The sequence below is a fragment of the Streptomyces sp. NPDC097619 genome, from assembly GCF_040302735.1.
Taxonomy (GTDB): Bacteria; Actinomycetota; Actinomycetes; order Streptomycetales; family Streptomycetaceae; genus Streptomyces.
In genome coordinates, this window is record NZ_JBEOSD010000005.1 from 1 (window position 1) to 57,671 (window position 57,671).

44 protein-coding genes, 1 tRNA gene and 1 riboswitch (1 of these 46 running past the window's edge) are annotated in these 57,671 nt (G+C 73.7%); of the genes, 23 read left to right on the forward strand and 22 right to left on the reverse strand.

The features are described 5' to 3' along the window. Nucleotides 1-195: 195 nt before the first annotated feature. The 3 genes from ABTZ17_RS02345 to ABTZ17_RS02355 form a co-directional block, all read right to left on the reverse strand. Nucleotides 196-915, reverse strand: a complete 720-nt coding sequence (locus tag ABTZ17_RS02345) for a transglycosylase family protein (RefSeq protein WP_352193589.1) — start codon at nt 913-915, stop codon at nt 196-198. A 3-nt stretch (nt 916-918) separates the two neighbouring features. Further along, a riboswitch (cyclic di-AMP (ydaO/yuaA leader) is annotated at nt 919-1,086 on the reverse strand. 286 nt (nt 1,087-1,372) lie between these two features. Beyond that, nucleotides 1,373-2,425, reverse strand: a complete 1,053-nt coding sequence (locus tag ABTZ17_RS02350) for a transglycosylase family protein (protein ID WP_352193590.1) — start codon at nt 2,423-2,425, stop codon at nt 1,373-1,375. 201 nt (nt 2,426-2,626) lie between these two features. Then, nucleotides 2,627-3,907 carry a cytochrome P450 family protein gene (locus tag ABTZ17_RS02355; protein ID WP_352193591.1) on the reverse strand — a complete coding sequence of 427 codons (1,281 nt, stop codon included), beginning with the start codon at nt 3,905-3,907 and terminating at the stop codon, nt 2,627-2,629. Nucleotides 3,908-4,037: 130 nt separating this feature from the next. Here ABTZ17_RS02355 and ABTZ17_RS02360 point away from each other — a divergent pair, with 130 nt between their 5' ends. Beyond that, the gene (locus tag ABTZ17_RS02360) at nt 4,038-5,252 is read left to right on the forward strand and encodes a globin domain-containing protein (RefSeq protein ID WP_352193592.1); all 1,215 of its coding nucleotides are present in this window, start codon (nt 4,038-4,040) and stop codon (nt 5,250-5,252) included. A gap of 46 nt (nt 5,253-5,298) precedes the next feature. On the opposite strand, the gene ABTZ17_RS02365 is transcribed toward ABTZ17_RS02360, so the two are convergent. From ABTZ17_RS02365 to ABTZ17_RS02380, 4 genes are all read right to left on the reverse strand, one after another. After that, nucleotides 5,299-6,288 carry a nucleoside triphosphate pyrophosphohydrolase gene (locus ABTZ17_RS02365; RefSeq protein WP_352193593.1) on the reverse strand — a complete coding sequence of 330 codons (990 nt, stop codon included), beginning with the start codon at nt 6,286-6,288 and terminating at the stop codon, nt 5,299-5,301. A 67-nt stretch (nt 6,289-6,355) separates the two neighbouring features. Further along, nucleotides 6,356-6,988 carry a SurA N-terminal domain-containing protein gene (locus ABTZ17_RS02370; protein WP_352193594.1) on the reverse strand — a complete coding sequence of 211 codons (633 nt, stop codon included), beginning with the start codon at nt 6,986-6,988 and terminating at the stop codon, nt 6,356-6,358. Between the two features lie 178 nt (nt 6,989-7,166). After that, on the reverse strand, nt 7,167-8,699 hold the full coding sequence (locus tag ABTZ17_RS02375) for a serine/threonine-protein kinase (RefSeq protein WP_352193595.1): 1,533 nt from the start codon (nt 8,697-8,699) through the stop codon (nt 7,167-7,169). Then, nucleotides 8,696-9,400, reverse strand: a complete 705-nt coding sequence (locus ABTZ17_RS02380) for a hypothetical protein (RefSeq protein WP_352193596.1) — start codon at nt 9,398-9,400, stop codon at nt 8,696-8,698. Before ABTZ17_RS02380 ends, ABTZ17_RS02375 begins: the two co-directional genes overlap by 4 nt. Nucleotides 9,401-9,745: 345 nt before the next feature. Here ABTZ17_RS02380 and ABTZ17_RS02385 point away from each other — a divergent pair, with 345 nt between their 5' ends. Continuing rightward, entirely contained in the window at nt 9,746-10,630 is an 885-nt protein-coding gene (locus tag ABTZ17_RS02385; RefSeq protein ID WP_352193597.1) for a hypothetical protein, read from the forward strand. A gap of 80 nt (nt 10,631-10,710) precedes the next feature. Next, the gene (locus ABTZ17_RS02390) at nt 10,711-10,902 is read left to right on the forward strand and encodes an antitoxin (RefSeq protein ID WP_502994576.1); all 192 of its coding nucleotides are present in this window, start codon (nt 10,711-10,713) and stop codon (nt 10,900-10,902) included. Between the two features lie 127 nt (nt 10,903-11,029). On the opposite strand, the gene mfd is transcribed toward ABTZ17_RS02390, so the two are convergent. Then, nucleotides 11,030-14,563, reverse strand: a complete 3,534-nt coding sequence (gene mfd, locus ABTZ17_RS02395; RefSeq protein WP_352193598.1) for a transcription-repair coupling factor — start codon at nt 14,561-14,563, stop codon at nt 11,030-11,032. A 243-nt stretch (nt 14,564-14,806) separates the two neighbouring features. Here mfd and ABTZ17_RS02400 point away from each other — a divergent pair, with 243 nt between their 5' ends. The 3 genes from ABTZ17_RS02400 to ABTZ17_RS02410 are packed head-to-tail and all read left to right on the forward strand — an operon-like array spanning nt 14,807 to nt 17,500. Then, the gene (locus tag ABTZ17_RS02400; protein ID WP_352193672.1) at nt 14,807-15,286 is read left to right on the forward strand and encodes a SigE family RNA polymerase sigma factor; all 480 of its coding nucleotides are present in this window, start codon (nt 14,807-14,809) and stop codon (nt 15,284-15,286) included. Further along, on the forward strand, nt 15,279-15,842 hold the full coding sequence (locus tag ABTZ17_RS02405; protein WP_352193599.1) for a hypothetical protein: 564 nt from the start codon (nt 15,279-15,281) through the stop codon (nt 15,840-15,842). The genes ABTZ17_RS02400 and ABTZ17_RS02405 overlap by 8 nt, the downstream gene beginning before the upstream one ends. Before the next feature lie 14 nt (nt 15,843-15,856). Then, the gene (locus tag ABTZ17_RS02410; RefSeq protein WP_352193600.1) at nt 15,857-17,500 is read left to right on the forward strand and encodes a DUF2079 domain-containing protein; all 1,644 of its coding nucleotides are present in this window, start codon (nt 15,857-15,859) and stop codon (nt 17,498-17,500) included. Between the two features lie 138 nt (nt 17,501-17,638). Here the strand turns inward: ABTZ17_RS02410 and ABTZ17_RS02415 are convergent, their stop codons facing one another. After that, on the reverse strand, nt 17,639-20,209 hold the full coding sequence (locus tag ABTZ17_RS02415; RefSeq protein WP_352193601.1) for an ABC transporter permease: 2,571 nt from the start codon (nt 20,207-20,209) through the stop codon (nt 17,639-17,641). Next, nucleotides 20,206-20,994 carry an ABC transporter ATP-binding protein gene (locus ABTZ17_RS02420; RefSeq protein WP_352193602.1) on the reverse strand — a complete coding sequence of 263 codons (789 nt, stop codon included), beginning with the start codon at nt 20,992-20,994 and terminating at the stop codon, nt 20,206-20,208. Before ABTZ17_RS02420 ends, ABTZ17_RS02415 begins: the two co-directional genes overlap by 4 nt. A 292-nt stretch (nt 20,995-21,286) precedes the next feature. Here ABTZ17_RS02420 and ABTZ17_RS02425 point away from each other — a divergent pair, with 292 nt between their 5' ends. Both ABTZ17_RS02425 and ABTZ17_RS02430 read left to right on the forward strand, forming a co-directional pair. Continuing rightward, nucleotides 21,287-23,089, forward strand: a complete 1,803-nt coding sequence (locus ABTZ17_RS02425; protein WP_502994577.1) for an MDR family MFS transporter — start codon at nt 21,287-21,289, stop codon at nt 23,087-23,089. Nucleotides 23,090-23,246: 157 nt separating this feature from the next. Beyond that, a complete protein-coding gene (locus ABTZ17_RS02430) occupies nt 23,247-24,317 on the forward strand; it encodes a hypothetical protein (protein ID WP_352193603.1) in 1,071 nt (356 codons plus the stop codon). Here the strand turns inward: ABTZ17_RS02430 and ABTZ17_RS02435 are convergent. The 3 genes from ABTZ17_RS02435 to ABTZ17_RS02445 all read right to left on the reverse strand — a co-directional run bounded on the left by ABTZ17_RS02435 (nt 24,286) and on the right by ABTZ17_RS02445 (nt 28,557). Next, nucleotides 24,286-25,176, reverse strand: coding sequence for a cellulose-binding protein (locus ABTZ17_RS02435; protein ID WP_352193604.1), 891 nt, complete (start codon nt 25,174-25,176; stop codon nt 24,286-24,288). The genes ABTZ17_RS02430 and ABTZ17_RS02435 overlap by 32 nt on opposite strands. 263 nt (nt 25,177-25,439) lie before the next feature. Next, nucleotides 25,440-27,572: an SUKH-4 family immunity protein gene (locus ABTZ17_RS02440; RefSeq protein ID WP_352193605.1), complete on the reverse strand. Its 2,133-nt coding sequence runs from the start codon at nt 27,570-27,572 to the stop codon at nt 25,440-25,442. Between the two features lie 4 nt (nt 27,573-27,576). Next, nucleotides 27,577-28,557, reverse strand: a complete 981-nt coding sequence (locus ABTZ17_RS02445; protein ID WP_352193606.1) for an SMI1/KNR4 family protein — start codon at nt 28,555-28,557, stop codon at nt 27,577-27,579. A 233-nt stretch (nt 28,558-28,790) separates the two neighbouring features. Between ABTZ17_RS02445 and ABTZ17_RS02450 the strand changes: the two genes are divergently transcribed. Together ABTZ17_RS02450 and ABTZ17_RS02455 are read left to right on the forward strand one after the other, a co-directional pair. Beyond that, nucleotides 28,791-29,357 carry a YwqJ-related putative deaminase gene (locus tag ABTZ17_RS02450; protein ID WP_352193607.1) on the forward strand — a complete coding sequence of 189 codons (567 nt, stop codon included), beginning with the start codon at nt 28,791-28,793 and terminating at the stop codon, nt 29,355-29,357. A gap of 8 nt (nt 29,358-29,365) precedes the next feature. Beyond that, nucleotides 29,366-29,887 carry an SUKH-3 domain-containing protein gene (locus tag ABTZ17_RS02455; protein ID WP_352193608.1) on the forward strand — a complete coding sequence of 174 codons (522 nt, stop codon included), beginning with the start codon at nt 29,366-29,368 and terminating at the stop codon, nt 29,885-29,887. 16 nt (nt 29,888-29,903) lie between these two features. Here the strand turns inward: ABTZ17_RS02455 and ABTZ17_RS02460 are convergent, their stop codons facing one another. Next, nucleotides 29,904-31,223, reverse strand: a complete 1,320-nt coding sequence (locus tag ABTZ17_RS02460; RefSeq protein ID WP_352193609.1) for a sensor histidine kinase — start codon at nt 31,221-31,223, stop codon at nt 29,904-29,906. A 184-nt stretch (nt 31,224-31,407) separates the two neighbouring features. Between ABTZ17_RS02460 and ABTZ17_RS02465 the strand changes: the two genes are divergently transcribed. The 5 genes from ABTZ17_RS02465 (at nt 31,408) to pth (ending at nt 35,605) form a co-directional block, all read left to right on the forward strand. Beyond that, nucleotides 31,408-31,480, forward strand: a tRNA-Gln gene (locus ABTZ17_RS02465). Between the two features lie 108 nt (nt 31,481-31,588). Further along, nucleotides 31,589-33,037: a bifunctional UDP-N-acetylglucosamine diphosphorylase/glucosamine-1-phosphate N-acetyltransferase GlmU gene (gene glmU, locus ABTZ17_RS02470; protein WP_352193610.1), complete on the forward strand. Its 1,449-nt coding sequence runs from the start codon at nt 31,589-31,591 to the stop codon at nt 33,035-33,037. Nucleotides 33,038-33,162: 125 nt separating this feature from the next. Next, nucleotides 33,163-34,140 carry a ribose-phosphate diphosphokinase gene (locus ABTZ17_RS02475; RefSeq protein WP_352193611.1) on the forward strand — a complete coding sequence of 326 codons (978 nt, stop codon included), beginning with the start codon at nt 33,163-33,165 and terminating at the stop codon, nt 34,138-34,140. A gap of 208 nt (nt 34,141-34,348) precedes the next feature. Beyond that, nucleotides 34,349-34,933, forward strand: a complete 585-nt coding sequence (locus ABTZ17_RS02480) for a 50S ribosomal protein L25/general stress protein Ctc (RefSeq protein WP_352193612.1) — start codon at nt 34,349-34,351, stop codon at nt 34,931-34,933. A gap of 81 nt (nt 34,934-35,014) precedes the next feature. Continuing rightward, complete coding sequence (gene pth / locus ABTZ17_RS02485; RefSeq protein WP_352193613.1) at nt 35,015-35,605, forward strand: aminoacyl-tRNA hydrolase; 591 nt, start codon at nt 35,015-35,017, stop codon at nt 35,603-35,605. Between the two features lie 80 nt (nt 35,606-35,685). Here the strand turns inward: pth and ppc are convergent, their stop codons facing one another. Then, nucleotides 35,686-38,418 carry a phosphoenolpyruvate carboxylase gene (ppc, locus tag ABTZ17_RS02490; protein ID WP_352193614.1) on the reverse strand — a complete coding sequence of 911 codons (2,733 nt, stop codon included), beginning with the start codon at nt 38,416-38,418 and terminating at the stop codon, nt 35,686-35,688. A 312-nt stretch (nt 38,419-38,730) separates the two neighbouring features. On the opposite strand from ppc, the gene ABTZ17_RS02495 reads away from it, so the two are divergent. The 4 genes from ABTZ17_RS02495 to ABTZ17_RS02510 all read left to right on the forward strand — a co-directional run bounded on the left by ABTZ17_RS02495 (nt 38,731) and on the right by ABTZ17_RS02510 (nt 44,581). Further along, on the forward strand, nt 38,731-39,717 hold the full coding sequence (locus ABTZ17_RS02495; RefSeq protein ID WP_352193615.1) for an acyl-CoA desaturase: 987 nt from the start codon (nt 38,731-38,733) through the stop codon (nt 39,715-39,717). Next, entirely contained in the window at nt 39,714-40,385 is a 672-nt protein-coding gene (locus tag ABTZ17_RS02500) for a TetR family transcriptional regulator (protein ID WP_352193616.1), read from the forward strand. Before ABTZ17_RS02495 ends, ABTZ17_RS02500 begins: the two co-directional genes overlap by 4 nt. 678 nt (nt 40,386-41,063) lie before the next feature. Beyond that, the gene (locus tag ABTZ17_RS02505; RefSeq protein ID WP_352193617.1) at nt 41,064-42,782 is read left to right on the forward strand and encodes an FG-GAP repeat domain-containing protein; all 1,719 of its coding nucleotides are present in this window, start codon (nt 41,064-41,066) and stop codon (nt 42,780-42,782) included. A gap of 65 nt (nt 42,783-42,847) precedes the next feature. Next, on the forward strand, nt 42,848-44,581 hold the full coding sequence (locus tag ABTZ17_RS02510; RefSeq protein WP_352193618.1) for an FG-GAP repeat domain-containing protein: 1,734 nt from the start codon (nt 42,848-42,850) through the stop codon (nt 44,579-44,581). 83 nt (nt 44,582-44,664) lie between these two features. On the opposite strand, the gene ABTZ17_RS02515 is transcribed toward ABTZ17_RS02510, so the two are convergent. Continuing rightward, complete coding sequence (locus tag ABTZ17_RS02515; RefSeq protein WP_352193619.1) at nt 44,665-45,216, reverse strand: hypothetical protein; 552 nt, start codon at nt 45,214-45,216, stop codon at nt 44,665-44,667. A gap of 352 nt (nt 45,217-45,568) precedes the next feature. On the opposite strand from ABTZ17_RS02515, the gene ABTZ17_RS02520 reads away from it, so the two are divergent. From ABTZ17_RS02520 to ABTZ17_RS02530, 3 genes are all read left to right on the forward strand, one after another. Next, nucleotides 45,569-47,293, forward strand: coding sequence for an FG-GAP repeat domain-containing protein (locus tag ABTZ17_RS02520; protein ID WP_352193620.1), 1,725 nt, complete (start codon nt 45,569-45,571; stop codon nt 47,291-47,293). An 86-nt stretch (nt 47,294-47,379) separates the two neighbouring features. After that, nucleotides 47,380-49,095, forward strand: a complete 1,716-nt coding sequence (locus ABTZ17_RS02525; RefSeq protein WP_352193621.1) for an FG-GAP-like repeat-containing protein — start codon at nt 47,380-47,382, stop codon at nt 49,093-49,095. Nucleotides 49,096-49,118: 23 nt separating this feature from the next. Further along, nucleotides 49,119-50,825 carry an FG-GAP repeat domain-containing protein gene (locus ABTZ17_RS02530; RefSeq protein ID WP_352193622.1) on the forward strand — a complete coding sequence of 569 codons (1,707 nt, stop codon included), beginning with the start codon at nt 49,119-49,121 and terminating at the stop codon, nt 50,823-50,825. 85 nt (nt 50,826-50,910) lie between these two features. Here the strand turns inward: ABTZ17_RS02530 and ABTZ17_RS02535 are convergent, their stop codons facing one another. Continuing rightward, nucleotides 50,911-51,789 (reverse strand): trans-aconitate 2-methyltransferase, encoded by an 879-nt coding sequence (locus ABTZ17_RS02535; protein WP_352193623.1) that lies wholly within the window; start codon nt 51,787-51,789, stop codon nt 50,911-50,913. A 138-nt stretch (nt 51,790-51,927) separates the two neighbouring features. Between ABTZ17_RS02535 and ABTZ17_RS02540 the strand changes: the two genes are divergently transcribed. After that, entirely contained in the window at nt 51,928-52,425 is a 498-nt protein-coding gene (locus tag ABTZ17_RS02540; protein WP_352193624.1) for a MarR family winged helix-turn-helix transcriptional regulator, read from the forward strand. On the opposite strand, the gene ABTZ17_RS02545 is transcribed toward ABTZ17_RS02540, so the two are convergent. The 5 genes from ABTZ17_RS02545 to ABTZ17_RS02565 all read right to left on the reverse strand — a co-directional run. Then, complete coding sequence (locus ABTZ17_RS02545) at nt 52,384-53,166, reverse strand: LuxR C-terminal-related transcriptional regulator (RefSeq protein ID WP_352193625.1); 783 nt, start codon at nt 53,164-53,166, stop codon at nt 52,384-52,386. The two genes, ABTZ17_RS02540 and ABTZ17_RS02545, sit on opposite strands and share 42 nt — an antisense overlap. A gap of 464 nt (nt 53,167-53,630) precedes the next feature. Beyond that, nucleotides 53,631-54,608 (reverse strand): UDP-glucose 4-epimerase GalE, encoded by a 978-nt coding sequence (gene galE, locus ABTZ17_RS02550; RefSeq protein WP_352193626.1) that lies wholly within the window; start codon nt 54,606-54,608, stop codon nt 53,631-53,633. 175 nt (nt 54,609-54,783) lie between these two features. Beyond that, nucleotides 54,784-55,473, reverse strand: coding sequence for a response regulator transcription factor (locus tag ABTZ17_RS02555; protein WP_352193627.1), 690 nt, complete (start codon nt 55,471-55,473; stop codon nt 54,784-54,786). Nucleotides 55,474-55,619: 146 nt separating this feature from the next. Beyond that, nucleotides 55,620-57,470: a hypothetical protein gene (locus tag ABTZ17_RS02560; RefSeq protein WP_352193628.1), complete on the reverse strand. Its 1,851-nt coding sequence runs from the start codon at nt 57,468-57,470 to the stop codon at nt 55,620-55,622. A gap of 46 nt (nt 57,471-57,516) precedes the next feature. Further along, nucleotides 57,517-57,671 carry the 3' portion of an outer membrane protein assembly factor BamB family protein gene (locus ABTZ17_RS02565; RefSeq protein WP_352193629.1) on the reverse strand. Its footprint extends 1,531 nt past the window's final position, so only the last 155 of its 1,686 coding nucleotides appear in the window; its start codon lies beyond the right edge, outside the window; the stop codon is at nt 57,517-57,519.

Sequence of the window (57,671 nt, forward strand, 5' to 3'; positions counted from 1 at the left end):
TACCCGTGATGATCTGGCCCGAGGACGGCCCCCTCATCGGCGGTGAATCCGATGCCATGGATTACGTGGGGAACGCCATGTACGGCGGAGCCGCCCGTCGGAGAACGACGGGCCGGGCGGAGGTGGACGTCGGATGACGGGCGGTCACCGGAAGGGGGGCGGGACCGCCCGTCGGGGCCCTTGCGGGCCGCCGGCTCAGCTGAGGTGCAGCTTCTGGCCGGGGAAGATCAGGTCGGCGTCGGAGACGATCTCCTTGTTGAGCTCGAAGAGCTTCTCCCAGCCGCCCTTGACCTTCTGGGCGGTGGCGATGGTGCCGAGGGTGTCGCCGGCCTTCACCTCGTAGGAGCCGTCGCCCTTCTTGTAGCCCTGGGCCGCCGGGGCGGTGGGCTTCGGGGCGGCCTGGCGCTCCGAGCGGGTGGTCGGCGCGGTCTCCTCGCGGGACTCGGTGCGCTTCTTCTCGCTGCGGGTCTCGTTCCGGGTCTCGGTGCGCTTGCCGGAGTCGGAGGAGCCGGAGGAGGAGTCCTCGGCGCCGCCGCCGTTGGAGGCGCGGGAGAGGCCGACGCCGCAGCTCGGCCAGGCGCCCTTGCCCTGGACGGCGAGGACCTTCTCGGCCACGGCGATCTGCTGGGCCTTGCTGGCCTGGTGGGCGTTGGAGGCGTACGCGGTGCCGCCGAAGGCCGCCCAGGTGGACGGGGCGAACTGCAGGCCGCCGTAGTAGCCGTTGCCGGTGTTGATGGACCAGTTGCCACCGGACTCGCACTGGGCGACCTTGTCCCACTCGGCGTTGGTCGCGGCACTGGCGGTGCCGGCGGCCATCAGCGGGGCGGCGATGGCGGCACCGGTGACACCGGCGAGCGTGACGATGCGGACGGCCTTGCCGGCGCGACGGTGCTTGCCCTTGCCCGAAAGCAGCATGGAGTTCTCCCTCACCGACGCCTACGAGGTGAGCTGTCGGGTTCGGGCCGATGCTGCCCGGCCGCGCGTCTGGCGCGCGGCTCCACCCCAAGCCGTTCCTGACCGTCTCTCAACGGCCGGGTCGGGCACTTACCTTGGGTCCCCCGCTCCTGCCTTCGGCGCTTGCGCGACGACTGTTCCCTGCGGCCGCCGGCAGGATTCGGCGATGCGGTCGAAGGGGCCCGCGGTGGCGAGCGGTTCAGACCGTAGGCAGAGGTCTCCCCGATGTTCAAGGACGGACATCGGGGAGAAATCGCCCTTACCCACCCCTTCGCAGCGGGCGTTTGCGCAGGTGAGCGGGCATATTACGGAAGTGTCACGACGGGCCTGGGCAGTTGGCGGGAAGAGACGCATGTCTCACCGAGATCAATACGGACATTCTTCCCTTAACTGGGCATCAGGCCCGTCCGAAGTGCCCCTATTTAGCAGCCAGATCGAGGTTCTGGCCGGGCTTGATGAGGTCGGCGTCCTCGCCGATGAGGCCCTCGTTGGCCGAGTAGAGGGCGTTCCAGCCGCCCTTCACACCCTTGGCATCCGCGATGCGCGAGAGGGAGTCGCCCTCCTTGACCGTGTACGTGCCCCCCTCGGCCCCGCCGGCCGGCAGCGTGCCGGTGGCGGTCTCGTCCGCAGGGGCGCCGCGGTGCCGGCCGGTGCCCTCGCCGGACGGCGGGGTGGTGGCGGAGGGAGAGCCCTCCGGGCTCGGCGTGCCGGCCGTGGCCCCGTCCCCGGCGCCGTCCGTGGCGCCCGTCCCGGAGGCCGCCGGGCTCTCCGGGGTCGCCGGGGACTCCGGGGTGGTGGGGGTGCCGGTGCCGCCCGGAGTCGCGGGCAGGGAGGGGGAGCCGGGCGTGGTCGGCGCCGTCGGCGTGGTCGGCGTCGTGGGGGCCGTGGGCGCCGTGGGGCCCGTGGGCGTGGTGGGAGCGCTCGGGGTGGTGCCGGTGGGCGGGGTGGTGCCCGGGGTGCTCGGCGCGCTCGGGGTGACGCTCGCCGGCGGCTCGGGGGTCCGCGGGGTGTCGGGCAGCCGCTCCGGGCGGGAGGGCGCCGGGGTGACCGGGCGCGGGGAGGCCGCCGAGCCCGGGTCCACGTCGGCCGCGGGGGCGGACTTGTCCAGTCCGGCGCCGGAGGCGCAGAGCGGCCAGGCGTGCGGGCCGTCGGTGGCGAGGAGGCGCTCGGCCACGGCTATCTGCTGCGAGCGGCTGGCGAGGTCGGGGCGGGGGGCGAATTCCAGGCCCCCGGCGCCCTTCCACATCTCCTGGGTGAGCTGGAGGCCGCCGTAGGAGCCGTTGCCGAAGTCGGCGCTCCAGGTGCCGCCGCTCTCGCATTCGGCCACCCTGTCCCAGGTGGTGGTGGACGCGGCGCTCGCGTTGGTCGCGGCCAGCAGGGGCAGCGCGAGTGCGGAGCCGGTGACTCCGGCCGTGACGACGAGCGCGGGTGCCTGACGAGGGCGCCGGTGGCGGCCATTCCCGGAACGCATGAGGGTGGACCTTTCGCGTGAACCGAAGCGGTGACGGTGAACGTAGCGGGCTTCGAACGCTTGTCACAAGTCGATGCAGCGCAGATCACGTAAAGGTCACACTCCTGATGGGGTGTCAGGAATGTTTGAATCCGGTTCAGTTGTCTTTCTGCCCGGATTCGGGCTCGCAACCCCCTTTCCGGGCATTCCGCTTCAGCTCACTCAGGGTGCTTTCGCGCTGGTCGGAGCGGGGGTGAAGGACACCGGGAGGGTCCTCAGTCCGCGCATGATGAGCCCGCCCCGCCAGCGCAGTTCGCTCGGGTCCACGGCGAGTTCCAGGTCCGGCAGCCGGGTCAGCAGGGTGGCCAGGGCCGTCTGCCCCTCCAGCCTGGCCAGCGGGGCCCCGAGGCAGTAGTGGATGCCGTGCCCGTACCCGAGGTGCTGGTTGTCGGTGCGCGAGAGGTCCAGGGTGTCGGGTTCCGCGAAGCGGGCCGGATCGCGGTCGGCGGCGGCCAGCACCACCAGGACCGGGTCCCCCGCGGCCACCTCCTGCCCGCCCAGGGTCAGCGGACGGGTGGCGAACCGCCAGGTGGCCAGCTCCACCGGTCCGTCGTAGCGCAGCAGCTCCTCGACCCCGCCGGCCAGCAGGTCCGATTCACCGCGGGCCAGGGAGTCCTGGAGGCGGGTGCGCTGGCCGGGGTTCATGAAGAGGGAGTGCAACCCGTTGCCGATGAGGTTCACCGTGGTCTCGAAGCCCGCGAAGAGCAGGATGAAGGCCATGGCGGCGGCCTCGTTCTCGGTGAGGTGCTCGCCGTGGTCGCTCGCCCGGATCAGACCGGAGATCAGGTCCTCGCCGGGGTCGTCCCGCTTGCGGTGGATCAGCTCGACGAGGTAGTTCCGCATCTTCTTGACGGAGCGGGCCACCCCGCCGCGCGGACCGCCGCCGTGCCGGATCATCATCCCGGCCCAGTCGCGGAAGTCGTCCTGGTCCTCCCGGGGGACCCCGAGCATCTCGCAGATGGCGTAGATGGGGAGCGGGAAGGCGAACTCGTGGATCAGGTCCGCCTCGCCCCGCGCGGCGAAGCCGTCGATGAGGTGGTCGGTCAGCTCCTGCACCCGCGGGGTGAACTCGGCGACCCGGCGCGGGGTGAACGCCTTCGACACCAGCCGGCGCAGCCGGGTGTGGTCCGGGGGGTCGATGTTGAGCAGGTGGGTCATCAGCTCGGCCTTGCGCTCGCCCGGGATGCCGGTCTTCCCCTTGGCGTGGGCGGGCTCGGCGTGGTGGGCCGGGTTCTTGCTGAGCCGCTGGTCGGCGAGGGCCTGCCGGGCGTCGGCGTACCGGGTGACGAGCCAGGCCTCGACCCCGCTGGGCAGCTTGGTCCGGTGCACCGGGGAGTGCTCGCGCAGCCACGCGTACGCCGGGTAGGGGTCGGTGGCGAACTCCCAGTCGAACAGGGTCGGGGCCGGGGGCGCGGCGGGGGCCGGGCGGTTCTCTTCGTGCACCCCCCGACCGTAACCCCCGTCGGACGGGGGCCGCGGATCGCCCCATATGACGGCTTCGCGGAGGCTGTCCGTGGATCGGACAGACCTTGACCTCCGGCGATCCGACGTTCCTACTGTCGGTTCTGTGGATGTGAGGATCTTGAAAAGCAGCTTCGCGGTGGTGGAGAGACGGGCCGAGCACGCGGTCAAGTTCTTCTACGCCCACCTGTTCCGGCACCACCCGGAGATCCGCGCGCTCTTCCCGGCCGCCGCCGAGGACATGGAGCGGCAGCGGGACCGGCTGTTCGCCGCCCTCACCCACGTGATCTCCCACCTCGACGACGAGGGGGTGGTCCCCTATCTCCACGAGCTGGGCCGCGACCACCGGAAGTTCCTGGCCGGCCCGGAGCACTACGCGGCCGTGGGCGGCAGCCTGATCGCCGCCCTCGCCGCCACCTCCGGCTCCGCGTGGAGCGCGGCGGTGGAGAAGGAGTGGGGGGAGGCGTACTCGGTGATGGCGGAGGCCATGATGGCCGGGGCCGCCGCCGGTACGGACCCGCCCTGGTGGGACGCCCGGATCGTGCGCCACCTGCGCTACGGCGAGGACCTCGCCGTGCTCACCCTCAGCCCGCACCTGCCGCTGCCGCACCTGCCCGGCCAGTACCTGAGCCTGAGCAGCGAGCGGGTGCCCACGCGCTGGCGCACCTACTCCATAGGCAACGCGCCCCGCCCCGACCACACCCTGGACCTGCACGTCAGCCGGATCGACGGGGGCCTGCTGAGCACCGCGCTGGTCGAGCAGGTGCGCCCCGGCGAGCTGCTGCGGCTGGGCGCGGCGGGCGGGGCGATGACCGTAAGGCCCGGGGTGCGGCCCATCAGCTTCGTGGCGGCGGGGACCGGCTGGGCGCCGGTGCGGGCCATGCTGGAGCAGTTGGCGGCGGAGCCGCCGGGCCGGGAGGTCCGCCTGTTCGTGGTGGCCCGGGACACCGCGCACCTCTACGACCGGCCGTTGATCGACGCCTGGGAGGAGCGGCTGCCGTGGCTGTCGGTCACCTACATCACCCCGGCGCCGGGCCGGCACCGCAACCAGGCCACCGCGCGGCTGGCCACGGCCCTGGGCAACCGGGGGCGGTGGCCGGACCACGACGTCTACCTGAGCGGGCCGCCGCTGTTCATCGAGGAGACGGCGGAGCTGCTGGAGGGGCTGGGCGCGGACCCGCGGCGGGTGTTCTACGACGCGGTGCCGGCGGGGGGCCCGGACCGGCCCCGCCCGCTGGGCTTCGGCGAGTGGTTCCTGGCCCCGCCCGACCCGCACTGGCTCAACCCGTCCGGTCGGGCCCCCGGGGGGCCGGGGACAGGGTCCTGAGCGGCCGGCGGACGGACCCGCCCGGGCGGGGGCCGAAGGGCGCGGGCTACGTCGCGAGGCCCTCGGCGGCGCGGATGGCGTCGCGGTAGGCGCGGGCGGCGGCCCGCAGGGCGGTCTCCGGGTCGGTGCCCTCGGCCTCGGCGCGGGCGGCCAGCGCGAGGAGTTCCCAGCCGATGCCCTGCCCGGCGGGCGGGGGGACGTCGAGGTCGGCGGTGCGGACGCGGCCGGCGAGCTTGGCGGCGAGGGCCAGTCCGGGCTGGCCCAGGGGGACCCCGTCGGTGACGGACTCGCGCCGCTTCTCCTCGGCCTTGGTCCGCATCCAGTGCGCCTTGACCTCCTCGGGGGTCTCGGCGGTCGCGTCCCCGAAGACGTGCGGGTGGCGGTGGACCAGCTTCTCCACGATGGTCGCGGCCACGTCGTCCACGGAGAAGGGCTCGTCGGGGTGCTCCTCGGCGATCCGGGCGTGGAAGACCACCTGGAGGAGGACGTCGCCGAGTTCTTCGCGGAGTTCGTCGCGCTCCCCGGTCTCGATGGCCTCGACGAGCTCGTACGCCTCCTCGATGCCGTACTTGGTGAGGCCCTCGTGGGTCTGGCGGGATGACCAGGGGCACTCGCGGCGGATCCGGTCCATGACCTGGACCAGGTCGAGGAGGCGGGCGCCGGGCAGGTCGTAGGAGCCGGGGAGCAGTTCGAGGTCGGGGAGGGTGTGCCGGCCGGAGCCGGCGAGGCGGGCCAGGCCGTCGGTGAGGCGGCGGTCGCCCTCGCCGGTGAGGAGGACGACGACGGTGCGGCCGCCGGCGCAGGCCGCGGCGAGTCCGGCGGCGTCCGGTTCCGCCCGCTCGACGGTGATCCCGGCCTCGTGGAGGTAGGGCAGCTGGGGGTGGGCGGGGTCCGCGCACAGCACGCGGTCGGCGGTGCGCAGCACCTGCCAGGACTGCCAGGAGAGCAGGCCGGGGGCGACCCGGTGGCTGGTGGTCAGCAGGACGATGCGGCCGGCGTCGGCCGGAGGGGCGGCGGGTGCGGATGCGGCAGTCACCCCACGAACCTACCTCCGGCCGGACGGGCCGGGCCGCCGCGGGGCCCGGTGCGGGCCCCGGGCGGGGTCAGCCGGCGGCCTGGACCTCGGGGGCGGCCTGTTCGGGGCGGGTGACCTGGCGGATCCAGGGGGTGGTGAAGGGTCCGACGGTGAGCTGGGTCGGGTCCCAGGCGCCGTAGCGGGGGTTGATCTTGACGCCGAGCTGCTTGGCGGCGGCCGAGGCCGGGGCGGCGATCTTGCCCTCGCCGTACTTCTGGTTGAGCTTGGCCAGGATCAGCTGGTCGCGCAGGGCCCGGTCGATCTGCGAGGGGGCGAGGCCGCCCTTCTGGAGGGCGAGGGATTCGAACTCCGCGAGGCCGCCGGACTGGGCGATGCGCTCCTTGCGGGCCTCCTGGAGGTCCCGCGGGGTGAGGGTGATCCCGGCGTTCTCGGCGGTGCGGTCCAGGACCAGGCTCTGGATCATGGAGTTGAGCTTGTACTTCTCCAGGCCCGCGGTGTCGGAGATCAGCTGGGCGCCGTGCGGGGAGCGGTTCTGCGCGTCGCGGACGTCCCGGGTCTGGGCCTGGAGGGCCGAGATCGTGATGCGTTCGCCGCCGACGACGGCCGCGGTGCCGGGCCGGGCCTCGCCCGAGCACGCGGTCAGCAGGGGGGCCGCGGCCAGCAGGGCGGCGGAGACGGAGAGCGCGGTGCGACGGTGCAAAGGAGCCTCCCGGGATGGGGTGCGGCGCGCGGGGCCACGGGGTGGGGGTGGCCGGGCGACGGACGGGCTTGTGCGCGGACGCACAAGGGCCTTGCGGTGATCGATGGTAGGAGTTCGGCAGGGGCTGGGCCACCGATTCGACCAACGAATTCCCCGGTTCCGGGGCACGCCGCGCCGGTCAGCCGCGAACCTGTCCGAGCCAGTGCAGGGTGCGGCGCACCTCGCCGGGGAACGGGTGGCCGGGCCCGTGCAGGCGTTCGGCGTCGTAGAGGAGCCGGGCCAGGGTGTCGTGGGCGGCGGCGCGGTCACCGAGGGCGAGCAGCAGGTGGGCGATGCGGCGGCGCACGTCGAGGGGCAGTTCGCGGTCCTGGTTGGCGTACTGGTTCTCGAAGTACGGCAGCAGGGCCCGGTATTCGGTGAGGGCGGCGGCGGGCTCCCCGAGCTGTTCCAGGCACTGGGCGGCCTCGTAGCGGAACTTGAGGGACTGCGGGTCGGCGGGGCCGCCGGTGCGGGCCAGTTCGTCGGCGAGGCCGCGGAGTTCGGGGAGGGCGCGGCGGTACTGGCCGTCGTCCATGAGGGTGGCGGCGTACTGCTTGCGCAGGGAGCGGACCACCGGGGAGTGCTCGCCGTGCTGGCGGACGGCGGCGGGGAGGATCCCGCCGAGGACGTCCACGGCCTGGGTGAGGCGGCCTTCGGCGAGGAGCCGGCGGACCTGGTCCACGGCCTCGGCCACGCCGGTCCGGCCCGGGTTCTGCACGGGGACGGCGGTGTCGGCGGGGGCGGCCGCGGCGGCGCGGTCGGGCCAGGGGGCGTGCGGGCGCACGAAGGGGCGGGTCGGGTCGAGGGGGCCGGGGGCGGCGGCCCCGCGGGCGGGCAGGAGGGGCACCAGGGCCTCGTAGACCTCCTGGGCCGAACCGGGGCGGTGCTGGGGGTCCTTGGCGAGCAGCCGCAGCAGCAGGGCCTCCAGGGCGGGCGGCACCTCGGGGCGCAGGCGCCGTACCGGGACGGGCAGTTCGTGCAGGTGGCGGTGGAGCACGCCGAGAGCGGTGGATCCGGCGAAGGGGACGGTGCCGCTGAGGAGTTCGTGGAGGACGACGCCGAGGGCGTAGAGGTCGGTGTAGGGGCCGACGGCGCCGCCCATGGCCTGTTCCGGGGCCATGTAGGCGGGGCTGCCGATGGGGGCGCCGGTGTGGGTGAGGCGGGTGGTGTCGGTGTCCATGACGGAGGCGACGCCGAGGTCGAGGACCAGGACGGTGCCGTCGGGCCGGATCATCATGTTCCGCGGCTTGAGGTCGCGGTGGACGATCGGGACGGCGTGCACGGCGGAGAGGACGGCGCACAGCTGGGCGGCCACGGAGACGGCCCAGGGCCAGGGGTACGGGTCGTGGTCGGCGAGGTGGCCGGCGAGGTCGGTGCCCTCGACGTACTGCATGACGAGGTAGAGGTCCTCGTCGTCGCTGCCGGCGTCGTGCACGGTGACGAGCCCGGGGTGGTCCACCTGCGCGGTGACCCGGCACTCGCGGACGAAGCGGCGGCGCATCTCCGCGGCGGTGGTGGCGCCGACCGGGCCGGTGACCTTGTCGGGGCGGAGGAGCTTGACGGCGACCCGGCGGTCGAGGGTCTGGTCGTAGGCCGTCCAGACCTGGCCCATGCCGCCCTGGCCGAGGAGGGAGGCGAGTTGGTAGCGGTCCGCGATGACGCGTCCGCTCACCGGCCGGGCTCCTGGTGACGGCCGTCGCCCTCGTGGCCCCGCTCCTCGCGGTGCAGCAGCTCGCTGAGCTCGTCGAGTTCGGCGCGGACCTGGCCCAGCCGCTGCGGGGGCGGGGTCTGGCCGGAGTGCGGGCCGGCCGGGTAGCCGTAGCCGGGCTGCGGCTGGGCTCCGGGCTGCTGCTGCGGGAGGCCGGTCTGGTGCGGCTGGGTGGTCTGCCCCGGTCCGCCGGGCTGCGGATGCTGCTGCGGGCCCGTCGGGTAGCCGTAGCCGGGCACGGACGGGTAGCCGGTGGGCACGGTGGGGTGCTGTCCGCCCTGCGGGAGGGGGCCGGCCTGGGGCCCGTACCAGGAGGCGGCGCGCAGCGCGGCGTAGTGGCGGATGTCCTCGAAGAGGTAGAAGGCCACGATCAGGGCGGAGGTGGCCAGCGAGCCGATCATGCCGATGTCGGTGCGCAGGCTGCCCTCGTCCTCGGGGTCGGCGGCGAGCAGCCCGATCCAGGTGACGTTCAGCAGGACGGTCACCACGAACACGACCCAGCTGCGCGGGGTGCGGGTGACGACGGCGACCCGCAGGGCGCTGGTCCAGGCGAGGAAGCCGCACGTGAGGACGTTCAGGGCGATGAAGAGCACGCGCAGCGAGACCAACGTCCGGTCGCTGGGGAGGTGACGGGGCCCGCCGGGCGGGACGCCGTAGCCGTGCATCGGTGCTCCTGGGGACTGCCGGGACTGCCGGGGGGACCTGCGGGGACGGTGGATCGGATCCGAGGGTATACACCGTGGCCGACAACAGACCCGGGGTTGTACCGAACCGTTGCCTTCGGGACACGCTCGGGACCGACCGTACCGTTCCCGGTCACGGCGCCGCCGCCCCGGTCCGGGGTACGGACGGGTTCGGTTCCACCCGGTACGGCCCCGCGCGGGGGCGGTCGCGGCGGGCGGGAGCGGACCGGCGGGATCCGGACACACCGGGGGCCCGCGGGGCGGTGGTCGGGCGCCGCCGGCGGGTACTTCCAGGGGCGGAGCGTCTCGCGGAGACAGGGGGATCCGATGCGCATCGCACGACTGACGGCCACCGCCCTCGTACCGGTGGTGTGGTGGGGGCTGGCGGGCTGCGGCTCGGGGGACGGGGCCGGACCGGAGGAGACCGTCACGGTCACCGCCTCCGTCTCCGTCTCCGCGAGCGAGGAGCCGTCACCGGAGGAGAGTCCCGAACCGTCCCCGGAGGAGAGCCCCGAGGAGTCTCCGGAGGAGTCACCGGAGCCCTCCCCCACGGAACCGGCGGAGCCCTTCGCCGACCTGTCGGGACCCGAACTCCTGGAGCGGGCCTACGCGGCGACCTCCGGGGCCGACAGCCTGCGCATGACCGGGCGCACGACGGGCGGCGGCGGTTCCGGGCGGCTCGACATGGCCGTGGACCGCGAGGGCCACTGCGAGGGCGGTCTGGAGGTGCCGGGGGCGGGCCCGTTGGAGCTGGTCAAGGACGACCGGTACGTCTACTTCCGGGCCGGGGCCGCCTTCTACCGGGCGCAGTCACCGGGCGGGGCGACGGACCCGGGGCGGGAGGCGGTGATCGCGATGATGGCGGACCGCTGGGTCCGGCTGCGGGCCGAGGCCCCGCAGGCCCGCGGGTTGACCGCGACCTGCGATCTGGACGGGCTGTTGGGCGGGGTGCCCTCGTCGAGCCCGCTGACGAGCAAGGGGGAGGCGGCGACGGTGGACGGCCGGCCGGCGTTCACGGTCACGACCCCGGCGGAGGACGGCCGCCCGACCACGGTGTACGTGGCCACCGAGGGCGAGCCGTACATCCTGCGGATCGTCTCCCCCGACGCTCCGGAGGGGGTGACCCTCTCCGCGTACGGGGAGGCGGTGGCCACGGACCCGCCCACCGGGAACGTGCTGGACCTGGAGACGTTCCAGGGCGGCGGGGGCTGACCGGTCCGGGACCCTTCCCCCGTGCCCGGCGGTCTCGACGAGCGGAGCGGACGAAAGCCGCGTAGCGTCACAGACGGGACATGGAAGGGAGCCCTCGGATGGGGATCTTCGACAGGTTCAAAGGCCAGGCGCAGGACAAGGCCAAGGACATCTCCGACTCGGTCGAGCAAGAGGTCAACGAGAAGACCGGCAACAAGTACGCCGACCAGGTCGACAAGGTCCAGCAACAGGCGGAACAGAAACTGGGCATCGACGACGACATGACCAAGTAGTCGCGACCTCCAGGGGTCACAGCCGCCACGGAACGGCGAAGAGCCGTCCCGGAAGGGCTTCAGGGACCGGTGGGACAAGGCCGCCCGCGCGCCGAGAGGTGACGCGCGGGCGGCCTCCGCCGTTCCGTCAGGAACCGAGCACGGTGGTGAGGAACTCCCCGGTCCAGGCGAGCAGTTCCCGGCCGACCAACGGCTTGCCGCCGATCTTCGCCGTCTTCGGGCGCGGCACCAGCACCTGCGAGGTGGCCGGCTTGAGGACCGTCCCCGGGTACAGCCGCTTGAGCCGCAGCTCCTGCGACTCCCGCAGCTCCACCGGCCCGAAGCGCACGTTGTTGCCCTGGAGGGTGATGTCCCCGACCCCGCAGGCCCGGGCCAGCATCCGCAGCCCCGCGACCAGGAGCAGGTTCTCCACCGGCTCCGGCAGCTTGCCGTAGCGGTCGGTCAGCTCCTCGCGGACCGCCCGGATGTCCTCCTCCGTACCCGCCGAGGCGATCGACCGGTACGCCTGGAGGCGCAGCCGCTCCCCCGGCGCGTAGTCGTGCGGGACGTGCGCGTCCACCGGCAGCTCGATCTTCACCTCCAGCGGCGGCTCCTCCTCCGCGCCGCCCGACTCCAGCGCCTTGCGGTAGTCCGCCACCGCCTCGCCGACCATCCGCACGTACAGGTCGAAGCCCACGCCGGCGATGTGGCCCGACTGCTCGCCACCGAGCAGGTTGCCCGCGCCTCGGATCTCCAGGTCCTTCATGGCCACGTACATGCCCGCGCCCATCTCGGTGTGCTGGGCGATGGTGGCCAGCCGCTCGTGCGCGGTCTCCGTCAGCGGCTTCTCCGGCGGGTACAGGAAGTAGGCGTAGCCGCGCTCGCGGCCCCGGCCCACCCGGCCGCGCAGCTGGTGCAGCTGACTCAGGCCGAAGTTGTCGCCGCGCTCCACGATCAGGGTGTTGGCGTTGGAGATGTCGATGCCGGACTCCACGATCGTGGTGGACACCAGCACGTCGAACTTCTTCTCCCAGAAGTCCACCACCACCTGTTCCAGGGCCTGTTCCGACATCTGGCCGTGGGCGGTCGCGATCCGCGCCTCCGGCACGATCTCGCGCAGCTTCGCGGCGGCCCGGTCGATGGACTCGACCCGGTTGTGAATGTAGAAGACCTGGCCCTCGCGCAGCAGTTCGCGACGGATGGCCGCGCCGATCTGCTTCTCCTCGTAAGGGCCCACGAAGGTCAGCACCGGGTGCCGCTCCTCCGGCGGGGTGGTGATCGTGGACATCTCGCGGATGCCCGTCACCGCCATCTCCAGCGTGCGCGGGATCGGCGTCGCGGACATGGTCAGCACGTCCACGTTGGCCCGGAGCTTCTTCAGTTGCTCCTTGTGCTCCACGCCGAAGCGCTGCTCCTCGTCCACGATGACGAGGCCGAGGTCCTTGAACTTCGTCTCCTGGGAGAAGAGCCGGTGGGTGCCGATGACCACGTCCACCGAGCCCTCCTTCAGCCCTTCCAGGGTGGCCTTGGCCTCCGTGTCGGTCTGGAAGCGGGACAGCGCCCGCGTCACCACGGGGAACTGGCTGTAGCGCTCCGAGAAGGTGCCGTAGTGCTGCTGCACCAGCAGCGTGGTCGGCACGAGCACCGCGACCTGCTTGCCGTCCTGCACCGCCTTGAAGGCCGCCCGGACCGCGATCTCCGTCTTGCCGTAGCCCACGTCGCCGCAGATCAGCCGGTCCATCGGGACCGACTTCTCCATGTCCTCCTTGACCTCGGCGATCGTGGTGAGCTGATCGGGGGTCTCCGCGTACGGGAAGGCGTCCTCCAGCTCCCGCTGCCAGGGGGTGTCCGGGCCGAAGGTGTGCCCGGGGGCCGCCATCCGGGCGCTGTACAGCTTGATCAGGTCGGCGGCGATCTCCTTGACGGCCTTCTTGGCCTTCGCCTTCGTCTTCGTCCAGTCGGCGCCCCCGAGCCGGTGCAGGGTGGGAGCCTCCCCGCCGACGTACTTGGTGACCTGCTCCAGCTGGTCGGTGGGGATGTACAGGCGGTCCCCGGGCTGGCCGCGCTTGGCGGGGGCGTACTCCACCAGCAGGTACTCGCGGGTGGCGCCCTGCACGGTGCGCTGGACCATCTCCAGGTACCGGCCCACGCCGTGCTGCTCGTGGACGATGTGGTCCCCGGCCTCCAGGGTCAGCGGGTCGATGGTCTTGCGGCGCCGGGTGGGCATCCGGCCCAGGTCCTTGCTGGCGGTCCGCTGGCCGGTCAGGTCGGTCTCGGTGAGGACGGCGAGCTTCAGCTCCGCGTCCACGAAGCCGCTGTCGAGCCCGGCGCAGGCCACCTGCACCAGCCCGGTCTCCAGCGTGGCGAGGCCGGGCTGCAGGCGGGCCGGGATGTCCTCGCCGCCGAGCACCTCGACGGTCCGGGCGGCCGGGCCGTGGCCCTCGGTCAGGAACACCGTCCGCCAGCCCCGGGCCAGCCAGTCCTTGGTGTCGGCGAGGGCGCGGGCGGTGTCCCCGCGGTAGCTCTCGGGGGCGTGCATGCCCAGCTTCAGGGTGTCCCCGCCGGTCTCCTCGTCGGCGGCGAACGGCGACACCGACCACCACATCATGCCCAGCTCGCGGGCCCGCTCCCGCACGTCCGCGATCCCCCACAGGGAGGCGGCGCCCACGTCGATGGGCGCCTCGCCGCCGCCCGCGGTGGCCGCCCAGGACGCCTGGAGGAACTCCTGCGAGGTGGCGACCAGGTCGGCGGCCCGGGTCCGGACCCGCTCCGGATCGCAGACCACGGCCATGGCCCCGGTCGGGAGCACGTCCAGCAGCAGCTCCATCTCGTCCACCAGGACCGGGGCCAGGGACTCCATGCCCTCCACCGCGATGCCCTCGGCGATCTTCCCGAGGAGCTCGCCCAGCTCCGGATGGGCCTCGGCGAGGGCCGCGGCCCGCTCCCGGACCTCGGCCGTCAGCAGCAGCTCCCGGCAGGGCGGGGCCCACAGCCCGTGCTCGGCCACCTCCAGCGACCGTTGGTCCGCCACCTTGAAGTAACGGATCTCCTCGACCTCGTCACCCCAGAACTCCACCCGCAGCGGGTGCTCCTCGGTGGGCGGGAACACGTCGAGGATGCCACCGCGCACGGCGAACTCCCCGCGCTTCTCCACCAGCTCCACCCGGGAGTACGCGGCCGCCGCCAGGGCCTCGGTCACCTCGCCGAGATCGGCGGTGCCGCCGTGCCGCAGGGCCACCGGCACCAGATCGGCCAGCCCCCGCACCTGCGGCTGGAGCACGGAGCGGATGGGCGCGACGACCACCGAGACCGGACCGGCCGCCGGATCGTCCTTGCTGGGGTGCCGCAGCCGCCGCAGCACCGCGAGCCGGCGGCCCATGGTGTCGCTGCGCGGGGACAGCCGCTCGTGCGGCAGGGTCTCCCAGGACGGGAAGTCCACCACCTCGTCGGGCGGCAGCAGCGAGCGCAGGGCCGCCGCCAGGTCCTCGGCCTCCCGGCCGGTGGCGGTCACCGCCAGGACGGTCCGCTCGGTGCGGCGGGCCAGCGCGGCCACCGCGAAGGGCCGGGCGGCGGGCGGGCCCACCAGGTCCACGTGCGCGCGGTGGCCGTCCGAGGCGGCCCGGACGGCCTCCGCGAGGGCGGGGTCCTGGATGACGGCGTCGAGCAGACCGTGCAGGCTCATGAGGAAGTTTCCGTCCGGTGCGGCGTGGGGGCAGGGCAACGCGAAGGACCCGACACGTCGTACGGGCCGGGGCCTCCCAGCCTACGACGCGGCCCGCGGCCCCGCGCGAAGGAATACCGGCCCGGCCCCGGTCGCGACCGGGGTCGCCGCCCGGGCTCCGGAAAAACTTTCGGATCCGTGTCAACCGGACCACCGCCCCCGGGCGTATACCGCGTGAGATCTGTCCAGACCCGGGAGCCGTCGTTGACCGTCGAGGAGTTCGAGGAGTTCTACGCTCACTCCGCGAAACAGCTGGTGGGACAGGTGTACCTGATGACCGGGGACCTCCACGAAGCCCAGGACGTGGTCCAGGAGGCCTTCGTACGGGCCTGGGACCGCCGGGCCCGCCTCAGCCGGGACGCGGGACCGGAGGCGTGGGTGCGCACCGTCGCCTGGCGGCTGGCCGTCAGCCGCTGGCGGCGGCGCGGCCGGGCCGCCGACGCCTGGCGCCGACACGGCGGGACCGCCCCCGCCGCCTCCCCGGGGCCCGGCACCGTCGCCCTGGTCGCGGCCCTGCGGCAGCTGCCGGAGAAGCAGCGCCGGGTCGCCGTCCTGCACTACGTGTGCGACCTCACCGTCGAGCAGGTCGCGGCCGAGACCGGGATCTCGGCGGGCACCGTGAAAACCCACCTGTCCCGCGCGCGCACCGCGCTCCGGCCCCACCTGGAGGCCCTCGATGCCTGATCCGCTGGGCGAAGCGCTGCGGCGCGCCGCCGACGACGCCGGGCGGCTGGCCGTCCCCGCCGACGTGTCCCGCATCGCGGCCCGCGGCTCCCGGCGCCGCCGCAACCGCCTGGCCCTCACCGCCGCGGCCGCCGTGTGCGTCCTGGCCGGCGCCGGACTGCTGGGCGTGGACGTGCTGCGGGCCGCCCCGGAACCGGTCACCCCGGCGGTGCCCACCGGCACCGGCGAGCCCTCCGAGTCCGGCAGCTCCTCGCTGCCGACCGGCGGGACCGACGGAACCGACGGGGCCACCCCCACCGGCAGCGCCACCGGCTCCTCCCCGTCCGGGACGGGCTACCCGGACCCGCCCGCCACGGGCACCGGGGCCGGGTTCGGGATGCCCGGCGACGGCGGCACCGCCACCCCCTCGGCCTCCGTCCCGACCGGCCCGGACGGCCCCTCCGCCACCGGCCCGACGGACGGCGCCGAGCCCTTCGCACCCGGCCCCGGCCCCACGGGACGGCACTCCGACGGCGCCCCCACGTACCCTGTGACCTCCCCGACCCCGGCCCGCTGACCCGAGGACCTCCCATGTCTGCGCACCACCCGGCCGGTGGGAAGGGGGCCGCCGCCACGCAGCCGCCTGCCGCCGGGCCCCTCCCCACCGGCGGCCCCGCCGCCCCGACACCCGCCGCCCCCACGGCCCCCACCACGACCGGCACCGGCGCCGGCCCGGTGCTGCCGGCCGCCGTGCCCTGGCCGCGGACCTCCGGCGACCCGGCGGGCGACCACCGGCCCGGGCACGGCACACCGGGCGGGCAGGACGGGCCCGACGGCCGCGACGGGGACCGGGACGGCGGGCCGGCCGGCCGGAGCGCCGCGCTCCTGCGGCGGCTGTCGGCCCGCGGGCCGCTGCTGCTCTCCCTGGGCCTGTTCCTCGCCTACGCCACCCTCAGCGTGCTCCGCTACCGCCGCATGGAGACCCTCTCCTGGGACCTCGGCATATTCGAGCAGGCCATCCGCGCCTACGCGCACCTCCAGGCGCCCGTGGCCGACCTCAAGGGGCCCGGCACCCACATCCTCGGCGACCACTTCAGCCCGATCACGGCCCTCATCGCGCCCTTCTACCGGCTCTTCCCCACCCCCGTGACCCTGCTCGTGGCGCAGGCGGTCCTGTTCGCCCTGTCCGCGCTGCCGGTCAGCCGGGCCGCGGTCCGGCTCCTCGGTCGGGGCCGGGGCCTGGCGGTGGGCCTCGCCTACGGCCTGTCCTGGGGCGTACAGAAGGCCGTGGACTTCGACTTCCACGAGATCTGCTTCGCGGTGGCCCTGCTCGCCTTCTCCCTGGAGGCCCTGCTCGCCGGCCGCCACCGGGCCGCCCTGTGGTGGGCGCTGCCGCTCGTCCTCGTCAAGGAGGACCTGGGGGTGACCCTGGCCGCGGTGGCCCTGGTGGTGGCCCTGCGGGCCCGGAGAAACGATCCGCGCACCGCCCGCCTGGCCCTGGCCACCGCCTTCTTCGGACTGCTGGCCGCCCTCGTGATCTTCAGCCTGGTGATCCCGGCCTTCAACACCGCCGGGGACTACGACTACTGGACCAAGCTCGACGGTCCCGGGCCGCTGGACGGGTGGGACACCAAGTTCCGCACCCTGCTGTGGATCCTGCTGCCCACCACCGGGCTGCTCGCCCTGCGCTCCCCGCTGCTGCTGGTGGCCCTGCCCACGGTGGGCTGGCGCTTCCTCTCCGGGGACGACCACTACTGGGGCACCGACTGGCACTACAGCGCCGTCCTCATGCCGGTCCTGGCGCTGGCCCTGGTGGACGCCGTGGACCGCGCCCGGCGCAGCCCGCGCCCCTGGCTGCGCTCCTCCGCCCAGCAGGCCCCGGCGGCCGTGGCCGCGGCGGCCCTGGCGTTGACGCCCTCGCTGCCGCTGGCCGCCCTCACCGAGGGCCGCACCTACGAGAAGAGCGCCCGGGTCACCGAGGTCGAGGCCCTGCTCGCGCGGATCCCGGACGGGGCGAGCGTGGAGGCGGACGTCGGCCCGATCGCCCGGCTCACCTCCCGCTGCCGGGTCTTCTGGATCGGCGGCACCAAGGGGGTGGTCCCGGACTGGATAGCCGTGGACAACTCCTCGGGCTGGATACCGGACCCGCGGGAGTACGCCCGTCAGCTGCACCCCGACGCCTCCTTCGTCCCCGCCGGAGCCGCCCACGGCTTCGTCCTGATGAAGCGGACCTGAGCCGCGGCCCGCACGGGCGGCGCGGAACGCACGGGCCACACGGGACGCACGCCGGAGGGCCCGGAACGCGAGACGCGTTCCGGGCCCTCCGGCGTACCGCCGGTCCCCTCGTCACCCCCGTGGCACGAGGGGAACCGGCTACTCGGTGGCGATGGCGGTGAGGACGTTCATCCGGCCGGCCCGGAAGGCCGGGACCAGGGCGGCGATCAGACCGACCAGGGCCGAACCGGCGAACACCCCGAGGATGGTCGGCCAGGGGATCTCCAGGACCCCCAGGCCCTCCAGGGCCAGGAGCTGCTGGGCGGTGGCCCCCCAGCCCATGCCCAGCCCGAGCCCGAGGAGGGCGCCGAACAGGGCGATGACCACGGACTCCAGCCGGATCATCCGGCGCAGCTGGCGGCGGGAGAGGCCGATGGCCCGCATCAGACCGATCTCCCGGGTCCGCTCCACCACCGACAGGGCCAGGGTGTTGACCACGCCCAGGACGGCGACCACGATCGCCAGGGCGAGCAGGCCGTAGACCATGTTCAGCAGCTGCCCCACCTGGTCCTTCAGGGCCTGCTTGTAGTCGGTCTGGTTGAGGACCTGGTACTGCGGGTACGCCTCGACGGCCTTCTTGAGCGCCGCGTAGGCGGTGTCGGCCTGCCCGTCGGCCGCCTTGGCCAGGAGCATGAACGGCCGCGGCATCTTCTCGGCGGGCAGGTGCCGCGCCGCCGTGGCCGTGGAGACGTACATGACGCCCTTGTCGAGGCTGCCGTCGTCGGAGGCGATGCCGCGGACGGTCAGTCGGGCGGTGTCGCCGCCGGCGAAGGCGACGGTGAGGGTGTCGCCCAGCTTCGTGCCGTGCTCCTCGGCGTACAGGGAGCCCACCACGATGGCGTCCTTGCCGTAGGCGGCGGCGTGGCTGCCCGCGACCATGTCCCGGCGCACGTCCTCGGCGTAGGAGGGGTCGGTGACCGAGAGGTTCTCCTTCGTGGCGGCGCCGGTACCGGTGACCTTCACGTCCACGCCGCGGTAGGCGGTGACGTGGGCCAGGCCGGGGACCTTGCGGACGGCCTGCTCGGTCTGCGGCATGACGGGCTGCCCGGTCTGGGACTGGAGGATGTAGTCCGCGCCCACGGAGCGGTCGAGCTCGTCGGTGGCGGAGGCCACCATCGAGGAGCCGACCACCGACAGGCAGGCCACCAGGGCCAGGCCGATCATCAGGGCCGCGCCGGTGGCGCCCGTCCGGCGCGGGTTGCGCAGGGCGTTGCGCTCGGCGAGCCGGCCCACCGGGCCGAAGGGCTTGAGCACGGCGGTGGAGAGCACCCGGACCACGACCCCGGCCAACAGCGGGCCGATCACGATGAATCCGATGAGGGTCAGGACCACGCCCAGGCCCAGCCACAGGGAGCCGGTGGACGCCTTCTCCGCGACGGCCGTCAGGTAGAGGCAGCCGGCGCCGGTGCCGGTGAGGAGCAGGCCGAGGACGGCGCGGACGGTGCCGGCCTTGCGGTCCATGGGGCTGCCGCTCTCCCGCAGCGCCGCCATGGGCGAGACCTTCCCGGCCCGGCGGGCCGGGATGTACGCGGCGATCACGGTGACGACCACGCCGAGGAAGATGCCGATCGCCGGGGTGGTCCAGGCGACGGTGAGGTCGTCGGTGGAGAGGTTCATGCCCATCTGGCCCATGAGTCGCATCAGGACCACGGCGAGACCGACCCCGGCGCCCACGCCGAGGAGGGAGCCGACGACGCCCAGGATGAGGGCCTCGGTGAGCACGGAGCGGTTGATCTGCTCGCGGCCGGCGCCGATGGCCCGCATCAGGCCGATCTCGCGGGTGCGCTGGGCCACCAGCATGGAGAAGGTGTTGAAGATCAGGAAGATGCCGACCAGCAGGGCGATCCCGGCGAAGCCGAGCATCACGTACTTCATGACGTCGAGGAACTCGCCCACGTCGGCGCGGTTGGCGTCGGCGGACTCCTTGGCCGTCTGAAGCTTGAACTCTCCGCCCAGGGCCCCGGCGAGGTTCTTCTTCAGCTGCTCGTCGGTCACGCCCTCGCGGGCGGTGACGTTGACGTGGGTGAAGGCGCCCGGGGCACCGAGCAGGGCCCGCTGGGCGGTCGGGGTGTCGAAGTAGACCACCGCGGCGCCGGGGTTGGTGACCGTGAAGGCGGCGATGCCGGTGATCCTGGCACGGGTGTCGCCGGTCACGGCGATGGTGCGCAGTTCGTCGCCCAGCTTCAGCCCGTGCTTGTCGGCGGTGTCGGCGTCGACCATCACCTCGGTGGGTCCGCGCGGGGCGTGCCCCGAGGTGATCTTCATGGACTTGAGCTCGTTGTCGTTCCAGTTCCCCGCGATGGTGGGGGCGCCGGTGGTGGAGCCCATGTTCTCGTTCTTCGCGTTGACGACGGTGACGGCCATGGACATCACCACGCCCTCGGCCGAGGCCGCGCCCGGTGCCTTCGCCGCCCGGTCCACGAGGGCGGCGGGCAGGGCCTCGGGCTTGGCGCTGCCGGGCATCTCGTCCCCGTCGCCCGCGTCCTTCGGGCTGACGGTGACGTTCGCGGAGGTGATCGCGAAGAGCTTGTCGAAGGTGGTGTTCATGGTGTCGGTGAACACCAGCGTGCCGCAGACGAAGGCCACCGACAGCAGCACCGCCACCGCCGAGAGCGCCATCCGGCCCTTGTGGGCGAGGAAGTTGCGGACCGAGGTCTTCCAGACGGTCATGAGGTCCGCCCGCGCGCGTCGAAGTCCTTCATGCGGTCGAGGACCTGATCGGCCGTCGGGGAGGACATCTCGTCCACGATCCGGCCGTCCGCCAGGTACAGCACCCGGTCCGCGTAGGAGGCGGCGACGGGGTCGTGGGTGACCATCACGATGGTCTGGCCCAGCTCGTCCACCGAGCGGCGCAGGAAGCCCAGTACCTCGGCGCCGGCGCGGGAGTCCAGGTTGCCCGTGGGTTCGTCGCCGAAGATGATCTCGGGTCGGGCCGCCAGGGCCCGGGCCACCGCCACCCGCTGCTGCTGGCCGCCGGAGAGCTGGGTGGGCCGGTGCTTGAGGCGGCCGGCCAGGCCGACGGTCTCCACGACCCGCTCCAGCCAGGCGCGGTCGGGCTTGCGGCCCGCGATGTCCATCGGCAGCGTGATGTTCTCCAGGGCGTTCAGCGTCGGCAGCAGGTTGAACGCCTGGAAGATGAAGCCGATGCGGTCCCGCCGCAGCTGCGTCAGCTTCTTGTCCTTCAGCCCGGTGATCTCGGTCTCGTCCAGGAAGATCTGCCCGCCGCTGACCGTGTCCAGCCCGGCCAGGCAGTGCATCAGCGTGGACTTGCCGGAGCCCGAGGGCCCCATGATCGCGGTGAACCGGCCCCGCATGATGTCCACGTCCACGTGGTCCAGGGCCACGACCCTGGTCTCCCCGGAGCCGTACGCCTTCACGACCTGGCGCGCCCGCGCCGCCACGGCCGTACGTCCGCCGGTACCCCCGTGCCGGGGAATGGTCACAGCCGTTGTCACGGTCTTCTCCTCTGGAATTCGTCCGTACTCACGTCGTCACTCACGTCGTCGTTCACGTCGTCTGCTCGCGTCGTCCACATGGCCGCCCGACCGGTCCTGCTCCGCTCGCGCGGCCTCGGCCAGTCTGGTCCGGAGCGGATGCCGGGCACCCTGGTGCCCGGCGGCGTATCCGTACGGGGGCTAGCCCCACCCCCCTGCTCGTAGGAACCAGTTAAGGGCCCGGGGATCCCCCGTCACCTCCTCCGCCGGGAGGAAGGGCCCCCTGTCCCTGCCTCCGGACATCCCCTAGGGGATGTCCGCCCCTCGGACCCCGGCGGCTCAGGGATTCCTTCCGGGGACCGCCGGTGAGAAGGTGTCCGGGGTCAACTGCGTGCACAGTGAAAGGATCTCGGTGGACACAGGAGAGCGCGGCGACGGAGCGGGTGAACGCACCGGGGGGACGGCGGGGGACGGCACCGCGGCACCCGACACCGACGCCCCCGGCGGCGGCGCGGAGGCGGGCACGCCGGGGCCCGCCGGCGAGAAGGCCGGAACTCCCCGGACCGGGGACGGCCGCACCGCCCCCGGCCGTCCCCTGGTCGCCGCCCTCATGCTCGGCATGGGCCTGGTCGCCCTGGAGGGCACCGTGGTGGCCACCGCGGTCCCCCAGATCGTCGGCGACCTCGGCGACTTCTCCCTCTTCTCCTGGCTGTTCACCGGCTACCTGCTGGCCGTCACCGTCACGCTGCCCGTCTACGGCAAGCTCTCGGACACCTTCGGCCGCAAACCCGTGCTCCTCTTCGGCACCGGCCTCTTCCTGGTCGGCTCACTGCTGTGCGCGGCCGCTTGGAGCATGACCGCCCTCATCGCCTTCCGGATCGTGCAGGGCCTGGGCGGCGGCGCCATCCAGGGGACCGTGCAGACCCTCGCCGCCGACCTCTACCCGCTCCGCGACCGCCCCCGCATCCAGGCCCGCCTCTCCAGTGTCTGGGCCTCCTCCGCCCTCGCCGGACCCGTCCTCGGCGGGCTCCTCGCCGCGTACGCCGACTGGCGTTGGATCTTCCTGCTCAACCTGCCCGTCGGCGCCCTGGCCCTCTGGCTCACCGCCCGCCACCTCCACGAGCCGGCCCGCCCCCGCGGCGGGCCCGTCCGCATCGACTGGGCCGGTTCGGCGGGCGTCTTCGCCTGCGGCGGCCTGCTCCTCTTCGCCCTGGTGCAGGGCGGGGTGGCCTGGCCCTGGTGGTCCTGGCAGACCGGGCTGCTGCTCGGCGGCGGCGCCCTGGCCGCCGTGTTCACCGGCTGGGCCGAACGCCGCGCCCCCGACCCGGTGCTGCCCGGCTGGGTGTGGCGCCGCCGCACCCTCGCCGCCGTCAGCCTGGCCATGGGCGCCCTCGGCCTGCTGATGGTCGCCCCCATGGTGTTCCTGCCGACCTACGCCCAGTCCGCGCTCGGACTCGGCCCGGTCGCCGCCGGGTTCGTGATGTCGGCCATGGTGCTGAGCTGGCCGGTCTCCGCGGCCTTCAGCCAGCACGTGTACCGGCGGATCGGGTTCCGGGACACCGCCGTCCTCGGCATCGTGCTGGCCGGGCTGTGCCTGGCGGCCTTCCCCCTGCTCCCCCATCCCGCCGAGCCCTGGCAGCCCGCCCTGCTGATGCTGGGCCTCGGCGCCGCCCTCGGCCTCTTCCAACTGCCGCTCATGGTGGGGGTGCAGTCCACGGTGGGCTGGGCGGAGCGCGGCACCACCACCGCTTCGGTGCTGTTCTGCCGGCAGGTGGGCCAGAGCGTGGGCGCGGCCGCCTTCGGGGCCGTCGCCAACGCCACCCTCACCGCCCGGCTCGCCGCCTCGGACACCCCCGGGCTCCCCGACCACCTCGACGAGGTCTCCCGCGCCCTGGCGGAGCCGGAGCGCCTGAGCGGGTCCGCCGCCGAGCAGTTGCGGGCCGCGGTGACGGCCGCCGTGGACCACGTGTACCTGGGGGCCGCCGCGGCCGCCGTCCTCGCCCTGCTGGTCCTCCTCGGCATGGCCCCGCGCCGGTTCCCCGTCCTGCCCGAGCACCGCGCCGAACCGGCCGCGTCCGCCGGCGCCGGGGACCGCCCCCGCACCGCCCGGCCCTGACCGCCCGACCCGACCGTGCGGCCCAGACCGTGCGGCCCCGACCGTCCGGGGCGGTCGTCGACCGGATCGCGAACGCCCGCCCCGCGCGCCCGGGTTGTACCCGACCCCCGGCAGCGGGTAGACCAGCGGGGAGGAACACTCCGGGGGGAGCGACACGATGGACGTACGGGCATGGGTGACGTTGGGGGCGGCGATCGCCGCCGCGGCCGGGGCGGTGGGGCTGGCCACCCGACGGGGACCGCTCCTCGGCAAGGACGGCCGGGTCTCCACTTCCCGCACCTTCGCCCTGCTGTGGTCGCTGGTGCTGGCCTGGATGCTGGTGACCCTGCTCGTGTACGCCCTCGCCGACGGACGCGGAATGGAGTGGTTCGGCGGCCCGGACGGCCCGCTGGACCCGATCACCCCGCTGTACCTGCTGCTGCTCGGCGGCCCCTACCTGGCGCACCTCGGCGCCAAGGAGATCGTCTCGGCCCGGGTCTCGGGCGGGCGCCTGGCGAAGCCGCGGGCGGCCGCCGGCGAGGACCGGCTGCGGGACCTCGTCCACGACGACACCGGCCGCACCGACCTCGCCGACTTCCAGTACGTCCTCTTCAACGCGGTCGCCCTGGCCTACGTGGTCGTGCCCTTCCTCTGCGACATCCGTCGCGGCCTGCCCGACCTGCCCGCCGAGATCGCGCTGCTGACGGGCGCGCCCGCCGCCGCCTACCTCGCCAACAAGGCCGTCAGCCGGCCCGTCCCCGTGATCACCGCCGTCACCCCGGGCCCCGGGGTGCTGGTCCTGTCCGGGGGCGGTTTCGTGCCCGCCGGACCGCTGCCCGACCCCGTCGCGGCCGCGCCCGCCGTCCTGGTGGACGGCAGCCCCGTGCCCGTCCTCGCGGCCGCCCCGGACCGGGTGGAGGCCGCCTGGGAACCGCCGCCGGGCGGCGTCGGCGCCCCCGTCTCGGTCCAGCTGGTCACCGCGGCCCAGCTGCTGAGCAACGTCTTCGTCCGGCCCCCGGACGCGCCGACCGGCCCGGCGGACGCGCCGCGCCCCGCCCCGGATCCCGTGGCCGCCCCCGGGCCCGAGCCGGTGCCCGCGCCACTGCCCGTGCCCGTACCCGCGCCCGAGGCGCTGCCCCTGAACTCGCCCGGTACGGCCCCGGAACGGCGCGTCGCAGGCGGCGGGGACACCGGCCCGGAGGCCGGCCCCGGCGGGATCAGTCCGCGCTCGGAGCGGCCCGGCCCGTGAGCGCCGCCAGGCTGGAGCGGACGTGGTCCATGTGCGCCCGCATCTCGTCCTGGGACTCGGCGTGCTCGCGCAGCAGCCGCTCGGTCTCCCGGACCACCCGCTCCTCGCGGACCCGGGCCCCGGCTATCAGCTCGGCCGCCCGCGCGTCCGCGTCCTCCTGCCCGTGCCGGGCGCTCTCCTCCGCCTCCGCGTAGGCGCGCCGGGCCTCCGCCAGGAGGTTGCGGCCCCGCTCCTCCAGCTCGGCCTCCCGGGCCGCACCGGCCGCCTCGCGGGCCGCGGCCTGCCGTTCCGCCGTGTCCCGCCGGTCGGCCTGCTCCTGCTCGTGGGCCGCCCACAGGGTGTCGGCCCGCTGCACCGTCTCCCGGAAGCCGTCGTGGGCCCGCGCCCGGACCTCGGCCGCCTCCCGGCGGGCCTGCGCCGCCAGGTCCTCGGCCTCGCGCCGGTCCTGCTCCAGCCGCTGCCGGGCCCGCACCTCGGTCTGCTCGCGCACCGCCGCCGCGTCCCGACGGGCCAGCTCCGCCACCCGTGCCGCGTGCGCGCCGGCGTCCGCCCGGGCCTCCGCCTCCACGGCGCGGGCCTCCCGGGACAGCTCCGCGGCCTCCTCGTGGGCCAGCGCCAGGATCCGCCGGGCCCGCTCGCTCAGCTCCTCGTAGGTGGGCTGGGACAGCCGCGCCACCTCCTCGCGGAGCCGGGCGGCCTCCTCCTCCAGCTGGGCCAGCAGGGCGCTCAGCCGGGCCTCCCGGGTCAGCGCCTCTTCTCGGGCCGACCCGAGCGCGGCCACCCGACGGTCCACGTCCGCCGGGCGGTACCCGCGGCCCCGGACGATCGCGAATCCCTGCGGCGAAACGGCTGCGCTCATTCTTGGAGGCCCCTCTCCCTGCGGACGGCTACGGCGGCGCACCGGGTGCGAGGACCCGGCGCCCCATGTCAAAAGGCCCCCGATCCGGTCCCCGGACGACCACATGTCGCGCAGAAGAGGACAGGTTCAGCGGCTCACGGTCAAGGATGCGCCATTTGGCGCCAGAAGCCAGAATCCGGACAGAGAAAACGACCGCCCCGGGATCCCTCTCGGAATCCGGAGCGGCCGCTCCTCACAGCCCCGGCGGCGCCGGAAGGGGCCTCCTACAGCAGGCCGTCCCACATCTGCTCCACCAGCACCGACCACCAGTTCTCCGGCCCCGCCAACGCGGCCGGATCCAGACCGGCGAGATTCGCCTGGAAATCGACGGTCCAGCGGCCCGCCTGCTCCGGGGTCAGGTGCAGCCGGAGCCGCCACATGTGCCCGAGCATCGCCAGCGAGCGCGCGAACTGCGGCAGGCTCGTGCTCACGAACTGCGGAGCCACGGAACCGCCGTCGGGCCCGGCCTCCACCGGTACGGCCACGATGTGCGCCGTCCCGTACTGCACGCACAGCGCCTTGCCGAAGTCGCTGCCGACCACCAGGTACGAACCGGCGTCCGGAGCCGCCCGCACGCCCCGCTGCGCCGCGAGTTCCGCCAGCGTCGGCACGGGCTGCCCCGGCACGGCCTGCGCCCAGAAGAACGGCCCGAAGTCCACCGGCAGACCGGCCACCACCAGGGTGTGCGCGACGAGGTCGGGCACCCCCTGCCGGGACACCGCCCGCTGGTCGAACCGGAACACGCCCTGCGGCCCGAAGGCCCCGGCCAGCTCCTGCCCGATGACCTCCATCGGCACCGCGGGCTGCAACGGCACCTGCGGCAGCGGCGCCCGCACCGGCGCGGGCCGCGCCGGGCCGTCCGCCACCTGGTGCAGCTCGCCCTGGTGCGTCAGGAGGTGCCGCATGCCCTGCTGCCGGCCCGCGTGGTCGGAGCCGTACGGGGCCACGCTCGTGATCCGCACCTGCGGCCAGGTCTCCCTGATCATGCGGGCGCAGTAGCCGCCCGGCAGTTCGCAGGAGGCCAGCTCGGTGTGCAGCTCCAGCACCTGCTGCGGGGGCACGTTCATGGCCCGCAGCTCGTGCAGGATCTGCCACTCCGGATGCGGGGTGCCCGGCGCGGAACGCCGGATCAGCTGCTGCTCGGAGCCGTCGGGAGCCCGGTACCGGAGCACGGCCTGGTACCCGGGACCGACCGTCGGCACCCCGGGGGCGCCCTGCGGGGCCCCGGCCGGACCGGGCGGCGGTACGGCGGCTCCCTGCGGCGCCCCGGGGGGACCGGGCGGGGCCGGGGGCTGCCCCGGACCACCGGGCGCACCCAGGACCGACGGGCCCGCGAGCATCGTCGCCGCGTGGTGCACGTCCCCACCGCCGGAACCCGGAGCACCCGGGGCAGCTCCGACGGGCCGCTCGGCCCCGGAAGCGGAACCGGGGGCGGAACCGCCACCGGAGTCACGGGCCGGGTCCGGTCCCGGGGCCGGCGGCAGCGCGCCGTCCACGGCCGGGCCGCCCACCACCGTGCGGGGCAGCCCGCTGCCGCCCTGCATCAGCGTCGTCTTGGCCTCCGGGGCGACCCCCGAGCCCGCCCGCGCCTCGTCCACGTCCGAACCGGACAGCGGCGGCGCGAAGACCGTGGCGGGCAGCGGCACCGACTCCTCCTCGGCGGAGCCCGTGTTCACGTCCGTACCGGCCCACGGGGTGTGACCCGAGGGGACCGGCGCGGCCCCGTCCACCGGACCGGCGGCACCGCCGGCACGCCCGGGATCGGGGAAGTCGGCCGTGTCGTCCGCCACGGGAGCCCCGAACGGCACGGTCACCTCGCCCGCGTCGCCGGCCCCGCTCCCGGAGGCGGAACGGACGGGGAACCCGGCGGCCGGGGTGTCCGCTTCGGAAGCGGCGGAAGCATCGGGGGCTGCCGGGGAAGTGAAAGCGGAATCCAGACCGGAAGCACCGCCGGAACCGGCCCCCGGACCCGGCCCGCCGGGGATGCCCGCCCGGTCGGCCGCCTCCTGGAGCCACTCCGGCGGGCTCAGCATGAAGGAGGTCTGCTCCGAGTCGATCCGCTGCGGCGGCACCGAGCTCTCCGCCTCGACCACCGGGGCGGCTCCGTACGCCTCCTCGAAGCGCCGGATCACCTCGCCCACGGGCAGCCCCGGCCACAGGGTGGCCTCACCGCTGTCGCGGGCGATCACCAGCCGCTGCCGGCCGCCGCCGGACACCGGGCCGTTCGGACGGTCCTCCGCCCACACCACGAAGCCGAGCCCGAACTCCCGGACCCGCACCTCCCGGTGCTGGTAGGCGGGCACGTCGCCGTTGACCCATTCCTCGGCGCGCTCCTGCGCCTGCGCGAACGTCACCACCGCGTCATCGCCCCTCGACCGGGACCACGCGCGCGAAGCCGCCGTCCACCATCAGACCCGCCACCGTCTCCAGCTCCGCCGGACTGCCCGCCAACCGCTCCAGGAAGGCGTCGAAATCGGCGCCGCAGGGCAGCAGCAGCCGCTCCACCCGCTCCTGCACCGACCAGCCGTCCCGGTCCCGCGCGTCGTCGAAGAGGCAGAACCACACCGAACCCGCGCCGTCCCCGCGCACCTTCACCGCGACCAGACCGCCCTGGACGTAGCCCACGGCCAGGAAGTCCTTGGTCAGGTGGTCGCGCAGACACTTGTTGGCGTACACGAGGTCGTTGACCGCCGCCTCCTCGCGCACCGTGAAGAACGGCTGGTCCACCAGCAGTCCCAGCTCCGCGTCGAGCGCCACGCCCGCCGGGGCACAACCACCGGCGGCCTTCAGGAAGGAACGGTACGCCTCGGGCAGCCGGTACCCCAGGTCCTCCTCGACCCCCTGCACCTGCTGTTCCGAGACCGCCACGCCCGACCGGGGCAGCAGGAAGTGCGCGGGCCGCCGCTCCTGGAGCGGGCGCGTGCCCCTCTTCTCGTGGTCCACCACCGCCGAGGCCAGGCCGGCGTGGTGTCGCAGCAGGGCCTTCACCTCCGCGGGGACCAGCTCCAGGCGGCGCGTGTCCGCCACGTGGTGCCACAGCCAGCCGTGCGGGGTGGCCACCGGGGGCACCGACTCCCACAGCTCGTGCCCCGAGGCGTGCAGGGCGGCGTTCGCCGACACGTAGTCCGTCAGCCGCAGCTCGTCCGCGCCGAAGCCCTCCGGGGGCTCGGCGATCTCCACGGCAGCGCGCGCGTACGGCGAGAAGTCCGGACGGCCGCTGCCGTCCATCCGCACGCCCCCGGGGAACCGCGCAGCACGGACCGGGTCCGGAAACTGCACGACCTGCCCGGAGTACGCGGCATTGGGTGGCACGGCCTGCTGCCCGAGCCGACCTGTCGTCATGGCGGTAGCCCCCTGCTGGATCTGGCTGGTTCCGCACAGCCTATGCGCTCGCGCAAGACCCCCCGCCTCCCCGCACACCCACCTCGCCGGCACGACCGGGAACATCCGAATTGGTACGAAAATTCGACCCCGCTTCCGCACGGCAGACGACATTTGGCAATCTGTCCCACGGCACGGGGGCGTGCTCGACGGAACGGAACGGCACCGCGGGCCACGGGAGGGACAGCACCACCATGCACAACACGGCGACACGAACCGGCCGCACCGGCCACGGCGACGAGGACCACGCCGACGGCACCACCGGAGACCCGCGCCTGCGTTGGAACGAAGCGGGCGGCCCCGTCCCGGCCCACGCTCCCGTCCTCCGCTTCCGCCGCGACGGCATCCTCCCCACCGTGGCCGCCGCCCTCTCGGTGCGCGGCGAGACCCTCACCGGCACCGCCGCCAAGGGCGACCGGCCCCCCGTCCTGCACCCGCTCGTCCAGGACTTCCTGGACACCCTGGCCACCGCCCAGCGGGAACGCTTCACCGGCCGATGTCCCGAGGCCCTCCTGCTGTCCCGGCACCTCGCCGCCGTCGAGGGCGCCCGCAGCAAGCGCGCCTCCCGCAAGCCCCTCACCCACGGCGAGGCCCGCCGCTCGCTCCGCCAGGCCCGCCTCACCGCCCGCCGGATCCGCGAGGACGGCGACCCCCTGCACGGCAGCTACGCCCCGCCCTGCCGCTCCTGCGACGCGATGCTCGCCCACTTCGGCGTCCGTCCCGTGGACCTCACCGCCACCGACCCCGCCACGAAGGGCTGACCGCCGCCATGCGCCGACCCGCCAGCGGCACCGCGGCCGCCTCCTACGACCGCTCCTCCGCGACCCGCTTCCCCGTCTCCGTGGACGCCACCCTGCGCACCGCCGGCTGGCAGCCCGGGCGCTGGGACATCAAGCAGGCCGAGTACTGGGCGGACGCCCTCCGCGACCACACCACCCCGGCCGGGCACCGGCACACGGTCTTCCCCGCGGCCGTCGAGGCGTGGGCCGAGTTCGGGGGCCTGACCCTGACCGCCTCCGGGCCCGGACGGCAGATAGCCCCGACCCCGGTGCGGATCGACCCCCTGACCGGGCTGCACCTGGCCCGCACCTTCAACGACCTGGGCCGCGCGCTCGACACCACGGTCTGCCCGCTGGGCACCGAGGCGGACGGCCGGGCGCACCTGGCCATCGACGCCACGGGGCGCGTCTACTCCGTGGACGACACCGGCGACTGGTACCTGGGCGCCCACATCGACGAGGCCCTCGGGACCCTGCTCACCGGTCTCCAGCCGGTCCGCCTCACCACCTGACGGGTCCGGCGCCCGCTCAGGCGGCCTCCTCCGGATCGGCCTCGGCGCGGTCCCGTACGGATGCGACGGGCGGGGCCGGCAGCACCGCCGACACCCGGAAGCCGCCCGCGTCGGTCGGGCCGGAGACGAAGACGCCGCCCAGCCCGAGGACCCGTTCCCGCATGCCCACCAGTCCGTTGCCGCCGCTGGGCAGCGCGGCGGCGGCGCAGCCGGGGCCGCCGTCCGGGAGTCCGTTCTCCACCTGCATGGCGACCTCGGCCCCGCGGTGCGCCAGCCGTACCGTGACCGCCGCGCCCGCGGCGTGCTTGTGGCAGTTGGTCAGGGCCTCCTGCACCACGCGGAAGGCGGTCTGCTCCACCTCCGGCGGGTAGCCGCGCACCGCTCCGTGGACCTCCAGCACCACCGCCATGCCCGCCGCCCGGGACTGCCCCACCAGCGCCTCGATCTCCGCCAGCGCCGGCCCGTCGCCGGGAGCGTCCGGCGGCGCGGCGGGGACGGCCGCGGGTCGCGCGACCGGGGGCCGCTTCGGCTCGCCGGCGCGCAGCACGCCCAGCATCTCCCGCAGCTCGGTGAGGGCCTGTCGGCCCATGTCCCCGACCAGCGCGGCGTTGCGGGCGGCCTTGACCGGGTCCTTGCCCGCCACCGCCTCCAGGGCCGCCGCGTGGACCACCATCAGGCTCACCCGGTGTGCCACCACGTCGTGCATCTCCCGGGCGATCCGCGTCCGCTCCTCGGTGCGCGCCCACTCGGCCCGTTCCTCCGCACGGTCCGCGAGCAGGGACAGCTCCCGCTCCAGCGAATCCGCACGCTCCTGCAAACTCTCCATGAGCCGGCGCCGGGCTCCTATGTACAGCCCCAGCAGCACCGGCGGCACCGTCAGCGCCACCGCCATGAACGCGGACAGGACCATCACGTAGCCCCGCTCGGCGTCCACGTCCCCCTGGGTGCGCACGTACGTCACGACGAAGGAGCCCGCCAGCGACATGGAGGCCAGCACCGCGGTCACCCGGCGCGGCACCTCCGAGGCGGCGAGGGTGTAGAGGCCCACGATGGCCAGCAGGAAGCCCATGACGGCCGGGGTGACGGCGATCCCGACGAGGACCACGGCCACCGGCCACCGGCGGCGCAGGACCAGGGTCGCGCCCACCACCAGGCCGAACAGCACCCCCACGGCCACCGGGACGGACGCGTCCCGGGCGAAGCCGACCCCTTCCAGGGCGCACTCCAGGGAGGAGACCGCCCCCAGTCCGATGTCGAGCGCGGCGCTCCGCCGCCGTTCCCACCACAGCGGTCCGGCCCGGCCCGCCCCCGCCCGCTCTGCCCCCGTACCGGTCATGCCGCCAGCCTACGGGCGGCCCCCCGCACCCGTGCGACCGGAAATCCTGCGAACGCGCGGCCGCACGGGGCACGCGCCGGTCACCGGAGGGCGTCGCACCGTCGCGTCGGAGGCACCTGGTGCGGCATAGTAGGGGCGGTTGACCCGATCAAGAGGGCGTGATGTCCTGATTGATCGGAAATTATCCCCCGTAGTGTAATTGGCAGCACAATGGCTTTTGGTGCCATTAGGTTCGGGTTCGAGTCCTGACGGGGGAGCCCATCGCATCCGGGTCCCGACTTCACGGTCGGGACCCGCGCTCGTTTGAAGGGTGTAACCCCCCGGTATCCTTCGGTCGTCCACCCCCGAAGCCGAAGGGCACACCCGTGAGCGCCAACCGCCCGGCAGCCGTCGTCGTACTCGCAGCGGGTGAGGGCACCCGCATGAAATCGGCCACCCCGAAGGTCCTGCACGAGATCTGCGGCCGCACCCTCGTGGGCCACGTGGTCGCCGCCTCCCGCGAGCTGGACCCCCAGCACCTCGTCGTGGTCGTCGGCCACGCCCGCGAGCAGGTCACCGCGCACCTGGCCGAGGCGGACGCCGGGGTCCGCACCGCGGTGCAGTACGAGCAGAACGGCACCGGGCACGCGGTCCGGATGGCGCTCGAAGAGCTCGGCGGGTCCGTGGACGGGACCGTCGTCGTGGTCTGCGGGGACACCCCGCTGCTGACCGGCGAGACCCTGCGCACGCTCACCGGGACCCACGAGGCCGACGGCAACGCCGTCACCGTGCTCACCGCCGAGGTGCCCGACTCCACCGGCTACGGCCGCATCGTCCGGGACGCCGCCACCGGCGCCGTCACCGCGATCGTCGAGCACAAGGACGCCTCCGAGGCCCAGCGGGCGATCCGCGAGATCAACTCCGGGGTGTTCGCCTTCGACGGCAAGCTCCTGGCGGAGGCCCTCGGCCGGGTCCGCACGGACAACAGCCAGGGCGAGGAGTACCTCACCGACGTGCTGGGGATCCTGCGCGAGGCCGGCCACCGGGTGGGCGCGGCCGTCGGCCGGGACCACCGCGAGATCCTGGGCATCAACAACCGCGTGCAGCTCGCGGAGGCCCGCGCCCTGCTGAACGCGCGCCTGCTGGAGCGGGCCATGCTCGCGGGCGTGACGGTCGTGGACCCCGGCAGCACCTTCGTGGACGTCACGGTCACCTTCGGCCAGGACGCGCTGATCCACCCGGGCACCCAGCTCCACGGGGCCACGCACATCGCGGAGGGCGCCGAGGTCGGCCCGAACACGCGCCTGAAGGACACCCGGGTGGGCGAGGGCGCGCGGGTGGACAACACCGTCGCCGACCGCGCGGTGATCGGCGCGGGCGCCAACGTCGGCCCGTTCACCTACCTGCGACCGGGCACCGACCTGGGCCCGAAGTCGAAGGCCGGCGCCTTCGTGGAGATGAAGAACGCCACGGTGGGCGAGGGCTCGAAGGTCCCGCACCTGTCCTACGTGGGCGACGCGACCATCGGCGACTTCTCGAACATCGGCGCCGCCAGCGTCTTCGTGAACTACGACGGCGAGAAGAAGCACCACACCACGGTCGGCTCCCACTGCCGGACCGGTTCGGACAACATGTTTGTGGCTCCGGTCACGGTCGGGGACGGCGCCTACACGGCCGCCGGCTCGGTGATCACCAAGGACGTGCCGGCCGGTGCGCTGGCCGTCGCCCGGGGCCAGCAGCGGAATATCGAGGGCTGGGTGGCCCGCAAGCGTCCGGGAAGCGCCGCCGCTCAGGCGGCCCAGTCGGCGGGGCAGCCCACCGCCGACGAAGTCTGACCGGAAACAGGTACGCCGCTGACGGCGTACCGTGATAGGTGCACGCAATTCGGCTGGCTCACCGCGCGCGGGACGGACGCGCACGGGGGCGCAGCAGCAATCAACACGTCTGAGGAGACAGTGCTGTGACCGGGATCAAGACGACCGGCGAGAAGAAGCTGATGCTCTTCTCCGGCCGCGCCCACCCCGAGCTGGCCGAGGAGGTCGCGCACCAGCTGGGTGTCGGTCTCGTGCCGACGAAGGCCTTCGACTTCGCGAACGGTGAGATCTACGTCCGCTTCGAGGAGTCCGCGCGCGGCGCCGACTGCTTCCTGATGCAGAGCCACACGGCTCCCATCAACAAGTGGGTCATGGAGCAGCTGATCATGATCGACGCGCTGAAGCGCGCGTCGGCGCGATCCATCACCGTGATCATCCCCTCCTACGGCTACGCCCGTCAGGACAAGAAGCACAAGGGTCGCGAGCCGATCTCGGCCCGCCTGGTGGCGGACCTGCTAAAGACGGCCGGCGCCGACCGCATCCTGACGGTCGACCTGCACACCGACCAGATCCAGGGCTTCTTCGACGGCCCGGTGGACCACCTCTCGGCCCTCCCGGTCCTCGCGGACTACGTGGGCGCCAAGGTGGACCGCACCAAGCTGACCGTGGTCTCCCCCGACGCCGGCCGCGTGCGCGTGGCCGACCGCTGGTGCGACCGTCTGGACGCCCCGCTGGCCATCGTGCACAAGCGGCGCGACAAGGACGTGGCGAACCAGGTCACGGTCCACGAGGTCGTCGGCGAGGTCCGCGGCCGGGTCTGCGTCCTGGTGGACGACATGATCGACACCGGTGGCACCATCTGCGCCGCGGCCGAGGCGCTCTTCGCGCACGGCGCCGAGGACGTCATCGTGACGGCGACGCACGGCATCCTGTCGGGCCCCGCCGCGGACCGTCTGAAGAACTCGAAGGTGAGCGAGTTCGTGTTCACGAACACGCTGCCCGACCCCTCCGACCTGGAGCTGGACAAGATCACGGTGCTGTCCATCGCCCCGATGGTCGCCCGCGCGGTCCGCGAGGTCTTCGAGGACGGCTCGGTGACCTCGCTCTTCGAGGAGCAGCAGTAGCTCCCGCGGGCTCCGGCCCGTGCGGTCCACCGGGGCCGCGATAGATCCTTTTGGGTGCGGCCTCCCGGCCGGGTAGACTCCACGAGTTGCTCGGCGAGGGAGGCCGCACCTTTGTGTGCGGGTGCTCCGTTATCGACGCGCTCTTCGTAGCAGGCCGTTCAGGCCGGGTGACTCCAGTTCCGTTTCCGTCACCCCACGAGGAGTGAGCATGTCCGAGGTCAAGCTTTCCGCCGTTCTCCGTGACACCTTCGGCAAGGGCTCCGCCCGCCAGGCCCGTCGCACCGCGCAGACCCCCGCCGTCATCTACGGCCACGGCACCGCCCCGAAGCACGTCTCCGTCGAGGCCCACGGCCTGATGATGGCCCTGAAGACCCCGAACGTCCTGATCTCCCTGGACATCGCGGGCGACGGCAACGAGCTGGTCATCCCCAAGGCCATCCAGCGCCACCCGCTGAAGCCGGTCATCAACCACGTCGACTTCCTGATCGTCAAGAAGGGCGAGAAGGTCACCGTCGAGGTTCCGGTCGTCACCGAGGGCGAGCTGGCCGCCGGCGGCAACCTGCTGGAGACCCTCCTCACCACCGTCTCCGTCGAGGCCGAGGCCACCCACATCCCGACCGAGGTCACCGTCTCCATCGCGGGCCTGGAGGCCGGTGCCACCGTGCACGCCTCCGACCTGGTCCTCCCGAAGGGCACCACCCTGGCCGTGGACGGCGAGACCCCCGTCCTGCAGGTCGTGGCCCCGCAGGCCGAGGAGCCGGCCGCCGAGGCCGCCGAGGGCGACGAGGCCTGAGCCTCCCCTTCCCGTTGCCGATCGACCGCCGTCCGGCTCCACTGGAGCGGGACGGCGGTCGTTCCATGTGAGGAGCCTGACATGTCGGACGACGCGGCCCCCTGGCTGATCGTGGGGCTGGGCAACCCGGGACCGGAGTACGCGGGGAACCGCCACAACATCGGTTTCATGGTGGTGGACCTGCTGGCGGAGCGGATGCGCGGCAAGTTCAAGGCCCACAAGGCGCGGGCCCAGGTCGTGGAGGGCCGGATCGGCCCGCCCGGCCCGGCGAACCGTCGCGTGGTGCTGGCCAAGCCCCTGTCGTACATGAACCTGTCCGGGGGCCCGGTGACGGCCCTCCGGGACTTCTACAAGGTGCCCGTGGAGCGGATCGTCGCCGTCCACGACGAGCTGGACATCGACTACGCGACCCTGCGGCTGAAGCTCGGCGGCGGGGACAACGGGCACAACGGCCTGAAGTCGATGACGAAGTCGATGGGCCCGGAGTACCACCGGGTGCGCTGCGGGATCGGGCGGCCGCCCGGCCGCATGCAGGTCGCGGACTTCGTGCTCAAGGACTTCTCGTCCACCGAGCGCAAGGAGCTGGACTGGTTCGTGGACCGGTCCGCCGACGCCGTGGAGTGCCTGGTGACGGAGGGCCTGGAACGGGCCCAGTCCTCGTACAACTCCTGAGCCGTCCGGCCCCGACGACGCGAGAGCCCCCGCCCCCCTCCTGCGAGGGGGGCGGGGGCTCTCGTGCGTGCCGGGGCGGGTCAGCCGGTGTTGCGGAGACCGGCGGCCACGCCGTTGACGGTGAGCAGCAGGGCCCGGGAGAGCAGCGGGTCGGGCTCCTCCCCGCGGGCGGCGGCGGCCCGCTGCCGGGCGAGCAGCGAGACCTGGAGGTAGGAGATCGGGTCCAGGTAGGCGTCGCGGACCGAGAAGGTCTGCTGGAGCACCGGCTGGGAGTCCAGCAGCTCCTCCCCGCCGGTGATGCGGAGGACCTCGCGGACGGTCAGCTCGTGCTCGGCCTCGATGAGGGCGAACACGTGCTTGAGGTCCTCGGGCACCAGGGTGTCGACGTAGTGGCGGGCGATCCGCAGGTCCGTCTTGGCCAGCGTCATCTCGACGTTGGAGAGGAAGTTGCGGAAGAAGTGCCAGCGCTCGCCCATCTCCGTCAGGACGTCCTCGTGACCGGCCTCGCGGAGGGCCTTGAGGCCCGAGCCGACGCCGAACCAGCCCGGGACGATCTGGCGGGACTGGGTCCAGCCGAACACCCACGGGATGGCGCGGAGGCCGTCGAGCCCGGCACCGGAGTCGGGCCGGCGGGAGGGCCGGGAGCCGAGGTGCAGGTCGGCGAGCTGGTCGACGGGGGTGGCGGCGAAGAAGTACGCCGGCAGGTCGGGGTCCTCGACCAGGCGCCGGTACGCGGAGTGCGCGGCGTCCGAGACGATGTCCATGGCCGTGTCCCAGCGGGTCAGGGCCTCGTCGGACTGGCGCGGCGCGGTGTGCAGGGCGGAGGCCTGCAGGGTCGCGGCGACGGTCAGTTCGAGGTTCTCGCGGGCCAGGGACGGCACCAGGTACTTGTCGGAGATGACCTCGCCCTGCTCCGTGACCTTGATCTCGCCCTCCAGGGTGCCCCAGGGCTGGGCGAGGATCGCGTCGTGGGAGGGGCCGCCGCCGCGGCCGACGGTGCCGCCGCGGCCGTGGAAGAGGCGCAGCCGGACCCCGTAGCGATGGGCGACGTCGCGGAGCCGGCGCTGCGCGCGGTGGATCTCCCACTGGCTCGTGGTGATGCCGCCGAACTTGCTGGAGTCGGAGTAGCCGAGCATGACCTCCTGGACGTCCCCGCGGAGGGAGACCAGGCGGCGGTAGGAGGGGTCGGCGAGCATCTCGTCGAGGATGACGTCGGCGGCGCGCAGCTCGTCCGTGGTCTCCAGGAGCGGCACGATGCCGATCTTGGCCCAGCCGGCGTGCAGGTCGACGAGTCCGGCCTCGCGGGCCAGCAGGGCCGCGGCGAAGACGTCGTCGGCGCCCTGGCACATCGAGATGATGTACGACTCGATGACCTCGGGGCCGAACTTCTCGAAGGCCTCCTTGACGGTGCCGAAGACGCCCAGGGTCTTCAGTCCGGCGGCGTCGAGGGGGGCCGGGGTCGGCGCGAGCGGACGGCGGGAGCGGAGCTCCTTCGCGAGGAGCTTCTGCCGGTACTCGCGGGGCATGTCGGCGTAGCGCCAGGACTCCTCGCCGAGGCGGTCGAAGAGCTGCCCGAGGGCGTGGTGGTGGGCGTCGGCGTGCTCGCGGACGTCCATGGTGGCGAGCTGGAGGCCGAAGGCCGCCAGGGTGCGGATGGTGCGGTCCATCCGGCCGTCGGCGAAGAGGCCGCCGCGGTGCTCGCGCAGGGAGCTCTGGATGAGGGTGAGGTCGTGCAGCAGCTCGGTGGTGCCGAGGTAGTCGCGGCCGTCCTCGTGGGGGGTGCCCTTGGCCAGGCGTTCGCGGGTGTTGAGCAGCTTCTGCCGGATGCAGGTGGCCTTGAGCCGGTAGGGCTCCTCGGCGTTCAGGCGCTTGTAGCGGGGGCTGATCTCCGGGAGCCGGTCGAGGTCCGCCCGGAGGGAGTCGAGCAGCTCCTCCGTGGCCCCCGCGTAGCGGATGGAGTTCGAGAGGAGTCCGCGGAGGAAGTCGACGAGCTCCAGCGCGTCGGTGATGCCGTGCTCGTGCTGGAGGATCAGGACCTCGCGGGTCACGTCGGGGGTGACGTTGGGGTTGCCGTCGCGGTCACCGCCGATCCAGGTGCCGAAGGTGAGCGGGCGGGTGCCCGGCGGCAGCTCGACGCCGACGCGGCGGAGCTCGGCGGCCAGGTCCTCCAGGACGTCGCCGACGGCGCCGGCGTGCAGCTCGTCGAGGTAGTAGATCGCGTTGCGCGCCTCGTCGGCGGGCTCGGGGCGGGAGACCCGGAGCTCGTCGGTCTGCCAGACGAGGTCGATGTTCTCGGCGAGCCGCAGGTCGTGGCGGCGGCGCTCCCCGGCGCCGCTGACGGGCTCCTCCAGGAGGGCCGCGATGCGGCGCAGCTTGTTGAGGACGCTGCGCCGGGCCGCCTCGGTGGGGTGCGCGGTGAAGACGGGGCGCACGTTGAGGTTGCGCACGGTCTCGCGCAGGTGCTCGGGATCGGCGTCCTTGAGCATGTCGGCGGTCCGGGCGAGGAGACCGCCCTCGGCCGCGCGGTGGGCGCGCAGTTCCTTGCCGCGGTGCACCTGCTCGGTGACGTTGGCGAGGTGGAAGTACGTGGAGAAGGCACGGACCAGCTTGGCGGCCGTCTCCAGGTCGGTGTCGCCGAGCAGTTCCGCGGCGGCCTCGCCGTCGGTGCGGGTCAGGGCGCGGACCCGCTCGACGAGGTCAAGGAGGTCCTGACCCTCCTGGCGGACGAGGGTCTCGCCGAGGAGGTCGCCGAGGCGGCGGATGTCGGCGCGCAGCTCTGCGTTGCCGGTGGTGTTCTGGTCAGCACTGCTCACAGGTGCGGCTCCTTGCAGTGTTCGAGCGCTACTGGAGGTGGGCTCCGGGGTGGTGCGGCCGTGGCCGCGGGCTGTCCTCCTGGTGCGTGGGTGTTGCCGCCAGGTGTGCAGCCCCGGGCTGCCCGTGCGGACCGCGCTGTCCGACGCGACCAAGGATAGGTGGCGCGCGGGAGGCTACCGGTCATGTCTTGAGGGGTGGACGAGTCACCCTTGCCGGATGCCGGCGCCCTGGGATACTTACGTGGCCGTAGGTTACGGAACCGTAGCCTCGGCTTCCTGCCGCTTCCGACACCCATGTACAGGGGATGCCCGATGACGATCAGCCCGGACGTGCTCGAAGACGCCGCGGAGGGGGCCCGGCCGCCGGAACCGCCGCTCTCGGCGACCCGCGGCGGTGAGAGCAAGCGGTCGGTGGAGCAGGTGGCGCTGCTGCTGTTCATCACCGTGCCGTTCCTGGCGCTGGCTGCCGCCGTACCGCTGGCGTGGGGCTGGGGGGTGAGCTGGCTGGACCTGGGCCTGATGGTCTTCATGTACTTCTGGGCCTGCCACGGCATCACGATCGGCTTCCACCGCTACTTCACGCACGGCTCCTTCAAGGCGAAGCGGCCGCTGCGGATCGTGCTGGCGATCATGGGCTCGATGGCGGTGGAGGGGCCGCTGGTGCGCTGGGTCGCCGACCACCGCAAGCACCACAAGTTCTCCGACGCGGAGGGCGACCCGCACTCGCCGTGGCGGTTCGGGGAGACCGTGCCCGCCCTGATGAAGGGCCTGTGGTGGGCCCACATCGGTTGGCTCTTCGACGAGGAGCAGACGGACCAGCAGAAGTACGCGCCGGACCTCATCAAGGACCCGGCGATCCGGCGGATCAGCCGCGACTTCGTCTTCTGGACCATGCTGTCGCTGGCGATCCCGCCGCTGGTCGGCGGTCTGGTGACGATGTCCTGGTGGGGCGCGTTCACGGCGTTCTTCTGGGGCTCGCTGGTGCGCGTGGCGCTGTTGCACCATGTGACCTGGTCCATCAACTCGATCTGCCACGCGGTGGGCAAGCGGCCGTTCAAGTCGCGGGACCGCTCCGGCAACGTCTGGTGGCTCGCGGTGCTCTCCTGCGGCGAGTCCTGGCACAACCTGCACCACGCCGACCCGACCTCCGCCCGGCACGGCGTGCTGCGCGGTCAGGTGGACTCCAGCGCGCGTCTGATCAGGTGGTTCGAGCTCGCGGGCTGGGCCTCCGACGTGCGGTGGCCCTCGGAGTCGCGCATCGATGCCCGACGCAGGGACAAGGCCGCGAACGCGGCATGATGGACGACGTGGCGATCGACAGCGGCATTTCCAGTGACAAGCCCCGGCGCGGCCGCCGGGTCCGAATGACCGGCGCGGAGCGGCGTCAGCAGCTGCTGGACATCGGTCGCACCCTCTTCGCGGAGAAGGGCTTCGAAGGCACCTCGGTGGAGGAGATCGCGGCCAAGGCCGGCGTGTCCAAGCCGGTGGTGTACGAGCACTTCGGCGGCAAGGAGGGCCTGTACGCGGTCGTGGTCGACCGGGAGATGCGGCAGCTGCTCGACGGGGTGACCGGGGCGCTCACCGCCGGGCACCCCCGGGAGCTCCTGGAGCAGGCGGCGTTCGCGCTGCTCGACTACATCGAGAGCTACACGGACGGCTTCCGGATCCTGGTGCGGGACTCCCCCGTGGCCCAGTCCACGGGCACCTTCGCCTCCCTCATCAGCGACATCGCCACCCAGGTGGAGGACATCCTCGGGCTGGAGTTCAAGGCGCGCGGCTTCGACCCGAAGCTGGCCCCGCTGTACGCCCAGGCGCTGGTCGGCATGGTGGCCCTGACCGGCCAGTGGTGGCTGGAGACCCGCCGCCCGAAGAAGGCCGAGGTCGCCGCCCACCTGGTGAACCTGGCCTGGCACGGGCTGGACGGCCTGGAAGCCAAGCCCCGACTGATGGGCCACCGCAAGAACTGACCCACCCGCCGGCCCCGCCTCGATCGCCGGCGGGGCCGCAGATGTGGGGCCGCCCCACCGATGCGCTCCCTCGCCGCACGAGCCGGGTGGGGCTCCCCATCGAGTGCGGCTCGTGGAGGGGCCCGACCGCCGTTCCGGCCGGCCGCTACGGCTCGCTCACCCCTCCGTCCAGCCCGCCGGACCCGCGCCGAACGACGGACGGGACCACCCACTCCAGCCCCGCCGGCGCTTGAGGCGGTTCGTGAGCCGTGCCGGACCACCGGCACCGGCACCCTCCGGCCCGCGCGGCGATCGAGCGCATCGGTGAGGCGCGCCCGCCGACCGGTCCCGGCCCACCCCCGCACCCCGCACCCCGCACCCCGAGCCCCGAGCCCCGAGCCCCCGCAGGGGACCGGTGAGGCCGCCGAAGGTTGTACGCGGGCGATCTTCTTTTTCTCCCGCCGGGGCGACTAGCCTCCGATCGGGGCTCCGTCAGGTTCCGCGCACCTCGTCACCCGAACCGGCGGATCCCTCCGCATCCGCGGAACCGCAGGGCCCGCTCCGCGCGTCAGGAACGGCGCGGGGCAAGGGGGGCCGAGGGGGCCGCATCGACCCGCACCGACCCGAGCGCACGGTTTCCGGCCGCCCGCCGCACCCCCCACTCCCGCACGTCCACCACCATCCACCAGGGGGATTCCTTTGAAGCACTCGCGCACCACGCGCAGGGCCCGCGTCGCGGCCTGCACCGCGATCGCTCTCGCCGCGGGCGCCCTGTTCGCCGGTCCCGCCGCGGCCTCGGGGGCCGCGGACGGACCGCACGGTTCCGTCCAGCGCACCGCCCCGAAGGCGGACCCGCGGTCCGACGTGGACCTGCCCCGCCAGACCGCCCGCGGCACCTTCCGGTCCGCCGCGGCCGCGGCCCCGCTCCGGTTCGACGCGGACCGGGACGGCGAGGCCGACCAGCTGTACCTGGCCATCGACGGGAACTACTACGTGGCCCCGGGCGCCGGCGGCGAGGACGTGGAGTTCTCCCTCGGCCAGAACGCGAGCCTGGACTACAAGGACGTCATCCCGGTCGGCAAGCTCGACGGGGACGCCTACCACGACCTGTTGACCCTCTCGACGGACGGCAAGCTCTCGCTGTTCCGCGGCACCGACTCCTTCGGGACCTCCACCACGGCCGCCTGGACGGGTGCCGGCTGGAACATCTACAACAAGGTGTTCTCCCCCGGCGACCTCACCGGTGACGGCCGGGCCGACGTCCTGGCCCGCGACCACGGCGGCGTCCTGTGGATCTACAAGAACAACGGCACCGTCTCCCGCCCCTTCGACTCGCGGGTGAAGGTCGGCGCCGGCTGGCAGTACTACGACCACCTGATCGGCACCAACGACGTCAACGGCGACGGGATCGCCGACCTCGCCGCCCGGGACACCACCGGCAACCTCTACACCTACCTGGGGACGGGCAACACCCTCGCCCCGTTCAAGGCCGCCGTGAAGGTCGGCACCGGCTGGAACATCTACAACCAGGTCGTCGGCACCGACGACCTGAACGGCGACGGCCTCGGCGACCTGATCGGCCGCACCACCGCCGGTCAGCTGTACGTCTACTACGCGACCGGCTCCGGCACCTGGACGGCCCGCGCGGCCGGCGCCCCCGACCTGAGCTTCGTCACCCAGTTCGCGGCGCAGGGCGGGGTGCCCGCCTTCCAGCGGGCCGACACCATCGCCCGGGACTCCGCGGGCACCCTGTGGTGGTACTACTCCAAGAACAACGGCACGCTGAGCAAGCGCCAGCAGATCAGCGACCCGGGCGGCTGGAAGGACGCGAAGATCACCCTGGCCTCCGCCCTCGGCCGGTACAACGCCTCCGACCTGGTCGAGGTCGCCGGGACCAAGCTGTACGTGAACGGCAAGCCGCTCACCTCGGGCTGGGACATCTACAACCACCTGGTCGGCGCGGGCGACCTCAGCGGCGACGGCAAGGGCGACCTGCTGGCCCGCGACAAGTCCGGGGTGCTCTGGCTCCACCAGGGCAACGGCTCCGCCACCGGCTTCTCCGCGCGCGTGAAGATCGGCGCGGGCTGGGGCGCCTTCACCAAGCTCAGCGGCGCCGGCGACCTGACCGGCGACGGCCGGGGCGACCTGCTGGCCCGCGACGGCGCCGGCAACCTCTTCGTCTACCCGGGCACCGGGCAGGCCGGGGCGCCGTTCGCCAAGCCCATCAAGACGGGCACCGGCTTCAACATCTACAAGCAGCTCCTGGTGGCCGGTGACCTGACCGGCGACGGCCGCGCGGACCTGCTGGCCACGGACGCCTCGGGCGTCCTGTACCGCTACGACTCGTACGGCAACGCGAAGCTCACCGCTCGCGCGAAGATCGGCACGGGTTACCAGATCTACCCGAACATGTACTAATTTTCGGCGGTGCCCCTCTCCGGACCGGAGCGGGGCACCGTTGTGCCTTCATCAGGGGGGAACCTGTGTCACCCAAGCATCTCGGCCGCACCGCGGCCTGCACCGCGGTCGCGCTGGCCGCGGGCGCGCTGCTGAGCGCCCCGGCGGTCGCCGCGGAGCGGGCCGGGGACCGGCCGCAGCGCACCGTACTGCCCGCCACCCCGCCGGGGTGGGAGCAGCCGGTGGACCGGCCGGTGCGCGCCGCCCAGGCGGGCGAGGCCCGCTCCGGCGCGGTCGCGGCGGCCGCCCGCGCGGTCGCCCCGCGCTTCGACCCGAACGGGGACGGCTTCCCGGACGTCCTGTACCGCGCGGTCGACGGCAAGTACTACGACGCCCCCGGCGGCAACTCCCGCCACACCGCCTACGGGGTGGGCATCGGGCTGCGCGAGGACTTCGCGTACAAGGACGTGATCCCGGTCGGCCGTCTCGACGGCGACTCCCGCACCGACCTGCTGACGCTGACCGCGGACGGTGCCCTCCAGCTCTTCCCCGGCGCCTCGAAGTCCGCCACGCGGACCTCGGCCACCTGGACGGGGCGCGGCTGGCAGACCTACAACAAGGTGTTCTCGCCCGGCGACCTGACCAAGGACGGCAAGGCCGACCTGCTGGCGCGCACCTACAACGGGGCCCTGTACCTCTACCCGAGCACGGGCGAGGCGCGGACCCCGTACAAGGACCGCGTGCTCGTCGGCGCGGGCTGGGGCGCCTTCGACCAGCTGGTCGGCGTCAACGACGTGACCGGCGACGGGATCGCGGACGTGGTCGCCCGGACCGCGGGCGGCGACCTCTACACCTACCCGGGCACCGGCAGGAAGTCGGAGCCGTTCGGGGCGCGGAAGAAGGCCGGTCACGGCTACCAGATCTACAACCAGCTCGTGGGCGTGGACGACCGCGACGGCGACGGCGTCGGCGACCTGGTGGGTCGCACCACGGGCGGGTCCACGTACCTGTACCGCGGCGACGGCAAGGGCGGTTTCCGGGCCCGCGAGACCACGGGCAGCGGCTGGTACCTGGCGCGCGTGTTCGGCGCCCAGGGCGGCATGGCCGACACCGGCCGGAACGACCTGCTGGCGCGGGACTCCGCGGGCACCCTGTGGTGGTACTACGGGGCCAACAACGGTCTGCTCGGCCCGCGCAAGCAGCTGAGCGACCGGGGTGGTTGGAAGGGCGCCACGCTGACGTACGTGTCCTCGCTGGACGGCGACAACGACGCGGACATCCTGGAGCTGTGGAACAACCACCTTTACATCGAGGGCCGTGACATCGGCTCGGGATGGGCGGCGTACAACGCCATCCTCGGGGCCGGCGACCTGAACGGCGACGGCCGCGCCGACCTGCTGGCCCGCGACAAGGCCGGCGGGGCGATGTACCTGTACCGCGGCAACGGCAAGGGCGGGGTCTCCGCGCGGCTGAAGGTCGGCTCGGGCTGGGGCGGCTTCACCAAGCTGACCGGCGCCGGTGACCTGACCGGCGACGGCCGCGCCGACCTGGTGGCCCGGGACCGGTCCGGCAACCTCTACCTGTACGCGGGCACCGGTTCGGCCTCGGCCCCGTTCAAGGGCAAGGTCCGCATCGGCACCGGCTACAACGCCTACCGCCACCTGGTGGTGACCGGTGACCTGACCGGTGACGGCCGCGCCGACCTGGTCGCCACGGACTCCTCGGGCAACCTGTGGCGCTACGCCTCCTACGGCAACGGCAAGCTGACCGCCCGCGCGAAGATCGGCACGGGATACGGGATCTACCCGAACCTGTACTGACGCGCCCGGTCCGCGCACGCGGCCCGCGCAGGGTGCCCCGTCCCGGATCTCCGGGGCGGGGCACCGTCGTGTCGGGCGCGGGCTCAGGTGGTGGGGGTGTCGAGCTGGGTGTCCGGCAGCGGCTTCCCCTCGACGCCGAGGACGCGTTCCCCGTCGAGGAGCCAGCCGGTGCCGTCGCGGACGAACCTCAGCTCGTGCCGGAGCACGTATTCGGTCGCGGCGGGGTCCCGGTCGGCGGGGCCGCCGAAGAAGAGGCTGGTGTGCTCCGTGACCTCAAGGGTGGCGTCGTCGCCGTCCACCGTGGCCGTGTCGACGGTGACCTCCACGGTCGCCTCGCGGTAGCCGCCGTCCTTCTTCGCGTGCGCGTCGCCGCGGGCCATCAGCTCGGTGGCGTCGGCCCGGAACTCCTCGCGCAGCCCCTTGGTCAGCGGGGCCGTGGCCACCGCGGCGAGGGCGGTCCGGGAGCGCTCGGTGGTGAGCAGGTCGGCGCGGAGGCGGAGGTGTTCGCGGCCCACCTCCGTCAGGGCCTTGCGGTCCTCGGCGGGGGCGGCATCGCCCTCCGCCGTCGAGCAGCCGGTGAGCAGGGCGAGGGCGAGGGCCGCCGGAACGAGGGCGGTGCGGGTCGGCTGGTGCACGGGTGCCTCCTGGATGCCTGACTGGTCACGATCATGGACACGTCGCGCCGGTCGGTCGGTTTCACGGAGCGGGAACGCGTTCTGGATGCGCACAAGCAAGCCATCCGGGACATCCGGGGCGACCGCCCGGCGGAGCCGACCGGGCGGGGACGCGCAGGCCGAAAAGCCGTGGCCCGATCGTGACAGGAACTGACGGATAAACACTTCAGTCACCGCCGTTTGCAGATGTACGCTGCACCCACCAATCCCGGGGGGGATGACGCCGCTCGCGCGCGCCGCACCGACGTGCCCGCGCATGCCCGAGCCCGCGAACCCATGTCCCGGCGCCGCATTTTCCGTCCCAGGGGGGACTTTGAACATCCTGCGCCACAAGCGCCTGGGCGGCCTCGCCGCCGCCACCGCCGTCGCGGCCCTCGCCGCCGGCACCCTGATCTCCGCCCCGGCCGTCGCCGCCGGGACCCCGGACGCCCCGCACGGCACCACCGAGGCCGTCGTCCCGGAGTCGGGCCCGCTGTCCGGCCCGCTGCTGCCCCGTGAGGCCCGGCGCGGCGCGTTCGCCGCCGCCGCGCAGGCCGCCCCGCGCCTGGACGCGGACGGCGACGGCATCCACGACCTGCTCTACCGCGCGCCCGACGGCCGCTACTACGTGAACCCCAGCGGCTCCGACGAGCACTTCGAGTACACCGTCGGCGACCAGGCCGGTTCCGTGGAGTACAAGGACGTCATCCCGGTCGGCAAGCAGGACCAGGACGACCTGACCGACCTGGTCACGCTCTCCAACGACGGCGTCCTGGAGCTCTTCCGCGGCAACGGCCGCTACGGCACGGAGACCTGGAGCACCTGGTCCGGCAAGGGCTGGAACGCGTACAACAAGGTCCTCGCCCCGGGCGACCTGACCGGCGACGGCCGCGCGGACCTGCTGGCCCGCACCCCCGGCGGCACCCTGTACCTGTACCAGGCCACCGGCAACCCCGCCGCCCCGTTCGCCTCCGCCCTGAAGATCGGGGCCGGTTGGCAGGGCTACGACCAGCTGATCGGCGTCTCGGACCTGAACGGCGACGGCCGCGCGGACCTGCTCGCCCGGACCACGGGCGGCGACCTCTACCGCTACCTGGGCACCGGCAAGGCGTCCGCGCCCTTCGCCGCCGCGGTGAAGATCGGCTTCGGCTACCAGGTCTACAACCAGATCACCGGCCTGGACGACTACGACGGCGACGGCTCGGCCGAGCTGTTCGCCCGCGCCCTCTCCGGTCAGACCTACATCTACAAGGGCAACGGCAAGGGCGGACTGTCCCCGCGCTACACCAGCTCGAAGGGGTACGAGTCGGTCCGCCTCTTCGCGGGCCAGGGCGGCAACCCCGACTTCGGCCGCAACGACCTGATGGGCCGGGACTCCGCGGGCACCCTGTGGTGGTACCACCCCAAGGGCAACGGCACCCTCGCCGCCCGCCAGAAGATCTCGGACACCGGCGGCTGGAAGACGGCCAAGATCACCTGGGCCTCCTCGCTCGACCGCCGGAACGACACCGACATCGCCGAGGTCGCCAACGGCGGCCGCCTGTACGTCAACGGCGACCAGATCAGCGCGGGCTGGGGGATCTACAACACCCTCATCGGCCCGGGTGACCTGAGCGGCGACGGCCGGGGCGACCTGCTCGCCCGCGACGGCGCCGGGGTGCTGTACCTCTACCCGGGCAACGGCCAGGCCACCGGCTTCGCCTCGCGCGTCAGGATCGGCGCCGGCTGGGGCGGCTTCACCAAGCTGACCGGCGCGGGCGACCTCACCGGGGACGGCCGGGGCGACCTGGTCGCCCGCGACGGATCCGGCCGCCTCTACCTGTACGCCGGCACCGGCAACCCGAAGGCCCCCTTCAAGGCCAAGGTGAAGATCGGCACCGGCTACCAGGTCTACCGCCAGCTCGTCGTGACCGGCGACCTCACGGGGGACGGCCGCGCCGACCTCGTCGCCACCGACTCCGCGGGCAACCTGTGGCGCTACGACGCGTACGGCAGCGGCAAGCTGACCGCCCGGGTCAAGATCGGCACCGGTTACGGGACCTACCCGAACCTCTACTGACACGGGGCGCGTCCGCCGGGCCGGAGCCGGCCCGGCGGACCCCTGAGCTCCACCCGAACCATCTGCACGAAGCCCCTGGGGGGACTGTGAACACCCTGCGCCACAAGCGCCTCTCCCGTATCGCCACCTGCACCGCGCTGGCCATCGCCGCCGGTACCGCCCTCGCGACCCCGGCCGCCGCCGAGCCCGTGGCCCCCGGGGCCCCCGCCGCCCGGAGCGCCGCCGAGCAGCGGACCCCGCAGCCCACCGGGGTGCTCCCCGAGGCCCGCCGCGGCGGCCTCGCGGCCCGCGCCGCCGGTGCGGCCCCGCTCTTCGACCTGAACGGCGACGGCCGCAACGAGCTGCTCTACCGCACGGGCGCCGACCACGTCCTCAAGACCTGGACGAGCGACGACACCCCCTTCACCACCCCGCTGTACGAGGACTCCGCCTACAAGGACCTGATCCCGGTCGGCGACCTGGACCAGGACGGCAGCCCCGAGCTGCTGGCCCTGACCGTGACCGGCGAGCTGTCCCTGGCCACCGCGTCCACCAGCGGCTTCGGCTACACGGAGTGGACCGGCAAGGGCTGGCAGGTCTACAACAAGGTGCTCGGCGCCGGCGACCTGACCGGCGACGGCCGCCCGGACGTGCTGGCCCGCAAGCACAACGGCGAGCTGTACCTCTACGCCGGCCGCGGCACCCTCTACGGCGAGCCGTTCCGCGCCGCCGTCAAGGTGGGCGCCGGTTGGCAGACGTACGACCAGATCGTCGCGGGCGGCGACCTGAACGCCGACGGCACCGGCGACCTGGTGGCCCGCACGCCGGCGGGCGACCTGTACTTCTACAAGGGCACCCGCAGCGCCGCCGCCCCCTTCGCGAAGCCGGTGAAGATCGGCACCGGCTGGGGCATCTACAACCAGCTCCTGAACCTGGGCGACGCCAACGGCGACGGCGACTCCGAGATCCTGGCCCGCGACGTCTCCGGCACCACCTGGTACTACGCGGGCAACGGCAACGGCACCCTCGCCGCCCGCCAGAAGTCCGGCACCAACTGGCAGTGGACCAACCTCTTCGCCGGCCAGGGCGGCGTCCCCGCCCACGGCAAGAAGCGCCTGGTCGGCCGCAACACCGCCAACACCCTCTACGTGTACGGGACCAGCGCGAACGGCGCCCTCAGCGCGCGCGAGAAGTGGAGCGACGACGGAGGCTGGCCGGACTTCGCCCCGATCACCAGCGCCTCCTCGATGAACGACAGCCTGTGGGGCTCGTTCATGTACGTCTACCAGGGCCGGCTCCACCACGAGAACGACGACCTCGGCGCGGGCTGGGGCGCGTTCAACGCCCTCGTGGGCCCCGGCGACCTGAGCGGGGACGGCAAGGGCGACCTGCTGGCCCGCGACAGGTCCGGGGTGCTGTGGCTCTACCGCGGCAACGGCCGGGGCACCGCCGTGGGCAGCAAGTCGAAGATCGGCGCGGGCTGGGGCGGCTTCGACCGGCTGCTCGGCGGCGGCGACTTCACCGGCGACGGCCGGGCCGACCTGATCGCGCGGACCACGGGCGGCACCCTGTACGTGTACCCCGGCACCGGCAACGCCTCGGCCCCCTTCGGCGCCAAGGTCAAGATCGGCACCGGCTTCGGCGTCTACAACAAGATGGCCTCGCCCGGCGACATGAACGGCGACGGTCGGGCGGACCTGGTGGGTACGGACTCCCAGGGCAACGCCTACCGTTACGTCACCACCGGTCTGGGCGGCGCCTCGACCCTGTCGAAGCGCGTGCTGCTCGGTGGCGGTTGGAACACCTACAAGAACCTGTACTGAGTCGGCACGTCCCAGGGGGGACCGTGAACACCCTGCGCCACAAGCGATTCGGCCGCATAGCGGCCTGCACCGCGCTCGCCCTCGCCGCCGGACCGGTCTTCGCCGGTCCGGCGGCGGCCGGGCCCGTCGTCCCGCCGAAGCCCCCGGAGGCCCGGCAGGAGCTGCGCACCCCGCTGCCCACCGGCAGCCTGCCCACCGCGCGTCGCGAGGCCCTGACCGCCCGCGGGCCGCTGGCACCCGCCCGGTTCGACGTGAACGGGGACGGCAACAACGACCTGCTGTACCGGACGCTCGGCAACAGCTACCTGCTGAAGACGTTCGCGCAGGAGGACAAGCAGGTCACGGTCCCCGCCGGGGAACCCGGGGAGACCCTGCGCGACGTCGTCCCGGTGGGGAACACCACCGGTTCCGCACAGCCCGAGGTGCTCACGCTGAGCACCACCGGGAAGCTGTCGCTGTACCAGGTGGAGAAGGGCGGCTCGTTCACCTCGCAGGGGTGGAGCGGCCGCGGCTGGACCGTCTACAACAAGGTGGTCGGCCCCGGTGACCTGACCGGGGACGGCAAGCCGGACCTGCTGGCCCGCACGCCCGGCGGCGAGCTGTACCTGTACCCGGGCACCGGGGCGGGCTACGGGGCCGCCCCGTTCGGGGCCCGGGTGAGGATCGGGGCGGGCTGGGGCGCGTACGACCAGCTCGTGGCGGTCGGGGACACCGACGGCGACGGGCACGGCGACCTCGTGGCCCGGACCCCGGGCGGCGCGCTGTACCACTACGCGGGCACCGGCAGCCGGACGGCCCCGTTCCGCGCCAAGGTCCAGGTGGGCTCCGGCTGGCAGATCTACAACCAGCTGTTCTCGCTGGGCGACGGCGAGGTCCTGGGCCGGGACCTCGCCGGCACGGTCTGGCTGTACGTCCCGCTGGGGGACGGCCGGCTGGCCCCGCGCAAGCAGTTCGGCACCCGCTGGCAGTACACCACCCTCTTCTCGGGGCAGGGCGGCACCTCCGCCCACGGCAAGTACCAGCTGATCGCCCGGGACACGGCGAACACGCTGTACGAGTACACGGGCCGGATGAACGGCGCCTTCTTCCCGCGGGAGAAGGCCAGTTCGGACGGCGGCTGGCCGGACCACGCGCCGATCGTGTTCGCCTCCTCGGTGACGAGCGCGGGCTACGGCTCCTTCCTGTACGTCTTCCAGGGCCACCTGTACAACGGCGACAGCCACGTCGGCGGCGGCTGGGACATCTACAACCACGTCACGGGCGTCGGCGACCTGAGCGGCGACGGCATCGGTGACCTGGTGGCCCGCGACAGGGCGGGGGTGCTGTGGCTCTACCGCAGCACCGGCACCGGCTCGACCTTCGCCACCCGTGTGAGGATCGGCGCGGGCTGGGGCGGTTTCGACCGGCTCTTCGGCGCCGGCGACCTGACCGGGGACGGCCGGGCCGACCTGATCGCACGGACCACGGGCGGCACCCTGTACGTGTACCCCGGCACCGGCAACGCCTCGGCCCCCTTCGCCGCCAAGGTCAAGATCGGCACGGGCTTCCACATCTACGGCAAGCTCGCCTCTCCCGGCGACATCACCGGGGACGGCCGCGCCGACCTGATCGGCGTGGACTCCGCGGGCAAGGCGTACCGGTACTCCGCGACCGGCCTGGGCGGCATGTCCACCCTGTCCGGACGGAGCCTGCTGGGCGGCGGCTGGAACATCTACAAGGGCCTGCACTGACGGCTCCCCCGCCCCACCCGTACGACGGCGCCCCGCTCCCGGTCCTCCGGGGGCGGGGCGCCGTCGCGTGCGGTGCCGGTGGGCGTCAGGACTCCTTGACCGCCACCGCGAACAGCCGGCGGAAGGGCAGCACGGTCCCGGCGGGGCCCGGCGGGTACGCCTCGCGGAGCCGGGCGCGGTAGGCGTCGAGGAACTCCTCCCGGGCCGTCGGGTCCCCGGCGAGGGCGGTCAGGACGGGGCGCAGGGCGGTGCCCTTGACCCAGTCGAGCACGGGGTCCGGTCCGGTGAGCAGGTGCAGGTAGGTGGTCTCCCAGACGTCGGCGGCGCAGCCGTGGCCGGTGAGGAGGGCGTGGTAGTCGAGGGGTTCGAGGACGGGCTCGGGGCGCGGCAGGGCGTCCGGGTCGAGCCGGTCCCGCCAGCGCGGCTCGGCGCAGAGCTCGCGGAGCAGCCGGTGGGTGGGGGCGCGGAAGTTGCCGGGGACCTGGAAGGCGAGGACCCCGCCGGGGCGGAGGGCGGCGATCCAGGCGGGGAAGGAGTGCTGGTGGCCGGGGACCCACTGGAGGGCGGCGTTGGAGACGATCAGGTCGTAGGGGCCGTCGGGGCGCCAGTCGGCGAGGTCGGCGTGCCGGAAGTCGAGGCCGCCGCCGCCGGGGGTGGGCCCGGCGTGGTCGCGGTCGGCGGCGGCGAGCATCTCGGGGGAGTTGTCGAAGCCGGTGACGCGGGCGGTGGGCCAGCGGTCGGTGAGCAGGGCGGTGACGTTGCCGGGGCCGCAGCCGAGGTCGGCGACGCGGGGGGCCCGCGTCCCGGATCCGTACCCCCGTACCGGATCCCGGACGCGGGCGAGCAGGTCCCGGAAGGGCCTGCCGCGGTGGTCCGCGTGGCGGAGGTACTGGGCCGGGTCCCAGGTGGGCGGGGTGGTGCCGGTCCCGGCGGGTGCGGCGGGTGCGGTGGGATCGGACGCCATGGGGCCCTCCTCGGGCACGCGAACAGCACAGAGCGGGACGGAACGGCACTTCTCCGGCCCCTTGCTCCCCTATGATCACCCCAGTTTTATCTTGACGTCAAGAGACTTCATATCGACAGACCCTTTACACTGATCGGCATGGAGGACGAGGTCGACCGACTGGTCGCGGCATGGCGGCGGGAACGCCCTGACCTCGACGTGGAACCGCTCGAAGTGCTGAGCCGCGTCAGCAGGCTCGCGCGCCACCTCGACCGCGCCCGCCGGCTCGCCTTCGCCGAGCACGGACTGGAGCCCTGGGAGTTCGACGTGCTCACCTCGCTCCGCCGCGCCGGGGAGCCCTACCAGCTCTCCCCCGGGCAGCTGCTCACCCAGACCCTGGTCACCTCGGGCACCATGACCAACCGCATCGACCGGCTCGCCAAGAAGGGCCTGGTCGAGCGGCTGCCCGACCCCAACGACCGCCGGGGGGTCCTGGTCCGGCTCACCGCCGAGGGGCGGGACCGCGCGGACCAGGCCCTCGCCGGACTCCTCGACCAGGAGCGCGCCATCCTGGCGCAGCTGCCCCGGGCCCAGCGGATGGAGCTGGCGGGCCTGCTACGCCAGCTGACCGCTCCGTTCGACAACATCCCCGGGTAGTTCCACGGGTCGCACCCCGGCCCGCCGGGCCAGGGCCACCGCGGCCAGGGTGGAGTGCACGCCCAGCTTGCCCAGGACGTTCTGCATGTGGGTGCGGACGGTGTGCGGGGACAGGAAGAGCCGCGCCGCCACGTCCTTGCGGTTGAGCCCCGCCACCATGCAGCGCAGCACCTCGTGCTCGCGCGGGGTCAGGGACTCCACCAGCCGCTCGCTGTCCGTGCGGGTCTTGCGGGCCGCGGTCAGCTCCCGCAGCACTCCCGTCAGCAGCGCGGGCGGCAGGTGCGTCTCCTCCCGGAGCACGCCCCGGATCACCGCGAGCAGCCGGGACAGCGAACAGTCCTTCGCCACCCACCCGGAGGCCCCGGCCTGCAGGGCCATCGCGGCCCGCCGCGGATCGTCCCGCTCGGCGAGGACCACGGTGCGGACCGCGGGTTGCCCCGCGCGCACCCCGGCGACCAGGGCGATCCCGTCCCCGGAGGGCACGGCCGGCGCCGAGCCGTTGGGCTGGGCCGGGATCCGGACCGGCCCGGCGGCCCCCGGCGGACCACTGCCCAGATCGGCGTCCACGAGCAGGACGTCGTACCGGCGGCCCTCCGCGACGCCCCGTTCCAGACAGCGCAGCGCGGCGGGACCGCTGCCCGCCGCGGACACGTCCACATCGGGCTCGGCCGCCAGCGCGGCGGCCAGGGATTCGGCGAAAATACGGTGGTCGTCGACGACGAGAACCCGGATACGAACCACAGACACCCCCATGGGTCGGGGAACGGAGAGGCGCGGGTACGACGCCCGGCCCGGAGCTGGTTGGATCAGCAGTGGCCACGGCCGCCGCCGCAACTGGACTGCTACCCCGGCCCGGACGTCGTACCCGACTGTCTCGACCCCTGAATCAACACCGGCCCCCACCGGTGTCGAGCATCAGCGTAGGGCCCGGCGCGCTCGGGGGTTGGCCGAATCCCGGAAGTTCCTCCCGGGGATTTTTCCGGCGGTTCGCGGCAACTCCCCTGAACGGTACGGGCGCTGTTCCGCGGACGGACATCTTCCGGCCCGGCCCGTGGCCGAAACCGGGCCCCGCGGCACGGGGTGTCGGAAGCCTCCGGCACGGGGTGTCGGGCGGTGTGCCGGGACGGACCGCCGCCCCACACGACGCCCCGCCCGACACCCCGTCCGCCGGCGCGCCCCGACACGGACCGGCCCCGTCGGCCGCCTCAGACCCCGTCGGCCGCCTCCGCCTCCCGGCGCAGCGCGAACTCCCAGGCGTCCGAGACGATCCCGGCCAGGTCCGACCGGGTCGGGATCCAGCCCAGCCGCTCCCGGGCGGTGTCCGCCGCCGCCACCAGTACCGCCGGGTCCCCGGCCCGCCGCGGCGCCACCACCTCCGGGACCGGCCGACCGGTCACCTTGCGGACCGTCTCGATGACCTCGCGCACCGAGAAGCCGTTGCCGTTGCCCAGGTTGCACACCAGGTGCTCCCCGGCCGCGGCGGCCTCCAGGGCCGACAGGTGGGCCCCGGCCAGGTCGGCCACGTGGATGTAGTCCCGCACGCAGGTGCCGTCCGGGGTCGGGTAGTCGTCGCCGAAGACGTTGATGTGCGGGCGCTGCCCCAGCGCCACCTGGAGCACCAGCGGGATCAGGTGGGTCTCCGGGTCGTGCCGCTCGCCGAACTCCCGGTAGGCGCCGGCCACGTTGAAGTACCGCAGCGAGACGGCCGCCAGCCCGTGGGCCGCGCACTCCCCCGCGATCATGTGGTCCACGGCCAGCTTGGAGGCCCCGTACGGGTTGGTGGGCGCCGTCACGGAGGTCTCCGTCAGGCGGCCGTCCCCGGGCTCGCCGTAGGTCGCGGCGGTGGAGGAGAACACCAGCTTGCGCACCCCCGCGTCCCGCATCGCGGTCAGCAGCTCCAGGGTGCCGCCCACGTTGTTGGCCCAGTACTTGCCCGGATCGGCCACCGACTCGCCGACCTGCGAGGAGGCCGCGAAGTGGAGCACGGCGTCGTAGGAGGGGTCGAGGTGGCGGGCGGCGTCCTGGATGCGGCCGTCGATGAGCCGCGCCCCGGCGGGGACACCGGCCCGGAAGCCGGTGGAGAGGTCGTCGAGGACGGTCACCTCGTGCCCCGCCTCCAGCAGGTGGGCCGCCACGACGCTGCCCACGTATCCGGCTCCGCCGGTGACCAGGTACTTGTTCACTTGCTCGCCTCTCAGGAAGAACGCACTCGGTACACACGCTCCGCCCGGCGCCCGAGGCCCGGGGGAACGGCGGCTTGCCGGAAGGCCGCCGCCCGGTGAAGAGCGCGCGGCGGTCCCGACGGCGCGGTGCGACCCGGTGGTCCGGTGCGTCCCGGCAGTTCCGCCGGGGCAGAGGCTACTCCCGGGAGCCGGGCTGTCCGGGCACGGAAGCCCGGTCCAGGAGGCCGGTCCGGGCCGCCAGGGCGGCCGCCTCCAGCCGCGATCCGACGCCGAGCTTCATGAGTACCCGCTGGACATGTGTGCGGGCTGTGCTGGGGGCGATGCCCATGCCCGCGGCGATCAGCCGGGTGTCCTCGCCCTCGGCCACCCGCACCAGCACCTCGACCTCGCGCGGGGTGAGGAGCTGGAGCAGCCGGCTGCCCTCGTCGTCGGGCTGGGCGGCGGGGTTGAGCAGCTCCGCGAAGGCGCTCTGGAGCAGCTGCGGGGCGACCGCCGCCTCCCCCGCGCGGGCCTTGGCCAGGGCGCGTTCCACGCCCTCGATGCGCTCGTCCTGGCGGACGTACCCGCAGGCGCCCGCGGCGAAGGCGGCCGCGATGCCGCGGGGGCTCGGGACCGGGCCGAGGACCACCACGGCGATCTGCGGGCGCTCCCTGCGGATCCGGACGATGGGCTCGAAGACGCCCGGTTCGGCGGGGGTGGCGGTGCCCAGCAGGCACACCTCCGGGGCCCTGCTGATCACCAGCTCGGCCGCGCCCGCCGCGGGCGCCGCCGCGGCCAGCACGCGGTGCCCGCGCAGCTTGAGGGCAGAGGCCAGTGCCTCGGCCAGCAGCCGGTGTTCGTCGACCACCATGACCCGTACGCCCATCCGGCCCCACCCCCGACTCTTCTGCCCCGGCAAGCTACACGCTTGTTCGACGCCGTGGGCCGGTTACCGGCGAGAAGCCCCCGGAAGGCCGAAGGGGACGCCTTCCGTTGCCGGAAGACGCCCCCCAGGATCCGTGCGGGCCGGGCTCAGCCCGCCTTGAAGCCCGCGAAGAGGAAGTCGCGCTCGGCGTCCTCCGGCCGGTACGGCTTGTCGATCAGGACCTCCGAGGCGAAGAACCAGCCCTTGTGGTACCGGACTTCGGCGAAGTTGGAGGAGAAGCCGGTTTCCACCGAACGAGTGGCGGAGTCGGCCGGGTTCTCCAGCAGCAGGGTCTCCTTCATCGTCTTGGGGTCGATGCTGACCACCTGACCGCCCGCGTTGTACGGGGGCCACTTGTAGGCGATGAGGTTCGGTCCGTCCATGCGGAGCGGGAAGACCGAGTAGCGGGAGCCGGCGTCGGCGCGGTCGCCGGTCTGCTTGCCGGTGGCGAGGTCGAAGGAGACGATCTCGTTGGTGCGGTCGTACTTGCCCGCGGTGTCGTCGTGCTCGGCGGTGGGCAGGTAGATCCGACCGTTGCCGACGGCGTACTTGTTGCAGGTCTCGACGCCGGTGCCGCTGGAGCAGTTGGGCGCGTACAGGCCCTTGGCCAGGCCGATGCGGGCCCTCAGGGCGCCGGTGCGGTCGTCCACCGAGAAGATGTCGCTGATCTTGCCGCTGTTGTTGAGGTCGGTGGAGACCACCAGCGGACGGGCCGAGAGGATCTGCGCCCACTGGATGCCCTGGGGCATCCGGTAGCTGCCGCGGGGGGCGCCGGTGGTCTCGTCCAGGGACTGGGCGAGCAGGTACTGGCTGCCGTAGTCCCCGCACTTGCGGATCACGGCGAGGCCGTCACCGCCGCCGTAGCCCATGTCGTAGCAGTTCTCGGCGTCGGCCTTGGGCACCCACAGGGACTTGCCGTCGGCCAGGCTCCAGGCGGCGCCGCCGGCGAGACCGCCCGCGGCCACCGTCTTGCGGGTGAGGGTGATCTCCTTGAAGTCGGTCTTCTCGTCCCCGCTGTTGCCGCCCTTGGCGGAGCCCTTCCACAGCAGCTTGCCCGCGGCCAGGTCCAGCGCGGCCACCTCGGAGCAGCCCTGCCGGTCGTACTTGTCCTTGCGCGCGGCGGGCTCGAAGGCGATGGCCGTCCTGTCCCCGTACACCTGCTTCGCGGCGGCGCACAGCTGACCGGGCAGTTCGACCGTCCACTTGGGCTTCATGGTGGCGAGGTCGTAGCCGACGATCTCGCGGATGCCGGTCTTGGCGTAGACCGAGTCGGTCAGCCAGGAGCCGGCGACGTTGTGGAGGCGCTCGATCTTGGGCTGGGGCTCCTTGTGGACCAGCTTGGCCTTGGTGTCGGCCGGGGCCTTCTCCACGGCCGCCCCGACCGCCGGGGCCCCGTCGCCGGAGCCTCCGCCGCCGGAGCCCTCCTTGCCGTCCTCGCCCTTGCCGTCCCCGCCCGTGCCGCCGCTGCTCGCGGTGGCGCCGGGGGTGTCCTCGTCGGAACCGCTCGCGTACCAGAGGCCGCCGCCGACGATCAGGGCGATGGCGAGGACGGCCGCCAGCACGATGGAGAGCTGCTTGCGGCGCTCGTTGCCGCCGGGGCCCTTCGGGGCCGGGGCGCCCGCCCCGTACATCGGCTGGGTGGCCGGCTGCGGGGGCCCGCCGTAGGGGCCGCCGGGCTGCTGCGGGTAGCCGTACGGCTGGCCCTGCTGCGGCGCCCCGTAGGGCCCGCCCTGCTGGGGGGCGTACGGCTGCCCCGGCTGCTGCGGGTAGCCGTAGCCGGGCGGGGCCTGCGGCGGGTAGCCGTAGCCCTGGCCGGACTGCGGGGGCTGCGGGGCCCCGAAGCCGCCTGCGGGGGGTTCCACGGGGGCGCCGAAACCGCCGGCCGGGGGATCCACGGGGGCGCCGAAGCCCTGCGGGGGCTCGTTCGACGGCGGTGGCGGACTGGGCGGGGTGCTCATCGCTGCTTCTCTGCCTCTCGGGGGACGGGCTCTCGGGGGAAGGGGTTCACTTGCCGAACGCCATCAGGAGCTTCTCCTCGGCGCCGTCCCGCCCCAACAGGGAGGAGGAGGCGATGAGGAAGCGGCCGTCCACGAACTCGAACTGCGGGGTGTAGAAGGTCCGCTCGGCCTTGGCGGCGGAGTCGGGGTGGCGCTGGACCA

Coding starts and splice junctions, on each gene's coding strand:
- ABTZ17_RS02500 (WP_352193616.1), top strand. CDS start 39,714: ATGATGGACGACGTGGCGATCGACAGCGGCATTTCCAGTGACAAGCCC.
- ABTZ17_RS02405 (WP_352193599.1), top strand. CDS start 15,279: ATGCCTGATCCGCTGGGCGAAGCGCTGCGGCGCGCCGCCGACGACGCC.
- ABTZ17_RS02480 (WP_352193612.1), top strand. CDS start 34,349: ATGTCCGAGGTCAAGCTTTCCGCCGTTCTCCGTGACACCTTCGGCAAG.
- ABTZ17_RS02425 (WP_502994577.1), top strand. CDS start 21,287: ATGTCCGCCCCTCGGACCCCGGCGGCTCAGGGATTCCTTCCGGGGACC.
- ABTZ17_RS02430 (WP_352193603.1), top strand. CDS start 23,247: ATGGACGTACGGGCATGGGTGACGTTGGGGGCGGCGATCGCCGCCGCG.
- mfd (WP_352193598.1), bottom strand. CDS start 14,563: ATGAGCCTGCACGGTCTGCTCGACGCCGTCATCCAGGACCCCGCCCTC.
- ABTZ17_RS02415 (WP_352193601.1), bottom strand. CDS start 20,209: ATGACCGTCTGGAAGACCTCGGTCCGCAACTTCCTCGCCCACAAGGGC.
- ABTZ17_RS02460 (WP_352193609.1), bottom strand. CDS start 31,223: ATGACCGGTACGGGGGCAGAGCGGGCGGGGGCGGGCCGGGCCGGACCG.
- ABTZ17_RS02560 (WP_352193628.1), bottom strand. CDS start 57,470: ATGAGCACCCCGCCCAGTCCGCCACCGCCGTCGAACGAGCCCCCGCAG.
- ABTZ17_RS02380 (WP_352193596.1), bottom strand. CDS start 9,400: ATGCACGGCTACGGCGTCCCGCCCGGCGGGCCCCGTCACCTCCCCAGC.
- ABTZ17_RS02350 (WP_352193590.1), bottom strand. CDS start 2,425: ATGCGTTCCGGGAATGGCCGCCACCGGCGCCCTCGTCAGGCACCCGCG.
- ABTZ17_RS02345 (WP_352193589.1), bottom strand. CDS start 915: ATGCTGCTTTCGGGCAAGGGCAAGCACCGTCGCGCCGGCAAGGCCGTC.
- pth (WP_352193613.1), top strand. CDS start 35,015: ATGTCGGACGACGCGGCCCCCTGGCTGATCGTGGGGCTGGGCAACCCG.
- ABTZ17_RS02455 (WP_352193608.1), top strand. CDS start 29,366: ATGCGCCGACCCGCCAGCGGCACCGCGGCCGCCTCCTACGACCGCTCC.
- ABTZ17_RS02435 (WP_352193604.1), bottom strand. CDS start 25,176: ATGAGCGCAGCCGTTTCGCCGCAGGGATTCGCGATCGTCCGGGGCCGC.
- ABTZ17_RS02555 (WP_352193627.1), bottom strand. CDS start 55,473: ATGGGCGTACGGGTCATGGTGGTCGACGAACACCGGCTGCTGGCCGAG.
- ABTZ17_RS02450 (WP_352193607.1), top strand. CDS start 28,791: ATGCACAACACGGCGACACGAACCGGCCGCACCGGCCACGGCGACGAG.
- ABTZ17_RS02445 (WP_352193606.1), bottom strand. CDS start 28,557: ATGACGACAGGTCGGCTCGGGCAGCAGGCCGTGCCACCCAATGCCGCG.
- ABTZ17_RS02385 (WP_352193597.1), top strand. CDS start 9,746: ATGCGCATCGCACGACTGACGGCCACCGCCCTCGTACCGGTGGTGTGG.
- ABTZ17_RS02535 (WP_352193623.1), bottom strand. CDS start 51,789: ATGGCGTCCGATCCCACCGCACCCGCCGCACCCGCCGGGACCGGCACC.
- ABTZ17_RS02410 (WP_352193600.1), top strand. CDS start 15,857: ATGTCTGCGCACCACCCGGCCGGTGGGAAGGGGGCCGCCGCCACGCAG.
- ABTZ17_RS02390 (WP_502994576.1), top strand. CDS start 10,711: ATGGAAGGGAGCCCTCGGATGGGGATCTTCGACAGGTTCAAAGGCCAG.
- ABTZ17_RS02540 (WP_352193624.1), top strand. CDS start 51,928: ATGGAGGACGAGGTCGACCGACTGGTCGCGGCATGGCGGCGGGAACGC.
- ABTZ17_RS02495 (WP_352193615.1), top strand. CDS start 38,731: ATGACGATCAGCCCGGACGTGCTCGAAGACGCCGCGGAGGGGGCCCGG.